The organism is Bacillus sp. FSL M8-0071, assembly GCF_037975455.1.
Classification (GTDB): Bacteria; Bacillota; Bacilli; order Bacillales; family Bacillaceae; genus Bacillus; species Bacillus subtilis.
Genome location: NZ_CP150256.1, coordinates 1,804,455 through 1,862,125, shown reverse-complemented (window position 1 = coordinate 1,862,125; position 57,671 = coordinate 1,804,455). Strand labels below are relative to the sequence as shown.

The 57,671-nt window shown below is 45.0% G+C and carries 24 protein-coding genes (2 of these 24 cut by a window edge); 8 read left to right on the top strand and 16 right to left on the bottom strand.

What is annotated here, in order from left to right; all coding sequences use genetic code 11:
• Positions 1-63 carry the final stretch of a sporulation-specific N-acetylmuramoyl-L-alanine amidase gene (cwlC, locus tag MKX71_RS09325; protein ID WP_327842057.1) on the top strand. It extends 705 nt beyond the left edge of the window, so 63 of the gene's 768 nt are visible here — the last part of the coding sequence; its start codon lies beyond the left edge, outside the window; its stop codon occupies positions 61-63.
• Positions 64-126: 63 nt separating this feature from the next.
• Here cwlC and MKX71_RS09320 read toward each other — a convergent pair whose 3' ends face one another.
• The 9 genes from MKX71_RS09320 to MKX71_RS09280 form a co-directional block, all read right to left on the bottom strand.
• On the bottom strand, positions 127-747 hold the full coding sequence (locus MKX71_RS09320) for a hypothetical protein (RefSeq protein ID WP_003245105.1): 621 nt from the start codon (positions 745-747) through the stop codon (positions 127-129).
• Between the two features lie 49 nt (positions 748-796).
• Positions 797-1,786, bottom strand: a complete 990-nt coding sequence (gene nrdF / locus MKX71_RS09315; protein ID WP_339231981.1) for a class 1b ribonucleoside-diphosphate reductase subunit beta — start codon at positions 1,784-1,786, stop codon at positions 797-799.
• Positions 1,787-1,803: 17 nt separating this feature from the next.
• A complete protein-coding gene (gene nrdE, locus MKX71_RS09310; protein ID WP_014479842.1) occupies positions 1,804-3,906 on the bottom strand; it encodes a class 1b ribonucleoside-diphosphate reductase subunit alpha in 2,103 nt (700 codons plus the stop codon).
• The gene (gene nrdI, locus MKX71_RS09305) at positions 3,866-4,258 is read right to left on the bottom strand and encodes a class Ib ribonucleoside-diphosphate reductase assembly flavoprotein NrdI (RefSeq protein ID WP_003231758.1); all 393 of its coding nucleotides are present in this window, start codon (positions 4,256-4,258) and stop codon (positions 3,866-3,868) included. The genes nrdE and nrdI overlap by 41 nt, the downstream gene beginning before the upstream one ends.
• 242 nt (positions 4,259-4,500) lie before the next feature.
• Positions 4,501-4,731 carry a hypothetical protein gene (locus MKX71_RS09300; protein WP_003245262.1) on the bottom strand — a complete coding sequence of 77 codons (231 nt, stop codon included), beginning with the start codon at positions 4,729-4,731 and terminating at the stop codon, positions 4,501-4,503.
• An 81-nt stretch (positions 4,732-4,812) separates the two neighbouring features.
• A complete protein-coding gene (locus tag MKX71_RS09295; RefSeq protein WP_014479841.1) occupies positions 4,813-5,085 on the bottom strand; it encodes a YmzC family protein in 273 nt (90 codons plus the stop codon).
• 195 nt (positions 5,086-5,280) lie between these two features.
• Positions 5,281-5,502, bottom strand: a complete 222-nt coding sequence (gene hfq, locus MKX71_RS09290) for an RNA chaperone Hfq (protein WP_003221097.1) — start codon at positions 5,500-5,502, stop codon at positions 5,281-5,283.
• Positions 5,503-5,541: 39 nt separating this feature from the next.
• Positions 5,542-6,486: a tRNA (adenosine(37)-N6)-dimethylallyltransferase MiaA gene (gene miaA / locus MKX71_RS09285; RefSeq protein ID WP_003245569.1), complete on the bottom strand. Its 945-nt coding sequence runs from the start codon at positions 6,484-6,486 to the stop codon at positions 5,542-5,544.
• A gap of 99 nt (positions 6,487-6,585) precedes the next feature.
• Positions 6,586-6,999, bottom strand: a complete 414-nt coding sequence (locus MKX71_RS09280; protein ID WP_003231769.1) for a YmaF family protein — start codon at positions 6,997-6,999, stop codon at positions 6,586-6,588.
• 88 nt (positions 7,000-7,087) lie between these two features.
• Here MKX71_RS09280 and MKX71_RS09275 point away from each other — a divergent pair, with 88 nt between their 5' ends.
• The 3 genes from MKX71_RS09275 to ebrB all read left to right on the top strand — a co-directional run bounded on the left by MKX71_RS09275 (position 7,088) and on the right by ebrB (position 8,184).
• The gene (locus tag MKX71_RS09275; RefSeq protein WP_029317825.1) at positions 7,088-7,363 is read left to right on the top strand and encodes a hypothetical protein; all 276 of its coding nucleotides are present in this window, start codon (positions 7,088-7,090) and stop codon (positions 7,361-7,363) included.
• A gap of 136 nt (positions 7,364-7,499) precedes the next feature.
• Entirely contained in the window at positions 7,500-7,817 is a 318-nt protein-coding gene (gene ebrA, locus MKX71_RS09270; RefSeq protein ID WP_009967307.1) for a multidrug efflux SMR transporter subunit EbrA, read from the top strand.
• A 13-nt stretch (positions 7,818-7,830) separates the two neighbouring features.
• Entirely contained in the window at positions 7,831-8,184 is a 354-nt protein-coding gene (gene ebrB / locus MKX71_RS09265) for a multidrug efflux SMR transporter subunit EbrB (protein WP_003245163.1), read from the top strand.
• 13 nt (positions 8,185-8,197) lie between these two features.
• Here the strand turns inward: ebrB and MKX71_RS09260 are convergent, their stop codons facing one another.
• The 3 genes from MKX71_RS09260 to MKX71_RS09250 all read right to left on the bottom strand — a co-directional run bounded on the left by MKX71_RS09260 (position 8,198) and on the right by MKX71_RS09250 (position 9,940).
• Complete coding sequence (locus MKX71_RS09260; protein WP_015252044.1) at positions 8,198-8,650, bottom strand: OsmC family protein; 453 nt, start codon at positions 8,648-8,650, stop codon at positions 8,198-8,200.
• 69 nt (positions 8,651-8,719) lie between these two features.
• Entirely contained in the window at positions 8,720-9,427 is a 708-nt protein-coding gene (locus tag MKX71_RS09255) for a poly-gamma-glutamate hydrolase family protein (RefSeq protein ID WP_003245758.1), read from the bottom strand.
• A gap of 279 nt (positions 9,428-9,706) precedes the next feature.
• Positions 9,707-9,940: a hypothetical protein gene (locus MKX71_RS09250; RefSeq protein ID WP_014476869.1), complete on the bottom strand. Its 234-nt coding sequence runs from the start codon at positions 9,938-9,940 to the stop codon at positions 9,707-9,709.
• A 224-nt stretch (positions 9,941-10,164) separates the two neighbouring features.
• Between MKX71_RS09250 and aprX the strand changes: the two genes are divergently transcribed.
• The 4 genes from aprX (at position 10,165) to MKX71_RS09230 (ending at position 14,311) form a co-directional block, all read left to right on the top strand.
• Positions 10,165-11,493: a serine protease AprX gene (aprX, locus tag MKX71_RS09245; RefSeq protein WP_033883775.1), complete on the top strand. Its 1,329-nt coding sequence runs from the start codon at positions 10,165-10,167 to the stop codon at positions 11,491-11,493.
• 110 nt (positions 11,494-11,603) lie between these two features.
• Entirely contained in the window at positions 11,604-12,428 is an 825-nt protein-coding gene (locus MKX71_RS09240; protein WP_080481022.1) for an MBL fold metallo-hydrolase, read from the top strand.
• A 78-nt stretch (positions 12,429-12,506) separates the two neighbouring features.
• Complete coding sequence (locus tag MKX71_RS09235; protein ID WP_076457692.1) at positions 12,507-12,863, top strand: hypothetical protein; 357 nt, start codon at positions 12,507-12,509, stop codon at positions 12,861-12,863.
• Between the two features lie 230 nt (positions 12,864-13,093).
• On the top strand, positions 13,094-14,311 hold the full coding sequence (locus MKX71_RS09230) for a cytochrome P450 (protein ID WP_144482431.1): 1,218 nt from the start codon (positions 13,094-13,096) through the stop codon (positions 14,309-14,311).
• 44 nt (positions 14,312-14,355) lie between these two features.
• Here MKX71_RS09230 and MKX71_RS09225 read toward each other — a convergent pair whose 3' ends face one another.
• From MKX71_RS09225 to pksL, 4 genes are all read right to left on the bottom strand, one after another.
• Positions 14,356-21,993 carry a beta-ketoacyl synthase N-terminal-like domain-containing protein gene (locus MKX71_RS09225; protein WP_339231979.1) on the bottom strand — a complete coding sequence of 2,546 codons (7,638 nt, stop codon included), beginning with the start codon at positions 21,991-21,993 and terminating at the stop codon, positions 14,356-14,358.
• Positions 21,994-22,007: 14 nt separating this feature from the next.
• On the bottom strand, positions 22,008-38,474 hold the full coding sequence (locus tag MKX71_RS09220) for an amino acid adenylation domain-containing protein (RefSeq protein ID WP_339232037.1): 16,467 nt from the start codon (positions 38,472-38,474) through the stop codon (positions 22,008-22,010).
• Between the two features lie 67 nt (positions 38,475-38,541).
• Positions 38,542-51,330: a polyketide synthase PksM gene (gene pksM / locus MKX71_RS09215; RefSeq protein WP_339231978.1), complete on the bottom strand. Its 12,789-nt coding sequence runs from the start codon at positions 51,328-51,330 to the stop codon at positions 38,542-38,544.
• A gap of 15 nt (positions 51,331-51,345) precedes the next feature.
• Positions 51,346-57,671 carry the final stretch of a polyketide synthase PksL gene (gene pksL / locus MKX71_RS09210; RefSeq protein WP_339231976.1) on the bottom strand. Its footprint extends 7,303 nt past the window's final position, so 6,326 of the gene's 13,629 nt are visible here — the last part of the coding sequence; its start codon lies beyond the right edge, outside the window; the stop codon is at positions 51,346-51,348.

Below are 57,671 nucleotides of genomic sequence, written 5' to 3'. Positions count from 1 at the left end.
GACACCCTGGCTGTCAGAGCGAAAAATGCCGGCTTTGACGCTATTGTGATCCTAGAATCATAGCCGAGACTGGGACGAGCGTCTCATAAAAAAACCCGGCTCCTCATCGCGAGAAACCGGGTTTTTTTATTCAAGAATATCAACAACAAACTGTGACCATGTTTCCAGACGGTTGTAGATGTCATCCTGTTTTAATTCAGAAACTTTCATCCATTTACCCGCAATTTGTTCTTTCTCCTTCACTTCCACTTGTGCGCCAGGCTTTAATTGAAGCGCAGAAAGAATACCGATATGCACTTTGCCAACACTATTTTCATCATCATTGATCAATCCCAGTGTGACAATCGCCTGTTTATCTTCTTCATTTATTTGCAGTTCTTCCTCAAGCTCACGGTCTGTGTTCAGCTTTAAGACTTCAGCAAATGAAGCTGCCCCTTCGATGGCGTTCATATGACCGCCAAAGCCGAGAGAAAGCTTGTTGTGCAGTCGTGATTCACCGCCGCCAGCCAGCCGCTCGTAAAGAAAAACTTCATCTTCACGCTTAATGACGACATAAGGTATCGGCTGCTTGAAACGCGGATCTTCTTCTGCGTCCCCTCTTCTCATTTCACGATAGGCCGCTTCAATCTGAGCCATGATTTCGGCTACTCTGCTATCTTCACTGTACACGCCCTGGAAGGTTAAGCTTTCTTTCTTAAACACATCATCGCGCGGGGCAACTAAAATCATTTCGTCCATTTTTCCCATGGGTACTGCGTCCTCCTCATTTGAACCTTCAAGCCGAAAAGAGCAGATATTATATCTGCTCTTTTTCATCTTCAAAATAAAAGTCATCATCTTTGAGCGGCTCAACTGTCGCTTTTTTATAACCATTCCCCTTCATAGAGAAGAAGTCATGCGATTTTGTTTTTGTGTTTAATCCGTTTAATACGATCGGATTAATATCTTCCTCTTCGAAGTATGGATCAAATCCAAGATTCATCAGCGCTTTATTCGCATTATAGCGGATGAATTTCTTTACATCGTGTGAGAGTCCGACTTGATCGTACAAGTCCTCTGTATACTCAAGCTCATTTTCATATAACTGATTCAGAAAGTCAATCGCAAATTCACGAAGCTCTGCTTTTTTCTCTTCTGTCTGTTTATTATAAATTTCCTGAGCAAGGAGACCGACATACACGCCGTGAATCGCTTCGTCACGAAGGATCAGGTTAATGATCTCACCGCTTTGCATCAGTTTTCCTTGTCCGTAGAAATATAACGGATAATAGAAACCGCTGTAGAAAAGGAAGCTTTCCAGATAGACGGAAGCAACCATGGCTTTGAACAGTGAAATTTCATCATCTTTTTGAATGGCGTTGTAAAGCCCGACAATCATTTGCGCTTTTTTCTGCAAATATTTATTTTGTTTAACCCATTCAAATACTTCATTGATCGTTTCAGTCGGTGCAAGGGTCATGAAAATATTAGAGTACGACTTCGCATGGACAGCGTTCTCCATCATCGCCATAAAGTTCAGCACCGCTTTCCGCTGGTGGCCGTCTACGTGTTCAGCCACGATCGGCATCCCCGTATTCCCCTGCTCTGTATCAAGAAGCGTAAGTCCGGCCAGTACCTTCATATAAGTATCCTGCTCATTTTTTCCGAGGTACTTCCATGTGAGGAGATCGCCGTTTAAAGCAATCTCTTCCGGAAGCCAGAACTGTTTCACGTTTTGGTTATAGAACATTTGGGTAAAATCGTCTTCATGCTTTGACCAGTTTGCTGCGTCATAAATTTTTGTCACTATAAACTCTCCTTTAATCAAACAACACAAGAAAGGCAGCTGTCTTGCCCAGTATCTTTCGTTCTTGCATAGTAAATGGTTTTAATTCCTCTATGATGTGCATACAGATCGATTCGGTTTAAATCACGGGTCGTCATTGTGTCTTTTAAGAACAATGTAAAGCTGATTCCCTGATCAATGTGCTGCTGGATAGTGGCGATCATATCCACAACCTTGAACATGTCCATATCGTAGGCTTCTTTATAGAAGAACCAGTTATTAGATGCAAGCCCAGGCATTGGGTAGTACGTTTTTGAGTTGCCGTATGTTCGTTCTTCAATGCGTTCCATAATCGGCATAACAGACGCCGTACTTGATTGGACGTATGAGATAGAGCCTGTCGGCGCAATGCATAATCTGTAGCTGTGATACATACCGTGTTCAGCCACAAATGCTTTTAGCTTTTTCCAGTCCTCTGTCGTCGGGATATGCATACCCTCAAACAGATTAGCGATTTTTTCATATTTCGGTGAGAAATCAGTAGAAACGTATTTGTCAAAGTATTCACCTGTCGCATAGGTTGAGCCTTCATATTGATCAAACGTTTCACCCTTCTCTTTTGCGATTTCCGCAGAACGCTGGATGGAGTAGAAGTTCACCATCATAAAGAACGTGTTTGCAAAATCACGCGCTTCCGGACTTTCATACGCAATGCCGTTTTGCGCAAGGTAGCCGTGAAGGTTCATAGCACCGAGGCCGATTGATTTCATCGCTTTGTTTGCCCGTCTCACAGCAGGCGCATTACGGATGTCAGTTGTTTCAGACACGTGTGTTAAAGAGTCTGTCGCAAGCTTGACTGTCTTTTCGATTGATTTATGCTCCATGACATTGAGAATGTTAAGCGAGCCCAGATTGCAGGAAATATCCAGACCGATTTCATCTTCTTCATCATAGTCTGTGTATGAAGAAACTTGAGATGCCTGCAGCACTTCAGAGCAAAGATTAGAAAATTTGACCTTGGAAATATGGTTATTCGCATGCACTTTATTGACGTTATCTTGGAACATGATGTATGGATAGCCTGATTCAGAACGAAGCATCGCTAATTTTTCAAGCAGTTTCCGCGGGTTGATTTTTTCCTTTTTCACCCGAGGGTTGTCGACAAACTTGTCGTACATTTCGTTCATGTCCATCTCATCCATGTGCTGGCCGTACTCTTTATAAATCGTGTGCGGGTAGAATACATAAGCCGCTTTGTCCTCGCGTGCAAGCTCAACGAACTTATCCGGGATGACAACACCGATCGAAAGCGTTTTGACACGTACATCTTCATCCGCAGAAATCTTTTTCGTATCAAGAAAATCATTGATATCGCGGTGGAAAATGTTTAAATACGCCGCGCCGGACCCTTGTCTTTGTCCCATTTGGTCAGCGTAACGGAACGCGTTATCAAGAAGCTTCATGACGCCTACAACGCCTTTTGTCGCATTCTCAACATCTTTAATGGCTTCACCTTTCGCGCGAAGCTTGGACAGGTTAAGAGAAACCCCGCCGCCAAGCTTAGAAAGCTGCATGGAGATATCGATCGCTCTTGAAATGTCATTTAAGGAATCATTGACTTCCAGCAAGAAGCAGCTCACAAGTTCACCGCGGCGTTTTCTGCCGGCGTTCAGAAATGTCGGTGTGCTCGGCTGATATTCTTGATTGATCATCAGGTTTACATATTCTTTTGCTTTCTCAGTGTCGCCGTTAGCGAAGAACAGCGCAACAATTGAGATCCGGTCCTCATAACGCTCGAGGATTTTTTTCTTGTCATTCGTTTTCAAAGCATAGTCATTATAGAATTTAAACGCACTCATGAAGGAAGGAAAACGAAACTTCTTAGCGTAAGCTGTCTTAAACACTTCTTTAATGTCTTCAAAAGAATAAAGGCTTAAGAATTCCTCTTCGTAGTATTGGTTTTCAACCAAATAATCCAGCTTCTCTTTTAAATCGTGAAAGAAGACTGTGTTTTGATTGATATAATCTACAAAATAGCTATGTACAGCCTCTTTATCCTTATCAAACTGGAATTTTCCATCTTTTTGGATCATGATTTCGTTATTTAACTGGATCCATTTTGGCACTTGATTTTGTGACAACTCTTTCTACCTCCTGAGTAAACAATTCAACGTCTTTAGATGTGCCGCTGAGTTCAAATTTGTGCAAGATCGGCACCTGATATTGTCTTGAAATGGTATCGGCGCTTTTTGCAAAGTTATCGCCCCATACTTTGTTGCCGCTCGCAGCGACTCCTAATAAGAGATGGGCGTATTTTTCGAGAAATGATTGTGTTGATGCCGGTACCTGGCCGAAGTTTGTCGTGTAGGTGACCAAAACAAACGGAGTGTCCACGTGGTCCATTTCGTCCACCTTGCGTATCTGCTGAAAGCCTGTTTTATTCACAAACCGCTGAACATTCCCTGTTTTCGAATCAAATATGATTTGTACCACGTTTTATCACGACCTATCAAAAAATATGAATCTCTCATCACTAACACTATATATAGTATACTACCCTCTAGCAAAAACACAATATATAGATTCGTTTTTATGAAAAATTCATATTTTGATCAAATCAGGCAAATGGACAGACTCATTAGGGCCCAAAAAAGAGAGCAGAACGAGAATCATCTCTCGTCCTACTCGGGGTGTCGTTTTTAGCCGATGTATATCATAACATGAAAAAAAACTGCTTAGTAGTCTAGATTTTTTTTTCTTAAGCTATCACAGCATTTTTCGCTCTCTACTGTTTCTTCTATTTCAACATCCGCGCCGATCTCTTCTAAAACCGCCTTCAAAGCAGTGATAATTGACGCTTCTCTGATTAATTCTTTTCCGTTCACAATGATACTTGTTCCGTATTCATAGCAAGAATCATCTTCGCAAATTTCTTCCCAATGATTCACGATCACTTTATGCTTCATGTTTTCACCCTCTGTTTGATCTGTGTCTGTATTTAGTTTAGCGGCTGGCATCCGCTTTGTAAATTCGAATGCTTGTGAATTTTATTCAAGCTCATCATCCGCGTATTCTTTCTTCAGCTTTACCTCATTGCGGGACTCATTATACTCATAAATTTTGATATAGCCGTCCTCCATCACGCCAAAATGGTTATGTTCAAGTGGAAACGAGGTGGGCTGAGGCGTTTCATAGTCTGAATTGCCGCTGTCTGTTTCAATAATGGTATCTTGATTCCCGCACGCCCCGAACAGTAAAAAGACAGCTATCCATACAAGTGCAATCCTGATTCGTCTCAGTTCTGCTTCACTTTCAAACAAGGTCGATCACCCCCAAATTCATTTTATACATAATATACCATTTTTACTTCCGTATGTTGTTCTCATAAAAAAAGACCGTGCCTTGGCATGGTCAGCTTACACAAAAAGCTTGGAACAAAAGTGGATTCATGTTAAAAATGGCCGCCGGGAACCCCCGGCAGCCTTTCCTCATGTCTTGACATGGCATTTTTTGATCTATTCGAGTTCAAGCTGGACGTTTTTTTGCGGCGCAAACGTTGAGATCGCATGTTTATATATAAGCTGCTGCTTACCTTCCGATTCCAACAATACGGTAAAGTTATCAAAGCCTTTCACCTGGCCCCGCAACTGAAAGCCGTTCAGCAAAAAAACAGTGACATACGTATTTTCTTTCCGGATTTGATTCAAAAACTGATCCTGAATATTAATCGGTTTCATGTTTCGTCCTCCTTGATTCTCTATATCATACATTTTCGATTAAAGTTCGAGTTTTCCTGCTATATGTGTGAAAATTTCCTTTTTTTTCAGCTCCATATCAACAGGCGGTGTCATATCGAACCATGTGACCTGCATTTTGTTGCGAAACCACGTCAGCTGGCGTTTCGCATACCGCCTCGAGTTCTGCTTTAGCTGTTCGACAGCATCGGAAAGTGTCACAAAACCGTCAAAATATGCATACAGCTCTTTATAGCCTATCGCCTGTATTGATTGACAGTCTCTCACGTTCTTGTCGTATAAGCGTTTCACTTCCGGAAGAAGGCCTGACTGCATCATCAAATCGACCCGCTGATTAATTCTTTCGTAAAGCGTGTCTCTATCCATTGTCAAGCCAATTAACACTGCATTGTACAGAAGTTCTCGTTTTTGTTCCTTCAAATGCTGGGACATCGTTTTTCCGGACGTATGTAAAATTTCCAGTGCGCGAATGACTCTTCTTGTATTATTCGGATGAATCGCAGCTGCTGCCTCGGGATCTGCTGCAGCAAGTTTGGCATGAAGAAAGTCAGCGCCTTCCCGCTCAGCGGCCATTTGCATGCTCTCTCGAAACACGGGATCATTTGCCTCTTCCGTAAATGTATAATCGTAAAGCACAGATTGTATATAAAGCCCTGTACCGCCGACAATCATCGGAAGCTTTCCTCTATTTGCAATCTCACTGATTTTATTTCTTACTAAGCTTTGATAATCGGCAGTAGAGAAAGAGTCTTGGGGATCTAAAATGTCAATCAGATGATGGGGCACTCCCTCCATCTCCTGTTCGGTAATTTTAGCTGTTCCAATATCCATCCCTTTATAAATCTGCATCGAATCTCCGCTGATAATTTCCGCGTTTAAGGATTTGGCTAGCTGAATACTTAAATTGGTTTTCCCCACTGCCGTCGGTCCGACTAAAATGACAACGGGCTGCTTCGTATTATTCAATATGTATCACTCTCTTTTATAAATCTCCCCCCATTATAGCATTCAACATGGACAACCACCTATCCATTTTGCCCTTTTTTTGCATCGGTAAACATCCTTCTACCAGCCGAGCGGCTCATTGCCGACAATTTCCCTTGTCTTTCCTTTCAGGGTATGACGATGCGTTTTTCTTCTGTCATCTCCGGGATCGTACACAACCCCTCCGTACTGGATCTCAATCGGCTCGTTATAGGCCAGATATGTCGTTTCTTCGATTTCATGATAATGTGTGCCATCTGCTAAGGGAATCGCCGGCCCTGAGATTCCGTAATACCGATGAAAATGGCCGTTTTCAAATGAAGTGATCCCTGTATAGTAATGTGTATGCTGATCGGTATTTGATCCGTTTGCCGGCTGAGTAAACCCTTCAATGAGATGATAATGGCCCTGTTCTCTCGTTGTTTTGACATGATAGGCATGTGCGTGGGGCGGTGCTTTTGACCAGTCAGACTGATACAGGCCCAATGTGTTCACATCCTCCTTTTTCTCGATTCGCCCAATCAAATCCGGGCAGGGTGAATACACTGCATCATCTACACTTTATTACAGGAGGAAAGAAAACATGAACGAGTTAGAGCATTTCAGCCCTGAAGATACAAGAATATTTGGAAGACCGTTCGGATTCGGGAGACCATTTGGGTTTGGAAGACCGTTCGGGTTCGGTTACGGGTTTGGAAGACCCGGATTTGGTTATGGGTTTGGCCGGCCATTCGGATTTTTTGGAGGACCGTTTATCGGCGGCCTTGCAGGCGGGCTTATAGGAAGCGCTTTATTTAATCCTTATTTTTATGGCGGATACCCCTATTATCCGTATGCCCCGTTCCCTTATTATTATTAAACGCAAAAGGCCCCTTAAAAAGGGGTCTTTTTAAGTGTGTGAAAATGAATCTCTTGACTCATACATAGGCATACACTAATATTTTTCTAGCTGAAGTTTTTTTTCTAATCTAAAAATATAGTGAGGAGAATTCATGATGTTGATAGGATATATATTCCTCACGATTGCCATATGTTCGGAATCGATAGGAGCAGCCATGCTGAAAGTATCTGATGGCTTCAAAAAGTGGAAGCCAAGTGCTTTGGTCGTTATTGGCTATTCCCTCGCCTTTTATATGCTGTCCCTGACTTTAAACCATATTCCCCTGAGCCTCTCCTATGCGACTTGGAGCGGGGCAGGCACGGTGCTGACGACAGTGATCGGAGTAAAATGGTTCAAGGAAGATCTGAATGCCAAAGGGCTTATCGGGATTCTTTTATTACTATCAGGGGTCGTGTTACTTAATTGGCCGTAAAGGAGTGATGAAGATGAGAGGATTGCTTTATTTGGCTCTCGCCATTGTATCTGAAGTGTTTGGGAGCACGATGTTGAAGCTTTCAGAAGGATTTACACAAGCCTGGCCCATTGCCGGAGTCATAGTCGGATTTCTTTCTGCTTTTACGTTTCTAAGCTTTTCTTTAAAAACAATTGACTTATCAAGCGCGTATGCAACATGGTCGGGCGTTGGTACCGCGCTTACAGCAATTGTCGGGTTTTTGCTTTTTGGCGAAACCATCAGTTTAAAAGGTGTATTCGGTCTCACGCTTGTCATTGCAGGCGTGGTCGTGCTAAATCAATCGAAAGCCCACGCTGAAGATAAAAAACAGACGGCCTGTGAGTGACCGTCTGTTTTCTTTATTCTCCACCCAGTTTCACAGAGGCTTCAAGCTGCAGCTCGACATTTCCTTGAATTGCACGCGAAATCATGCATGACGACTCCGCTTTTTTACAAAGCTTGTGCGCCAATGCGACGTCGTCTTGTGAAGCATCATGTTTAAGCACGACAGAGGGACGGTGAATGATCTTTTTGTATGTAAAGACTCCTTTTGTGACGTCGACAATGCCTTCTGACTCCATCTGTAAGCCTTCTTTTTCCAGCCCGCTTCTCTCCATCATCGCTGCAAGTGTAATAATGTAACAGGTCGCTGCCGCCCCGAGAAGCATTTCATCTGGGTTGGTCCCTTCTCCCGGGCCATCCATTTCTTTAGGAATGGAAATCGATGTGATCAGGTTTCCGCTTTCGATCGTACCGACATCATTACGGTTACCCGGCCAGTTCGCTTTTAAATAAAAATGATGATCTGCCATTGTTTTGCCTCCTTTTTTATCCTATTTCAGTCTACTGATCTTCTCTTATTTTGTCTTCTGATCTGCTTGTTACGAATACTCTTTTTCCAGGACACCTTTGATCGCACTGACATAAGCATAAAATTCACTGTTCTTTGTGTATTTTCTATTTTTATAATAAAAATCATCAAAAAATGCTTCTCTCTGCTCACGGCTGATTTCCAGCTGGATACTTAGCCCCGTTTCCCCTTGGTTATTAATGTTTTCGGCATTCAATCCAGCAAGACCGCTTTTAGACGACGCTAACTCAGCGGAAAACCCTCTCCGCTCAAGGGCTCTCACAATCATTTTCGCCCGCTTTCGGTCTGTTCCCCCTACAAGGGTATTCTTGTTCTCTCCTTTATATCCGTGAAAAGCCACCACATATTGATGCTCCTTGATTTTCTTTTTTGCCAATGGCTCATCAAAGTTGGTGCTTGTAATGTGCAGTGTTTGGTTATCATGGGACTTCAACCCTTCAAATAGGTATGTAGAGTATTCATTATTGAAATAACGCACAAGCTCACTTACTCCGCCTTCAATTCTTCCGCCATGCGGAGACATAATTAAGACTTTGCTTCCTTTTTTCTCATTATATGAAATATCGTAATCGGCTGGGCTCTCATTCTCTGCCAAGCTGCTGAAATTTGAATATGTATCTGGCTGATTTGATGGTTCTGGTTCCAATGAGTAATGAACATATCTCAAGAACAAGACAATGGCTAAGACTAATATGACATTTAGTAAAAATCTTCTCATGTTTAACTCCTTTCATAAGAATGGCGCGGTTCATTATATGAGGTTTAGCCAATAGGTTTTATCTTACCATTGTATACACAATATCATCAGTGAAAAAGTTCCCGGTTTCAAAAAATCAATTGATTGTCACGGTTATTAGCGGTTCATTTCAAATAAGAGTGAAAAAAGGTTGAGAGGAAAGACAAAAAAGGTAGGAACAACCTCACTTGGCAAATAAATGTATATAGGTTTAAGGAGGGTTTTAGTAACAGGCTGCCCGGTTGCTGAGACGGACAGCTGTTACCGGCCTGCAGAATAGAGATTTTGCTTATTTGTTCTCACAAAATCACAGGAGAGGATAGAGTCCAATAAAAATGTTCTGATCTGTTGTTTCGAAAAACAAAATGCTTTGATTTTCGTTTTGCTTTTCTGTCTCACAATAATCGTTCTTTTACTAATCGTTCCGTCTTTCTTCATATATATAATGCTGATTGGCATTTGGCTTTCCAAAGATCGGTGCAAGTAGAAATTCATACGGTTGCTCTCCCCTTCCCAGTTTGATATGATCACATTATAATACGAACAAACGTTCTTTTTCAATCCCCAATGATTTCCTCAGCTTCTGAATCTATCGTATCTAATGCGAAAGATTCAGAAAAACAAACTCTTGTCTGTCTCTTACAGAGGACAAACAAACTTACCAAACCTATCATCTGTTCATAGAGTATACAGAGAACCTTATAATAGGAGGAAAATACATGTTTGGGTACTCTATGGTACAAATGGTGAGAGCAAATGCTCACAAGCTAGATTGGCCGTTACGGGAAACCGTATTGCAGCTTTACAAGCCCTTCAAATGGACTCCTTGCTTCTTGCATAAATTTTTCGAAACCAAATTGCAAAACAGAAAAAAAATGTCAGTCATTATCGAATTTGAGGAAGGCTGTCACGAGACCGGCTTTCAAATGGCTGGAGAGGTGCTGCAAAAAGAAAAACGCAGCAAGTTAAAAAGCCGCTTCAACAAAATCAACTGCTGCAGCGCCGAGGTTACTCCTTCAGCATTACATTCCCTACTCTCTGAATGCAGCAATATCCGTAAAGTGTATTTAAACCGCGAAGTCAAAGCGCTTTTAGACACGGCAACCGAAGCAAGCCATGCGAAGGAAGTCGTCAGAAACGGGCAACCCCTGACAGGAAAAGGTGTTACTGTCGCTGTTGTCGATACAGGAATCTACCCGCATCCTGATCTAGAAGGAAGAATTATCGGATTCGCGGACATGGTCAATCAAAAAACAGAGCCGTACGATGATAATGGTCATGGCACACACTGTGCAGGTGATGTCGCAAGCAGCGGTGCATCCTCTTCCGGTCAATACCGCGGACCTGCACCGGAAGCCAATCTCATCGGCGTAAAGGTATTAAACAAGCAGGGTTCAGGAACGTTAGCAGATATTATAGAGGGTGTTGAGTGGTGTATTCAATACAATGAGGACAACCCCGATGAACCGATTGATATTATGAGCATGTCGCTCGGGGGCGATGCCCTTAGATATGATCATGAACAGGAAGATCCGTTAGTCAGAGCGGTTGAGGAAGCGTGGAGCGCAGGGATTGTCGTCTGTGTCGCTGCCGGAAACTCAGGCCCTGATTCGCAGACCATTGCAAGCCCGGGCGTGAGCGAAAAGGTGATTACAGTAGGTGCGCTTGACGATAACAATACTGCAAGCAGCGATGATGATACTGTCGCTTCCTTCTCAAGCCGCGGCCCGACAGTATATGGGAAAGAAAAGCCCGATATTTTAGCGCCGGGTGTTAATATTATTTCCCTTCGCTCTCCGAATTCTTATATTGATAAGCTCCAAAAGTCAAGCCGTGTAGGGTCTCAGTACTTTACAATGTCAGGAACCTCGATGGCAACACCGATTTGCGCAGGAATCGCAGCTTTAATTCTTCAGCAAAACCCGGATCTTACCCCTGATGAAGTAAAAGAGCTTTTGAAAAACGGCACGGACAAATGGAAAGATGAAGATCCGAATATCTACGGAGCGGGCGCTGTCAACGCAGAAAATTCCGTTCCCGGCCAATAAACATCATCAAAAGCCGGCAATTCTCTCTCAGCAGAACTGCCGGTTTTTTCGTTTGAATATTCATAATCATAAGGTAAAATAATGGAAAATAGATGAAGGAAGTGAAGAAAGTGCCATATTATATCTGCAATACATGCGGTGTGCAACATGCACAGACTGTAGATCCGCCCAACTCGTGTCTGATTTGCGAGGATGAAAGACAGTATATTCATCCCGATGGACAAACTTGGACAACCCTTGAAGACATGCGTGAGAAAGGAAACCTTCAAAACATCCTTAAAAAGGAAGAAGAGCATCTTTACAGCATCAAAACTGAACCAGAGTTTGCGATCGGACAAACAGCCCATCTTATCCAGCATAAGGGCTTCAATGTGCTGTGGGATTGCATGACATATCTTGACCAAAAGACAATTGACCAAATCAACGAATTAGGCGGTATTCAAGCCATCGCCTTGTCTCATCCGCATTATTACTCTACTCAGGTTGAGTGGGCTGAAGCGTTTCAGGCGCCGATCTATATCCATGAGGATGATAAAGAATGGGTGACAAGGCCAAGCAATCACATTCACTTCTGGTCAGGGGAAACGCTCAACGTGAAGCCGGGACTGGACCTTTACCGACTGGGCGGACATTTTAAAGGCGGTGCTGTTTTGCATTGGAGCAAGGGAAATGAAGGGAAAGGCTGTCTATTGACCGGAGATATCATTACGGTTGCGGCGGACCGAAACTGGGTCAGCTTTATGTACAGCTACCCAAACCTCATTCCCCTTCCCGCCTCCAAAGTTGAAGAAATAGCAGCCAAAGTAAAACCGCTTCAATTCAACCGGCTTTACAATGCTTTTTCTAAAGTTGTCAAAGAAAATGCCGGCGAAGCGGTCCAGCGTTCTGCCGTACGCTATATCAAGGCTCTCAACAGGGAATTGTTTCATACATAAAGAGTGAGGCGGCTCTTTTCCGTGTAAAAGATGCAGCAATTGGGAATAGTATCGTGTAGATCAAAAGGAGGAATATTGATGGCACACACGAATACACAGCTTTCTCAATGGCTGGAATCAAAAGTCGGCCAGACGCTTGATATTAGAAAAGGTGAATTGACCCATAATGAAGAGATATCAGACTTGGATCAGATAGTTCTCCACCTTCAAAAAGTGGCTATACGCAGTACGAATCATCCTGATGATTATGTTGCGAAAGAAGAGCTGGTTTTAGAAGGCGAAGGAACAACATTCACTGAGGACGGAAACGTACCGCTTCCGCAAAATGCCTATGAGATTCCTTTATTAGGTGACATTCATATTCACCAAGAAAACGAAGGATTGAAGGTCGTAACAGATCGTGCAGTATATACAATTGATATCCAGCACAGCTGAAAGCCACTTTCATCAAAATAATACAGCGTAGCGCCTTTGAGCTTTCGTTCAAAGGCGCTGCTTTATATCGAGCCGTTTTTTCACTTTTTTCGTTCTTCACCCTATTGAATGACTCCTAAAATAGATATATAGTTTTAGAGACAGGATTACATTTCAAATCATTCTGTTTTTTGTAAACTAGTTCAGCAATTTGATTCATCTATTTACCCTATTAGGCGAGGAGAATGCAAATGGAAAAATTGATGTTTCATCCGCATGGTAAAGAGTTTCATCACAATCCTTTTTCAGTTTTAGGACGATTTAGAGAGGAAGAGCCCATTCACCGATTTGAATTAAAACGGTTCGGAGCCACATATCCGGCCTGGTTAATTACCCGATACGATGATTGTATGGCCTTTTTAAAAGACAATCGAATTACAAGAGACGTAAAAAATGTGATGAACCAAGAACAAATCAAAATGCTCAACGTTAGTGAAGATATCGATTTTGTATCCGATCATATGCTGGCAAAAGACACACCTGACCATACCCGCCTGAGATCACTTGTTCATCAAGCATTTACTCCCCGAACCATTGAAAATCTGCGCGGCAGCATTGAACAAATTGCTGAACAGCTTTTAGATGAAATGGAAAAAGAAAATAAAGCGGATATCATGAAATCCTTCGCTTCCCCTTTGCCTTTTATTGTTATATCTGAATTGATGGGAATCCCAAAAGAAGATCGGTCACAGTTTCAAATCTGGACCAATGCGATGGTTGATACCTCTGAAGGTAATAGAGAGCTGACAAATCAGGCTCTTCGTGAATTTAAAGATTATATCGCCAAGCTGATCCATGACAGAAGAATAAAGCCAAAAGACGATTTAATCAGCAAACTTGTGCATGCTGAGGAAAACGGCAGCAAGTTAAGCGAAAAAGAGCTCTATTCGATGCTGTTCTTGCTCGTTGTAGCCGGCCTTGAAACAACTGTTAACTTACTCGGCTCAGGCACCCTCGCATTGCTGCAGCACAAGAAGGAATGTGAGAAGCTCAAGCAGCAGCCTGAAATGATCGCTACAGCGGTTGAAGAATTGCTGCGATACACCTCACCTGTCATTATGATGGCAAATCGGTGGGCCATTGAAGACTTTACATATAAGGGGCATTCGATCAAAAGAGGAGACATGATTTTTATAGGGATCGGATCTGCCAATCGCGACCCGAATTTTTTTGAGAACCCCGAAATATTAAATATAAATCGGTCGCCTAACAGACATATTTCTTTCGGTTTTGGCATTCATTTCTGCTTAGGAGCGCCTCTTGCCAGGCTGGAAGGCCACATTGCATTTAACGCACTTCTGAAGAGATTTCCTGATATTGAACTTGCGGTTGCAACTGAAGACATTCAATGGAGAAAAAATGTCTTTTTAAGAGGATTAGAAAGTCTCCCTGTTTCACTTTCAAAATAACATTCAAAACGCCCCCTTTTAAAAGAGGGGGCGTTTGTGTTTTCTCAGCGCTTCACCAATTCATCTGTTTCTTTTTCTTCCCTCGCTTCATGTTTCTTCCGGAAAGCCTTAAGGAAATTCGCATTCACTACTCCCCTGTTTGAATAGAGCTTTTCGCAAAATTCTAACAGGGCTGTTGACGCTTTCGGTTCGGTTAGTATCATGAAGTGGTTGCTTGAATCGACATCCACCAGGTGGAAATGGGGAATTTGCCGCTCCCATTCCTCCCAATAGGCAGCTTGATCAAACGGTTCTTTTTCATTTGATAAAGTGAAATAAGTGTCTAAATCACCAAAGAAAGACCTGCTTTTGTTGCGGAAATAATAACATTTTACCGTCTCAGGATCAGGGAGAGACTTAACAGTGTACGAATCCAAATCATAGGCGCGCTGTGTTTTCATCATTTGCTGAGCCTGCGCACGTATTTGTTTATCTGGTTTGTTTAGCCCTCGTTCTTTTGCCAAGTCAATCAACTCAGACAGGAATTCTTCATCCTCTAAGCTGATGTCCACCTCTTCACGGCTGATGAGAACATCCGTAAACTTTTCCCGTTTCGCAATCGATGCCAGCATCGTATTAATTGTTTGCAGCATTGACGTTTTCATAGATGCCTCATTCTCTTTTGTCTCAGAACGATATGGGGAGTCAATCATCACCATGCTTTTGACAGCAAGGCCTTGGCTTTGCAGCTGGCGAGTGACTTCATATGCAATCATCCCGCCTAAGGAATATCCGCCTACATCATAAGGACCTTCAGGCTGTATGGATCGAATGATCTCTATATAATAGGAAGCCATTTGTTCAATTCCGTGCAAAGGAGCAGAATCAGTCATGAATCCTCTGGCTTGAATGCCGTAAAAAGGGCGCTGGCTCTTTTGTGCAAATTGCTGATAGATTTCAACTCCTCCTACTCCGCCATGGAACCAAAAGACAGGGCGCCCCCGCTTGCCGTCATTTAACGGTATCAATTCCGGAAACGTGCGAGCTTGATCATTTTGTAAGGATGTATCCTCCTGTTTCTTTGCGATCAAGTCCATCATGTCCTGAACAGTATGGCATGCTTGAAGCTCCGTCAAGGCAATGAGAGGGTCCACCTTTGATTGCAATTGCTGTAATAACTGTATGCAAGAAATTGAATCAAATCCATACTGCTGCAATGGCTTATAAGGCTGCAGTTCATCCGGAGCCATCCCTAGTACATTTGCTAATATGTGATGATCGCTGCTGTTGTTGATACGCTCATCCTGTGAAACAGAAGGCGTATTCTCTACTGCTTGAAAGCCGTTCCAGCAGCTTCTCTTTTCAAATGGATAGGTTGGCAACGGTATTCTGCGGGCACCTTTTCCTTGATAAAACTTCTCCCATGGGATTTGCACCCCTTTTGTCCAGCAAAACGCGATCTTTTCAAGGTTGTTTTCAGACAACAAAGTCTCGATCACCATTTCTCTTAATGGACCATCCAGCAAGGCTTCGAGATCTGACGAGCCATTTTCTGCATTTCCGCTAAAGACAGGTACAGAACTCTTCGGCTTATTGCCTTTTTCTGCTAAGCAGTCTTGCAAGCCGATTACCAGTTCTTCTTTACTGCGGACGACGAGCGCCAGGCGGTCTTCCATTTCCTCTCGGCCGGTTTGGAGTGTATAAGCATAATCTTGTAATGACAGTTCTTGTTGTTTATTCAGATAGTCAAGCTGCTGTTGAACAATTGCTTTTAGCCTGTCTTGATTCTTTGCAGAAAGAACTACAATGTGGGCACCAATCTCACTCATACTAACCGGTGGTTTTGGTAAAGGAATATATTCTTCTAAAATGACGTGCGCATTTACGCCTCCAAAGCTATAGCTGTTGATACTCGCTCTGCGCGGAATTTTTTTGCCTGCATCGTCACTTAAATCCCTCCATTGCTGATTCTCGGCAGTCACTCGGAAACGGGTGCCCTTTAATGACACCTGGTCATTCAAAGACGAAAATCCGGATATGCCTGGTATTGTTTGATGCTTCATCGCCATGCTGACCTTCATAAGAGCAGCCATGCCTGAGACGAGTTCACCGTGTCCGATGCTCGGCTTTAAGCTGCTGATATAACATGGCGCTTCCTCCCGTACTTCCTGTGGAAGTTCCAATTCGAGCTGACTGCAGCCTGACTTTAACGCCTCTATTTCTATCGCGTCTGCCAATGGAGAGGCGATCCCATGCGCTTCTATATAGGTCACCGTTTTGGGATCAATTTGCGCTCCTTGATAAGCCTTCAGCATTGCATCCTTCATGCCGGCCGGATTTGGCGCGTGAAGTGACATTCCCCTGCCGCCATGCGATACACCTGAACCTTTAATAACCGAATAAATATGATCAGAATCTTGAATGGCTTTTTGCAATGGTTTAATGATGAGAACTCCTGCTCCTTCACTTCTGACAAAGCCATTTGCATCTGCTTGAAAGGATTTGGCCTGTCCTTTCTCACTCAAATAGCCCATTGAGTCGAAGCCAATAAAGCCTTTTGGTGAAAGCAGCAAATTCACAGCCCCGACAATGGCTTGCTCACATTCGCCGTTTCGAATGGATTGTATAGCTCTGTGCAAAGCCACTAGAGCTGAGGAACAGGCAGCTTCATAATATTCACTTGGCCCTTTTACATCAAGTGCATAGGATATACGGTTTGGAATTAGGGAAGGAACCACAGCTGTATCCGTATTGCCGGCTGCGACAAATACTCCTGTCGGGCGGCTGGATACAACCTGCCCTGTTAAGCCTGCATCTTCCATCGCCTTCCATGCATGTATCAAGAGCAGAAACTCCTGTGGGTCCATATTCGCCGCTTCTTTAGGCGATATGCCAAAAAACAGGGGATCAAACTCACCTATTCCTTCTATAAAACCGCCCCATTGAAGGCTTGATTGCCCTTCCTTATCGGCTGCGGCATATTTGCGCCAGTCCCAGCGTTCTTTCGGCACTTCAGAGACACAGTTCTTTCCTTGGACAAGGTTATCCCAAAATTCCGTTACACTGTTTGCTTTCGGAAACTGTCCCGACATGCCGATAATGGCTATGCCGTCTGCCGCGTGTTCGATTGTTTTATCCGTGTTCGTCTCGTATGCCGGAATCTGTTTCATTTGGTTTTCGATTTGAGCTGGGCGCTCTTCCTGCTGATGAGCTTCACCAAACAGCTGAGCAAAAGATGCTTCATGTTTGTCCGCAAAAAAGTCGATTAACTCTTGAATAGTCGGATATTCAAAAAACAGAGTCGGATTTAATTCGATCTTTGTCTCTGCTTCCATCTCCCTTGTCAGTGCAACCAATTGAGAAGAATCGATTCCAAAATCCATGATATGCGCTTTTGCAAGAGACAATTTTGACGGATCGGCCATGTATACTGCCAGTTTATCTGTTACATAGCTTCTGATACGATCTTTCAGATTGCTGGCTTTGATGGCCTTATTTTGATTTCCTCTTTGATTCGAAATACGAAGCTGTTTAAGCGAGTAGCCCGAGTAGTGCAGCACTGTTTCTGACGACTCATTGATCACATCTACATCAAACAGCAGCATGTCACCTGTATTCTTAACCAATGTAATCAAAAGCCAGCAATCCCCTTTTATCGTTTGCTTTGTAAACTGGATATCATTGATTCCAAATGGCAGGAAGCCGCCTGTCATGTCAAACTGCTCTAAGAAACTGAGGATAGCCAAGTACGCGCTGTTTGTCATCAATGGGCTTACAGTGTAATGGTGCCCGTTTGCCAGCCCGCTTTGGGGCAGGCGAATTTTTGCCAGTATAGACTTGTGATCTCTGTAGAGATGAGTAATTGTCTTAAATAACTCTCCCCATTCAGGACCGTTTCCGGTTTTATACATCTGATCGATGTGATGAAGCTTAGTTAATGAATGCTTAACGTTCTCGATATTGACTTTTTTTGGATCAAAAGAACCGATTCCGCATTGTCCGATTGCGGCAGGCTTCCACAAACCAGAGGACGGCTCGCGATACATGATTTGCAGTTCTATGACTTGATCTTTTTGCAGCGGCTTTGCCTGAATTTCAATGGTCTCGCCTTGTTTGATGACAATTGGACTGATATAACTTAATTTGCTGATACTGCCGCTGTTTTCCTCAGGGAACAGGTTAAAAAATGCTTCAATGGCCAGACTGCCATATGTGGCACCGACAAGCACCCGTTCATTGTTGAAGACGTGTCCTTGAACGTAAGGCTCATCATAAGTGAATTGATCTTGAATGACCGGTTGATTGATATTGTCTTCAACATCTGACGATTTCTCATTGATAGACGATACATCGAAATGAAATGATGTATTATGATCAAATGCATAGTGAGGTAGATGAATCCAGCCTGATCGGTTCCCTATATCAGCTTCTTTAAAAGCAATCGATGCCCCTTGTGCCCATTGCTCTGCTGCGTTTATTTCTCTATCCTTAGATGCTGATTCCGGACATGGCTGTAAATCGAATGATGTATAGATACCTTGCTGGAGTGAGCTTTCTCTTGATGTTCGGAATATCTTTAGTTTTTCGATCAGCTCTTGAGTTGATGTCACTGTAAATGCAGCCCTATGCTCTAAATTATGGTTTCTCCTGTGTAAAGCCTGTACAACGGGTTCAATATCCAGAGAAGCTTCCTTCTCTAAAAACAATTGCATATTTTCTAGATAGCTAAGCAGGCTCCATTTTGTTTTGGCTGAAAAAACGGCAGTGAATTCCTGCTGGCGGGGAGCGATATGTTCTTTCTCAGGGGCCGTCTCCATATATTCTTCTATAATAAGATTGGCATAGGCTCCCCCCGCTCCGAAGGAATTGATCATGCTTCTGCGAGGCAATTGTTTTCCAGTTTCAGGATCATTCAAGCGATGCCATGGCTCTGTTTGTTCCTGAAGATAGAAAGCCGTGTGCTCCAGCTTAATATTTGGATTGACAGGCAGCGCGTTAATTGTCGGCACCAGCGTCCCTTTCTTCATCTGCAGCAGCACTTTTGTCAGCTGAGAAATACCGGAAGCCGCCTCTAAATGCCCCAGATTGGATTTGACAGAGCCTATCGCACAAAACTGTTTCTTGTTTGTATATTGTTGAAACGCGTTTGTTAAGGCAATTACTTCAATAGGATCGCCCAGCGCCGAACCATTTGCCGCCGATTCAATATAGCCGATAGTCTCTGGATCAATGCCCGACTGCTGAATCGACTTGACAATTAACTTTGCTTGCTGCTTCGGATCTGGAGCTGTATACATCTGTCTTCCGCCGCTATGGTTGGCAAAACTGCTTTTGATCACAGCGTAAATATGATCCTGATCTTCCATCGCCTTCGAAAGTGGTTTTAACAGGACAGCTCCGACGCCTTCCCCGGGAATAAGCCCGTTTCCTGTGCCAAAACTTTTGCTTTGATTGCCGCTTCCCAGCAGATTGGCATGCTCCAAAGAATCATATTTAGAGAGATCGAGTGTTAAATTGACGCCTCCAGCAATCGCCATTGAGCAGTTTTTCAATTTCAGGCTTTCACACGCAAGATGTATGGCGTTTAATGAACTAGAGCATGCTGAGCTGACAGCGATACTCGGTCCGGTCAGGTTAAAAAAGTGGGAAACGCGATTTGCAATGTGCCAGTCTCCCCCATTTGAGCTGAGGACTGCCTGCTCTAAAGATGGGATATTCCAAAAATACTGGTTATACATATTCCCTATAAAAACACCTACTCCGTTATCATCCCGCAATTTATCCAGCCGGGTTCGCGTATAGCCGCCGTCCTCAAACGTTTCCCAGACGGTTTCTAAACATAAACGGAGTTCCGGTGTCATTTCCATCACCCGGTTTTGCTCCACCTCAAAAAGCTGATGGTCAAATGCCTCTATATCTTGTAAAAATCCGCCATAGCGTTTCTTATTTGCAGGCTTTTTTGGATCTTTTGATAATGTTTTCAATAAAGATGTGCGCCATCTGGATTCCAGTGCCTCTGTAATACAATTGTCTCCGGCGATTAAATGCCCCCAAAGCTCTTCTAAACTGTTAGACATCGGATAGCGCCCGCTTACCCCGATTATTGCGATATCTTCTGTACTAGAATCATTAAAATGTGTTCTTTGCAAATTACTTGTCTTTTCTTTTTTTAGTGGTTCGGTATTTGCTAGCTGAGTTTCAGTGACTTCCTGCTTTGTAACAAAGCGGCGTGTATGAAAAGTAAATGGCTTATTAGGATCTGTACGCTCTGTTTGAAGTGGAGCTTCATTTTTTGCAGGCTTCGTTTTTTCCTTTAACAATGCTGTCCGGAGCTTATTTTCATGCCCCTTTACTAAATATTCGACGAGTTCTTTTGTGTTGTTATGTTCAAATAAAATGGTTTTTGGAAGCTCTCCCGTCACTTTTTCTAATTCACGAATGAAATTCACCTGCAAAATCGAATCAATTCCATACTTCTCAAATGTCGTATCTTCGTGAATACGTTCTGGTGATAGTTTGATTGATTTTGCCAGCGTATGCTTCACAAATTGTGCCGTTTGTTCGATGAGAGAATCGCTTTCCTGAGAATGATCGATTTCAGCATTCATTTGTATATGGCTTGGATCTTCTTCTGCCTCCGTTCCCGTTCTCTTCTTTTGACGGACGACTCCGTTACTTTCAGCGGCAATGATCTGCTGGCCGAGCTGATGCGATTGTTCAGCCATAAAGGAAACATAGCGAAATCCCTCACTCTCAAGCACCGTTTTCCAAGTATCCGGATACAGGCCCGGGCAGCCCGGTATGCGGAGATCAGAGTCCTCATACAGCCACCAGCCCTCTAAAAGGCCGAACGTCAAATGCGAATATATATTATGATCACTTATTTCATTTAAAAGGAGCAGCCCGTTTTTTTTCAAAACTGCTTTTGCATTTCGCAATGTCTGCCGGATATTTTTTGTGGCATGAAGCACATTTGCCGCGATGACCGCGTCGTAGCCTCCCGCATCAATATGCTGTTCAGACGCCGGCTCCTCGACATTAAATCGTTTATATGTCAAATATGGATTGTCAGGACCATACTTATTTTCTGCATGCATTAAAAAAGCTTTAGACAGATCTGTATAACAATATTCTTTTATATGTGTCTGCCATGCTTTCAATTTTTGAAAAACAGCCGCGCTTGTCCCGCCGGTCCCTGCTCCGATTTCTAATATTCGAATCTTCGCCTCAGGCTCTTGCTTCAGACGTTCTTGCAGATAGGCTGTTAACGTATCTGCAAGAACATCATTAAAATAGTCTGCGACTTGATTGTTTTTATAGACCCCTTCTACTAAATCCATAGATGAATTCGGAAACAGGATATCGGTGGCTGACGCCTTGCCGGTCAGAATCTCCGGCAAGGCTTTAAGTGCTGTCTCCACCAATGTCACCATGGCTTTCATATTATGATCTTGAAGCAGGTCAGATTTTTGTTCATTCCATTCTTTCCACAGCTCGCTCATGGTGCCTATTGAGCGTGTTGGAACATATCCGTTCTCCGTTAGCTTGAGAATTTGATGCCGTTCTAAAATCGATTGGCTTTCTTCAAACCATCTGCCATAGAATTCCTCCAATACCGGCTGGGATTTACTTTCTGTGAAAAACCCTATGGACTGTAATTGTGCGAAAAGCATTTTACAGAGAATGTCTTCTGTGTTCAGCATTGGCGCTTCCCCTCCTATAACAGTTGTTGAATCTTTGTGCTGTCACCCGGGTGATAGCTTCGCAGCTTTTGAATGGCGGAGCCGTGAGTTTCCGGGTACACTTCAATCGTTTCGTCTGTCTGTTCCGCTTCATCATTCGTTTCGTTTGCCATTTTCATCATCACTAGCTGCTTCAGCGGTCCCCCAAGCAGCAATTCCAAAGCTTCCATTGCTTCAGGGGCTTCAATAGAGCCTATGCCTGCCTGAGCCATTCTCTTCTGGTAATCCGGTGATGAAACAACACCAATGCTTCCCCAATAACTCCAATTCATCACGGCCACTGTACAAGGCCATACGTGAGACAACCGCTGTGCAAAAGCATCCTTAAAACTGCAGCCCGCAGCGTAGTTGCTTTGTCCGGAAGCTCTTGCAAACGATTGTACGGAAGAGAAAAACAAAACAAAATCCAGTGGTTCATGCCGGAAAACTTGGGCCATTCGCACGCTTACATCAACCTTTGCAGCAAGAACGTTTCTGAAACATTCCTCACTCATATTCATCAGGCTTTGATCTTGTAAGACAATCGCAGAATGGATGATGCCGTTGATTTCACGATGCGTTTGTTTCATTGTTTCATACGCGCGTTCAAATTCCTCTCGGTTAGCCGCATCTGCTTGAATGTAATACGGGGCTGGCCCTAGACGTGCAAGTCTGTCCAGCTTGCTTTGAATGGCTGCATCCTTTTTCCTTCTGCCAATCCAAACGATCTGCGCCTGATATGTTCTGATCATATATTCACTCCACGCCTCACCAATACCGCCAGCTCCGCCTATGACAACATAAACACCTCCGTGCTTATACTTCGTGTGCACCGGTTGATTGTTGTGTACTGGAATTAGACGAAGCTTATGCCAAATCTTGTTTCGATAGGCCCACGTATTCCCTTCTTGATCGGCAGGCAAGGAAAGGAGTTGAGATAACGGCAGGTCTTCGTATTTTTTAACATCGATCAGCTTTGTCTGCCAATTTGGATATTCTTTTGTCATTGAACCAATCAGGCCGTGCACCCCGGCATCGACCGGGTCGACAATATCATGCTGATCAACATATTGTGTGTTCACCGTCACGACCGTCCAGCTTATCTCCTTCTGTCCATAGCCTAAAGAAAGCATTGCCTTAATGAGCCTATACATTTGAATGACGCCTTGATCTTGGGCTTCAATCATTTCATCGCCGACTTCGCACTCTGTCACACGAGAAGGAGACATCCACACGATGTGGTCAAACGATCCGAGTGCTTCAAGCTGGCCTGTAATTCTATGAATTGATGCGTTCGGCTCAATGTACAGCTCCTTGGCAAACGGAAACTCCCTTTGAACAGCTTTTCTGCTGATGTCATCCCCTCCGAGGATGACAACACGCTCATCAGCAGGCGAAATGATCCTCTTCTCCAGCTGCACTCGATCCCATATCGGCGCCATAAGAAGCGCTCCGTTAAGAGTTGCTTTGGAGTTTCCTAGTGATGTCGGCCCGTCTGGCGGTTGTATGCCTTCTTCCAGCAGCCTTGAGGTAATCCCCTTGATTCTTACACACACTCGGCCTTGTTCATCACACAAATCAATATCCAGTCTCTGTATTTTGTCCTCATTAGGACGAGATGTCACAGACACCCACATTTTATTTGTACACGGGCTGAATATTTCTAGCTCTTGCAGTGCAAAAGGCAGAGAAAGCTGCTCGTCACCGGAATTCAGCTTTAGCCCGATCGACGCTTGTAAAGCAGAATCGGCCATACTTGGATGAAGAACGAATTCATTCAGTGTGTGAGTTACACCAGCAGGCAGAGAAAGCTCTGCCAAGGCTTGATTGCGGCCGATGTAAAGCCGATCTATCCCTTGAAAACCAGGTCCGTAGTCAATGCCGATCGCCTTAAACAATTCATAACATTGGTCGTGTGAGAGTGTGCTTAAACTGCATTGGTCTTGAAGCACGCTGATATCCTGGACTGGAATGTCTCCTGCCCCGCGGATTGAAGCACTGCCTTGACAATGTATCTTTCGATCATTGTGTGCAGCCTCTGTATAGACGTTAAAAGCAATCTCGCCGTCCTGCTGGGGATTTAGACTGATATCCACTTGAACAGGCTGGCCGTCCGCCACAATCGGCTGCACCCACACAACATTTTTGATGTGAATAACAGATTGTTGATCTTCGGTTCTTCTCACTGCTCTTATAACGGCAGCATGAACCATCTCAAGATATGCCACGCCCGGCATAACCGGTTTTCCCTTCACCTTATGATCGGCGAAAAAGAACTCAGCACCTGTAAAGGCCGAGCTGAAACGCTGCTCTGACAAATCAGATGTGTTGACATGTATCAATGGATGCAAAGCTGCTGATTCGACTGTTTTTAAAGCTGTTTGATGGGCGGCTGCCTCCTCTTTCGTATCCGTTATCCAGTAGCGTTCTTTCGCAAATGGATAGGTAGGGAGGCTGATGCGTTTCGGCTGTTTGCCGTCATACAGTTTGCTCCAGCCTATTTCCATGCCTTTTACCCATAAATCAAGAAGTCTTTCATATATGTGAGGCTCCCAGCTATTGTTGAGCGTTTTCTGTACTTCGTCATCTGATCTCAATGTTTGTGCGATACCTTTTTCTGCTCTGCCTCTGTACATGTACTTCGCATTGGTGCCCCCTTCTATAAAGAGGTTCAGTTTTTCCAGCAAGTCCCCAGTCGAGACAGCGATAATCCCTAATCTCTCCTCCATTGCATCACGCCCCTCTTGGAGTGTATAAGCAATATCAGTGAGGTCACGAGCAGTGATAGATCGCTTGCTGATAAAGTCTGCTAATTGCCGGGCTTGGTCTTTCAGACGATCTTCATCCTTTGCCGACAAAATAAAGATGCCCGGGTGCTGTGCTGTCACAGCTGGTGCTGTTGCAGGATGGGTTGTTTCTTTCGGAATATATTCCTCAATGACCACGTGGGCATTGACGCCGCCTATCCCGAACGAACTGATGCCTGCGCGGCGCGGCAGCTCTCGGCCGGCTTCATCCCGAAGCGCCTGCCACTCTCTCGATTCCTGCACAATATAAAACGGGCTGTCATCCAGTTTGATATATGGATTAACAGTTTCACTGTACAGACTTTTGACAAGCGTTTTATGCTTGAGCTGCAATAACACTTTAATGACACCCGCCACACCGGCCGCCAGTGATAAGTGACCGATGTTTGTTTTCGCTGATCCAAGTCCGCAATGGCTGCCATGAACAGCCGGGTCCCCCGTTTTTTCATACAGCTCTTTAAATGCCGCTTTTAAGCCGTTGATTTCTACTGGATCGCCCAGCTTGGTTCCAGTCCCATGCGCTTCAATATAAGTTACGGTTCTTGGATCAATTCCCGCTTTTTCATATGCTGTTTTTACGACATCCGCCTGAGCTTTCGGATTAGGAGTCGTTAGAGAATTTGCGCGGCCACCGTGGTTTACCGCACTTCCTTTAATGACACCGTAAATATGATCACCGTCTCGTTCAGCCGCTGTCAGCTTTTTCAGAAAGAGAATGCCGGCACCTTCACTGACTGCGAATCCATCGGCTTTGTCAGAAAATGTTTTGCATCTTCCTTCTTTGCTCAGTGCCCCGGCCTTATCATAGGCGATATGGCCTTGCGGAGTTACGACCGTGTTGACCCCTCCCGCAATCGCCATTTCACAGTTTCCATTTTCAATGGCGCAAACCGCATGATGAATGGCGACCAAAGAGCTTGAGCACGCAGTGTCGATCGGTTCACTCGGCCCATGAATGTTCAGGAAATAACTGACTCTATTCGGTCCTGCAGAAGGACTCATATTCGCAGCAACTGAGCCTTCGATGTCTACATTTGACAGAAGTGAACTATACCCTGTGTTTCCTGTCCCGATGAAGATGCCCGTTTTGGTTCCTGCCAGGCTTCTCGCTGAGTGTCCCGCTTCTTCTACCGCCTTCCACGCATAGGTCATTAACAGGCGCTGCTGAGGCTCCATCTGCTCAGCCTCCAGCGGAGATATGCCGAAGAACAATGGATCAAAGTCAGCTACTTCATCAATAAAACCGCCCCATTTGACGTTTGTTTTATTCGCTTCTTTCAGAGGGTCTCCGTAATACTCCTGCCAATCCCAGCGGTCTTTTGGAACCTCTGTAATACAATCTGCGCCCGATGACAGGTTCTTCCAATATTCCTCAACGTCTTTTGCCTTTGGGAAAACGCCGCTCATCCCAACAATCGCAATAGGCTCAGGCTTGTGATCAGCTTCCTTTTGCATTGGTGTTACCGAAGGTTTTACAAAGCGGTTTTCAGTCGAAAATCTCATATTTTTTATATTCTGTTCGACAGGCTGCATCGGCACCTCAGCTTTGGCAGGCGTTTGAGCTGTAAAAGCATTTGGATATTCTTCTGACAGATACCCTGCAAATGCATAAACAGTTGCGTGCTCAAAGAAGATCGTAGGCGTAAGATCCAGCTTGTACTTCTCATTCAGTGTATTTGCGAATTCAGTTAACGTAATCGAATCAAATCCATATTGATTAAACTCCATGTCCTGGTCAATCTCTTCAGGTTTGATTTTGAGCAATTGAGAGATTGTTTGCTTTAAAACTTCTTGAATGTGGTCGAACATATTTCCTTGATCCATTCTTGCTTCAGATGTCACCGGTACTTGCACTGTTTTCATTGGTACATCATCAGAAGACGGCTTTTGAGTCAGCTTTTCCCTCATCATGTCTTTGATTCCTTCCATGACGATGACTTGATCTTTGCCAAATGCCAAACCTTTATACAGCGCTTGAATGCCGGTCTCGGTCCGCATTGGAGTCACACCTGTGTTTTTCAACGTCATGTTTTCAATTTCTTTATTCGCGCGCATGCCGCCTTCTTTCCAGAGCGGCCAATTGATTGACAACGTTTGTCCGTGCCTATACATGGCGGTTACAAGCGCATTTCGATAAGCAGCATAACTGTCCATAAATGCATTAGCCATTGCATAATCGGCCTGTCCCGCGCTGCCGGCAACACTTGATATTGAAGAAAAGAGGATAAAGAAATCTAACGCAAGATGCTCGGTTGCCTCATCCACATTCACAAGCCCTTTCACCTTAGGAGCGAGAACTTGTGTCAGCTCTTCATTGGTTTTGCTCATAAGATAGTTATCTTTAATCAGCCCAGCGCTGTGAATGACACCATTCAAGTCTTCGTAATCAGACGTAATGCTTGTGATAAGCTCGGAGGCTGCTTCCGTTTGTGTCACGTCAACCTGCCTGTATTCTGCGCGAGCCCCTAATTGCTGAAGTTCGTTAAGCTCCGCCTGCTGATCCGCATTCAACGCGGATCTGCCTGTCAGAATGAGCACAGGCTGTTCGGCTTGGCGAGCAATCTCTTTTGCAAAAATAAACCCAAGTCCTCCTGCGCCGCCCGTGATGAGGTAAACACCTTTATCTCTCCACGGCATGCTTATTTCCCGATCATCTATTTGCATTTCATCCAGATCATTGATGTACCGTTTGCCTTTTTCATATTTGATGTGCTGATCTTCTGTGTGCCTTTTATTCTCTTTCAGTTTTTCTATTACACTTTCAATATTTTCATGTGAATCGATTTCAATCGTCTGGCCGATTAGTTTTTTATTCTCCAGGCCGGCGGTTTTAAGGAGCGCCGATAGCCCTGAGAATGAGTACTGCTTTCTTTGTGCAGAGGTAAGCAGCTGGATCAGAACATTGCCCTGAGGTCTGCTTTTGAGAAGACCCTGGACCGTCTCAAGCGCTTGTTCGGCATAATCTTGGAACCTCTCTGCAAGTCCTTCGCGGAATGACTCCAAAACGATGCATTCCGCTCCTGTCAATCTTGATTCAATGCGATCTTTTGAGAGGCCATTCATGTCGCAAAGCATGACAATGTGCCGTTCGTAATGAGGCTCAGGACTTTCTTTTTTAAAATCCTTAGGCACCCATTTTTCTTCAAACATCAGGGTTTCCAGCGTTTGATCAGATTCCGCCGATCCAGAGCCGCCTTCCGCTGCTCTGAAAGATAATCCTTTCATCCGTACGCAAACATTGCCGCTCTCATCTAAAATATCAATATCGCGCTTTTGCACCTTATCAGTTGCCTTGCTGCCTTGGCTGTATCTTGCGTATACCCACATTTCTGACGAACATGCTCCGAAGACTTCAAGCTCCTGGACCGCAAAAGGCAGTGTCAGCTGGTTATCCCCGGCGCCTGTCAAAATGCTTGACGCCTGCAAAGCAGAATCCATCAGCCCAGGGTGCATTTTGTATTGGCTGAGCGTATCTGCAGCTGACGGATGCAATGACAATTTTGCCAAAACAAATTGTTCAGCTGTATAGATTTTTTTCACTCCGCGATAAGCAGGACCATATTCAAATCCAATCATTCGATAGGTGTCGTATACTTCGTTTACGCTGAAATGGCTTTCCTGACACTGCTCCCGCAGAAATTGCAAATCAACCGCCGGCAGATTTTCAGCAGGATTCAATACCGCGCTGCCTTGACTGTAGACGATTGACTGTTCGCCAGTAACGTCTGAATGACCATAGATTTCATAAGAGATCTCACCATTTTCCCCCGGTAAAAGCCTAATGTGTACTTGTTGCGGCTGATCCTCTACAACAATAGGCCGCACCCACACCGCGTTCTTTAGCTTCATGGTGCGCGGTACACCTTGTACCTCTGCGGCCTGCTCAACAGCTGCCCGCGCCAATTCAAGATGAGCCACTCCCGGCAAAATCCGTTGGCCTTTCACAACATGATCAGCGAGGAAAAACTCTTCTCCCGTATAAATAGAGCTAAACCTTTGTTCCGAGAGATTCGATGTGTTTTGATGCATTAATGGATGCAGCACGGCTCCGCCAAGGCGGGAGGCTGCTTGATTTGCATCAATGCTGCTGCTTTTTTCAATATGATCAGAAATCCAATAACGGTCTTTTGCGAAAGGATACGTCGGCAAGCTGATGCGCTTTGGCAGATTCTCGCCATACAATTTCCTCCAGTCTACATCAAGCCCCTTTACCCATAATTCAAGCAATTTTGCATACTTTCCCCGTTCCATCCATTTCTCGACGGCTTCTTGAATCTCTTCGTCCTCTGTCAGCATTTGGAGTGTGCCTTTATCAATCCTGCCTTTAAATACATCCTCCACACCGCTTTTGCCTGCTGCAAAGTGTTTTAACTTTTGCTGTACATCCTCAATGGAACCCGAAATAATCCCGAGACGTTCTTCCATCGCATCCCGTCCGGCTTGCAGTGTATAAGCGATTCGGGCGAGATTTACGTCACTATATGTTTGCTTATCAAGCGCATCTGCCAGCTGCTGTGCATGTTCTTTTAGCCGCGCTTCATTTTTAGCCGATAAAACGAAGATACCCGGATGTTCCGGCGTGATGGATGGTATATTCTCATCGGATGCTTCCGGAATATATTCCTCGATAATCACGTGGGCGTTTACCCCGCCGATTCCAAATGAACTGACACCTGCCCGTCGAGGAAGCTCTTCTCCCCGTTCATTTTTCAGCGCTTTCCATTCTTCCGTTTCCCGTACGATATAGAACGGACTGTTTTTCAGCTGAATGTATGGATTCACGTTTTCGCAATGCAGACTTTTCACTAAGGTTTTATGCTTAAGCTGCAATAATATTTTAATAACTCCTGCTGCACCGGCTGCCAGCGATAAGTGGCCGATGTTTGTCTTTACAGACCCTAATCCGCAGTAAGGATTGGCTGATGTGTCTCCTTCATTTACACCCAATGCTTTAAAAGCTGATTTCAAACCGTTAATTTCAACCGGGTCTCCAAGCTCCGTCCCGGTTCCGTGGGCTTCAATGTAGGTCACGGTTTTCGGATCGATTCCCGCTTTTTGATATGCCGACTGAATAACATCTGCCTGCGCCTTCGGATTGGGAGTCGTTAAAGAGGCTGCACGGCCGCCGTGATTGATTGCACTGCCTTTTATGACTCCGTAAATATGGTCTCCCGCTTCTTCAGCCGCTTTTAATTTTTTCAGGAACAGTATGCCGGCACCTTCCCCATGCGCAAAACCATCGGCTTGATTTGAAAACGTCTTGCATTTTCCTTCTTTGCTCAGTGCTCCCGCCTTATCAAAGCTGATATACACCTCAGGAAGGATAATCGTATTTACACCGCCGGCTAATGCCATGTCACAAGTGCCTTCCTCAATTGAAGAGATGGCATGGTGGATCGCCACTAGTGAACTTGAGCACGCTGTATCAATCGGTTCGCTCGGCCCATGCAGATTAAGGAAATAACTGACCCGGTTCGGACCGACCGATGGGCTCGTATTGGCTGCCGCTGATCCTTCTATTGCCGAATTCGCTTTAAATAGAAGAGAGCTGTATCCTGTATTTCCCGTTCCGATGAAGACGCCGGTCTTTGTGCCTGACAACCTTTTCGCCGAATATCCTGCATCTTCGATCGCTTTCCAGGCGTAAGTCAGCAGTAAGCGCTGCTGAGGTTCCATTTGTTCAGCTTCACGCGGGGAAATGCCAAAGAATAATGGATCAAAATCTGCAATACCGTCAATAAAACCGCCCCATTTCACGTTCGTTTTATTGACTTCCTTCGCCGGATCACCTTCATATTCACGCCAATCCCAGCGATCTTTTGGGATTTCCGTCATGCAGTCTTTGCCCTCTTTTAAGATGTTCCAGTACGCCTCAACATCTTTCGCCATAGGGAAAATCCCGCTTATGCCCACAATGGCAATTGGCTCAGGCCCTGCATCACTCTGTATGGCGTTTGGCAGCATGACTTGCTGCTTTCTGCGTCTTTTAGCTTTGGCACGCACGGCTTGTTCCTGTTTCGCAGCAGGCTGAAGCTGAGCCGATGCAGCGCGCACAGCAAATGTCTTCGCAAATACCGATTGATATTCTTCTGACAAATGCTTGCCAAACGCATGAATCGTCGGGTGGTCAAAAAATACGGTTGGCGTCAGCTCTAACTGATAGACGCGATTGATATGGTTGGTGAATTCAGTCATGGAGATAGAATCAAAACCATACACCGTCATCTCGGCATGATCATCAATTGTTTCAAGCTTGACCTTTAACAGCTTGGCGATCTCTCGCTTTAACATCGCCTTTACTTTATCCAGCAAACTGTCTGTATCAATGCTATTTATTTGTTCAGTCATGTGTTCTGCTTCCTTCTTTTCCATAGGTGCTGAGGCGTTTTTGGCCAGCATGTTTTGTTTTATTTTCTGCACATCGCCTTCGATCACCATTACTTGGTTTGCCTCTGAATGAAGTGCTTGATATAATGCCTGAATTCCTTTTTCTGCCCTCATAGGAACAATACCGGCAAGTTGTACAAGCCTTTTCTCAGTTTCTTGATCGACCTGCATGCCTCCATCTCTCCATAAAGGCCAGTTTACAGAAAGCGTCTTCCCATGCCGCTGGCTGAGGTCGGCAAGCCTATTTCGATAGCCTGCATACATATCCATAAATACATTGGCTGTCGCATAGTCAGACTGGCCAATGCTCCCTAAACTTCCTGAAAGAGATGAAAAGAGAATAAAGAAGTCTAAAGGCAAATCCTTGCTCGCTTCGTCTAGATAAACAAGCCCTTTTACTTTAGGCGCCAGTACATCGTGCAGATCTTTTGCCTGTTTATTAACCAGGTAGCTGTCCTTGATGATTCCGGCACTATGAAGAATACCGTTCAGACGGCCATATCTTTTTTGAATGTCGTCAATGAGCTGATAGACTTCAATTTTATTGGTAACATCTGTTTGCCTGTAGGTGATGTCAGCCCCCTTGCTATGAAGCTCTTTCAGCTTTTTGCTTTTGCTTTCGCTAAGAGGTGAGCGGCCTGCCAGAATGACTGTCGCATTTTTCGTTTGTTCCGCAATTTCCTTTGCAAAAATATGACCTAGTCCGCCGGCACCTCCTGTAATGAGATAAACGCCATTGTCTTTCCACGGTTTGCTGCCGTCGCCTTTTGCCTGTTTGATTTCACGCCAATCAGCAATATACCGTGTCCCGTTTTGATATTTGACATATGAATCGCCGCTCATTTGATTTTCTAACAGTTTGCCAGCAATGCTTCCTCCACTTTCTTCACTGCTGACTTCAATCATTTGGCCGGTTAGTTTGGCATTTTCCTGACAAGCTGTTTTCAGCAGTCCTGTCAACCCTGAAAACAATTGCTGGTCTCCCTCTGCAGAGGTTACGATCTGAACGAGAATGCCGTCTTTCGGTTTCGTACGAATGATCTCTTGTACCTTTTTAAACACTTGTTCTGTATAAGAATGGAAACGCCCATCTACTGAAGAAGGCCTTGCTTCCAGGCTGTATACATGGACATCTTCGATGGCTGCTTCAATTTGTTCTCTCGTCTCATGATCATATTCACATAGGAATACGAGATGCTCTGCATATTTTTTTGCTGCCGCGCCTTCAGCTGCCTTTTGTTCTTGCCAAACGGGCTGAAGCAATAAAGTTTCAGCGTTGATTTTTGATGGTTCGGTTTGTATATCTGCCTCCATCACTCTCGTCGAAAATCCTTTCAGCCGCACGCAGATCATGCCATGCTCATCACATAGGTGAATATCGACTTTCTGTATCAAATCTCCTGGTTTGTTTTTCGAGTTGAATTGAACATAAACCCACATGTCAGAAACGCACTGACGAAAGACCTCAAGTTCCTCCAGGGCAAATGGCAGTGCTGCCTTAAAGTCTTCAGTGTCTGAAAGTTCCGCTCTGACGACATTTTGCAAATATTCAGCCGCCTGTAACGCCCCGTCCATTACACTTGGATGAAGAACATAATCGCCCAACGTATGTGCAACAGATTCCGGCAGTGATAATTTTGCAAGCAGCTGGCCGTCGCCTTTATATACGGCCTCTACACTCTTGTAACCTGGACCGTAATCGGCGCCGATCATCCCTTCATAAAACGAGGCAGCATCCATTTTGCTTTGATCACATTGTTTCTTGATCTTAGAAAGATCCAGTGCTTTTTCTCGCTTTAACTGAATCAATTCCGCTATACCTTGGTTATATACAACTGGTTCTGCATCAGCGGATTCCGGATCACCATACATCCGATAAGCAATGTGTCCGCCATCTTCATCGTAAAGTCCGATATTTACCTGAACCGGCTCACTTCCTGCTACAACCGGGCGAACCCACACGACATTTTTCAGCCTGATTCCAGTTTCATGATCCTCCAATCCGCCAATTCCTTGTTCTATAGCGGCTCTTGCCATTTCAAGCGTGACCGCCGCCGGCAAAATCGCCATGCCTTTAATGATATGCTCGGCAATAAAATACTCTTGTCCTGTGAAAATGGAGCTGAAACGCTGCTCTGACAGAACCGATGTATTATGGTGCACCAAAGGATGCAAACGAGATGGTTCAATTGTTGTGATGGCGCCGGTGCTGCTTTCAGGCCAGTATCGTTCTTCGGCAAAAGGGTATGTCGGCAAGCTGATGCGGCGTGGCTTTGTATTTGGATAGAGCCTGCGCCATTCAACGTGAAAGCCATTTGCCCACATCTCGGCAAGCTTTCTCAATTCTTCTTTTGATATCCGCGATGAAGCCATATCATCTGCTTCAGCATTTCCAAGCAGCTGTTCAGCGGATGTCATTCTCGTTTTTTCTCCTTGAATACAGCCTTCTGCGAGCGGCTTTCCAGTCACAAAAGCTTCCAGCTGATGTGTCCATTCTTCCAGATCGTTCACTATAAAAACAATCCTGTTATCCATTGCTTCACGGCCGACTTGGAAGGTATATGCAATATCTCTTAAAGAGAAATGCCTTTGCTCGTCTTGACTGATATAGGACAGCATTTCCTTCGCGTATACTTGGAGCCGTTCACTATTTTTTGCTGATATAGGAATGATGTAAGGCTGATTGCCTTCGTTTTCGGTACCTGCATCAGAAATGTTTTCATATTGCTCAAATATTGCATGGGCGTTAGTTCCGCCAAGGCCGAATGAGCTCAGAGCCGCCCGATGGACACCTGCGTGTTTCTCTAACGATTTTCGTTCACGGACAACATAAAAAGGAGAGCTTTCAAACTTTATATCCGGATTCGGCTCCGTACAGTTGATGGTCGGTGCAAGTTCATTATGGTATAAACTCATCGCAACTTTAATGCATCCGGCTAACCCCGCAGCTGTATCCAAATGGCCAATATTCGTTTTCACTGAACCGATTCCGCAAAATTGTGTTTTGTCTGTGTATTGCTTGTACACTTTATTTAGCGCAGACATTTCAATAGGATCGCCTAATTTCGTTCCCGTCCCGTGCGCTTCAATATAACTGACCGTTTCAGGATGGATCTTGGTTGTATCCAATACATGCTGTATCACTTCTGTTTGGCCTTTTACACTAGGCGCATAGAAGCCTGCCTTCTCTGCCCCATCATTATTGATGCCTATTCCGCGCATAATCGCATAAATATGGTCTCCGTCTTTTACGGCATCCACAGCTTTTTTCAGCAGGATGACTGCTACGCCTTCGCCCCCGGCCATTCCGTCCGCCGAAGCATCGAACGCCTTTACATGCCCGTCGCTTGAAAAATTCAACCCGTTTTGGTGCACGTAGCCGATCGCTGATTGTGCGTGCAATGTTGCTCCTCCGACAAGCGCATATTGTGATTCGCCCGATGTCAGGCTTTTGTATGCCTGATATAAACCGACTAGTGATGAAGAACAGTTAGAATGAACAAAATAGCTTGGCCCTTTTAATCCGAGCTTATGTGAGATCATTGTGGGAATGGTTCCGCTTTGGGCTAAAACCCATGAGACATAGCCATCCGGTGATTCATGTCCTTCTGTTGTCTCCTTCGGCAATAACGTTCTATATGAATTGCTGCTTGCAGACATATATACGCTTGTTGCCGGAATCTCCTTAGCCACATATCCTGCATCTTCAATCGCTTTCCAGGAGTGCAGCAATAAGAGGCGGAGCTGAGGGTCCATATACTCAGCATCTTTTGGCGAGATTTGAAAGAAACCGGGATCGAATAAGTCTTTTCCTTCGATCACAGATTGCACCGGCACATAGTCAGGATGCTGTATCAATTCTTCGGGAACTCCATTTGCGCGAAGCTCTTCTTCAGAAAAGAATTGTATGCTTTCTTTGCCTTCTTTGATGTGGTTCCAGAAGTCATGATGATTTTTCGCACCCGGGAACTGGCAAGATATCCCCACAATCGCAACACTGTCGTCAAAATAAGGGGGAATCTTCTGTTTCGTGTATTTTCCATCTTTTTTGTCATCATGATCATCTTCATTTTGTGTCCCGGCTAGATCTGAGTTTTTCATCTCCAAAATGTATTCACTGATTGCACGGATCGTGGAATACTCAAACAGCTCAGTAACATGAAACTCACAATCGAATTCTTTTTTGATTCGTTCAGCCACAGCTACAGCAAGAAGCGAATCGCCGCCCGCATCGAAAAATCCGTCTTCTGGCCCAAATCCGCTGACCTTGAGCGTTTCCTCCCAAATGCGCAGCACCTGATCCTCTATTTCCGTTAATTGCAAGTGATTTGGTTTCCTTCTGTTGAACACGATCTCGCGTTTTTCTAATTCTTTACGGTTCACTTTTCCGCTGGGCGATAATGGAAGCTCATCTAAGCGGATAAAGTGTGAAGGTATCATATATTCCGGCAGACTCGATTTTAGATGAAGGCGCAAATCTTTTGGATTGGCAGAGACATGTCCGCTTTCCTCTGTATAATAAGCAGCGAGCTGTTGATGGCCCTCCAGCTGCTTCACCACTACCGCTTGATCTAAAATGCCCGGAAATTCACTCAGCTTTGTTTCTATTGCGCCCAGCTCGACGCGAAAACCGCGTATTTTGACTTGGCTGTCAATCCGTCCCAAGTATTCTATGTTGCCGTCAGGAAGCCATCTTGCTGAATCACCCGATTTATATAGCTTCGTCCCTGGTTCAAAGGGATTATCAATAAATTTTTCAGCCGTAAGCCCCGGCTTTTTAAAGTAGCCTCTTGCCAAACCGGCTCCAGCGATGCAAAGCTCACCAGGCTTTCCGATCGGGACAGGCTTCAAATGCTGGTCCACAATGTAAATTTTCGTGTTGGAGACAGGCTTTCCAATCGGTGTATGGTGACTTGCAATATCTCCTTTTCCGCATCCGAAATACGCAGCGTAAATGGAGGCTTCCGTCGGTCCGTATATATTTTCAACACGGCAGTTTGTAAAGAGTGATACCGCCTTTTTCACTAATTCTTTAGGGAAGGCTTCACCTGCAACCATCATATACTTTAGCGGACCGTCCTCTGTGAATCGCTTGTTGTCTTTCGCCATTTCTAAAAAAACATGCAGCATGGCCGGCACAAAATTAATGTGAGTCACTTTATATGTTTCAATATAATCCATGCAAAGCTGCGGTGATTTCTCCCCATTAGGCGGAAGAATCACAAGACGGCCGTCTCCAATAAACCATCCGAATAATTCTGAGATCGATACATCAAACACATAGTTCGTCTTCAATAAATATGCATCCTCAGCCGTTACAGGATAGTGAGATTCTAGAAAATTCAGGGTATTCATAATGCTCCGATGCTCTACCATAACCCCTTTAGGCTCTCCAGTGCTTCCCGATGTATAAATAATATAAGCGAGGTGTTCCGGTTTTACTTCCCGCTTTAAACCGCTGCTTTGCTGGTCTGTATAATCGTTTCGGCAAGCTAACTCGATATTGATCGCTTTTACATGGCTGCCAGTTAATCCGCTGATCCTATCATGAACGTTAGGTTGGGTGAGGACAATGGATGCCTGACTGTCTTTGAGCATGTACTCTAATCGTTCTTGCGGAAAACTTGGATCTAACGGCACATACGCTCCGCCAGCTTTCAGTATTCCTAAAATTCCGATGATCATATCAAACGAACGCTCTGCACAAATGCCAACGGGCTGTTCAGGTCCAACACCCTGATGTTGAAGGTAGACTGCAACAGATGTGCTTTTTTCATCTACTTCTTTATATGTAAGTGATCTGTCTTCAAACATCACAGCAACCGCATCGGGGGTTTGTTTCGCTTTTTCCTCAAACACCTCATGTATACACTTGTCATTTGCGATGTTTGTCCCTGTCGCATTCCATTGTTCCAGCAAACTAGTTTGTTCTTGATTTAATTGCAAAGAGTAGGCTTCAAGCGGCAAAGACGGGTCCTCCATCATGTGCTGCGCGAGCTTCATATAGTTCTCCATCATGCTTTCAATGGAGGACAGTTCGTACAAATCAGGGTTGTACAGAAGATGAAGCACTGTTTCATTTTCTTGCTCATATATTTCGAGCGCCAGCTCAAATTCACCCTCTTGCCGAATGTCTTCAATATATTCGATGCCAAGCGTTTGATACGGTTCAAGCACTTTTTGCAAGCCTGTTGCCTGAAAAAAGTTTTGGTACAGAAAAGCTGTTTGAAAAACCGGAGAATCCGCGGCCGAGCGGTCTACATTCAGCTCTCTTACCAATGCAGGGAACGGAAACGCCGCATGATCCAGGCCGTCAGCCACTGTCAGCTGCAGTTCCCGAATAAATGCTGTTAATGGCTGAGATCCGATATTCTTGCTCCGAACAGCCATCATATTGATAAAATAACCGATTAGGGTTTCAAATCTGTCTTCTTGCCGACCCATTGTCGGAACGCCAACAATGATATCCTTTTGTTTTGTATAATGATGCAGCAGTACTTTGTAAATGGAGAGAAACACAACCGATTCATTCACATGATTGGTGCGGGCAAACGATTTAATTTGATTTCTCAGGTGATGAGGGAGCAAGCTTTTATAAGCTTGCCCCTTAAATTTTCGTGCTGAAGACCGCGGACGGTCAGCAGGCAAATCAAGAACTGGCAGACTCCCAGACAACTGTTCTTTCCAGTAAGCGAGATGCTCTTCCCCTTCTCTGCCAGTCAGCATTCGATTTTCCCAATCGACAAAATCGTAATAATCAGCTGTTAATGGCTGCTGCAAGGGTTCAATCCCATTCAGCAATTGTTGATACGCTTCGAATAGCGCCGATATCAATGTCAGCATCGACACACCATCAAATATGATATGGTGAATTGTTATAAGAACAATGCATTCTTCTAACCGATGAAAAAGGTGTGTGCGCCATAACGGACCAGCTTCCAACTGGAAAGGTTCTTTTGCTTTTTCTTTTAGAAAAGGCAAAATATCTGCTGATTTCATTGCTGATATATCCTCTTCCACAAAATAAAGATCCTTTGATAACTGAACCGATTGAAATGGAATGCCATTTTCTTCTTGAATCACACTGGCTAAGACCGGATATTGTCTCTGTACAAACAGAAGGGCTTTCCTGAACGTCTCTGCATGTATTGGTTTGCTGAAGCGAAAGCATAAAGGAATGTTATATGCACTCATCCCAGGAGACATTTTTTGAAGCATCCACAGCCCTTTTTGCCCTTCTGAAAGCGGGCTTTTCAACTGCCGCTTCATGCCTTTAAGATGTTCTTCCACCTCAGAAATGGTTAATTCTCCTGATCTGAAGGCATCGAGAATTTCTTTATGATTCATACGATTTACTCCCTTCTATGATGTTTTGCACACTCTTAAAATCCAATTTCCCTAGCGCCACCTCTTGCATCAATCCGATGATTTGCTCGTCTGTATACGTGCCCTTTATGTGATGTGCTGCTGCGCTATGATTTTGTTTTTCCGCTTTTAAGGCCAAATGGTCAGATAGAGCTTGGACTGTCTGACATTCAAGGATTTCCCGGCCGGCCATCTTCAGCTGCGTGGTTTTTTCGATATGCCGCATCAATTTTCGGCCAAGAATTGAATCCATCCCATAATCCAGGAAGTTTCTTTTGAAATTGATTCGATCCTCAGATATGCCCAATTCTCGTGCTAAAAATTGAACAATGATCTTTTGAATATGGGTTTTGCCATTCGGCTCGTCAATCTCTGTTTTCATATCTTGTGAATGCTGTTTAACGGCCTCTGATTGCTGAGTGCCTGACGAAATCCAATACCGTTCCCTTGCAAATGGATAACCAGGTAAAGAAACCATCCGAACGTGATCGCCATCATGAAGGAGTTCCCAAGGAATCTGATATCCTTTCACCCAGCATTCCGCGATGTTTTCCAAATTTCTTTCTTTTGCGAGAGCTTGCAGAACTGCTTCATCTTGTTCTTCTAAAATCCCTTCTGTATATCCTGTATAAAGGGATCTCTGTTGGCCTGATACCCCACCATTCTTCATTGCTTCCACATATTCCTTCAATTTTCGCACCAATTGCTTCTGATTGTTTGCAACGATCGCGAGCCTTGCTTCCATGGCTTTTCTCCCAACCTGAAGCGTATATGCCACATCAGGTAAAGAAAGGTTATGATTCTGCTCCAGATACGCAATCATGCGGCAGGCAGCATCCTGAAGCCGATCGTCATTTTGGGCTGAAAGCACAATGATCTGCGGTGACCCTTGATGCCGCTGTGTGGACGGCTGATTATCCGGAATGTATTCTTCAATGACTGCATGTGCATTGGTGCCGCTGATTCCAGTCGTGCTGATCGTTCCCATCCTCGGCTTCTGATTTTTCCTGATCCACGAATGGTTTTCTTTGCAAAGCACAAATGGGCTTTCTTTAAACGGAATATACGGGTTTTCCGATTCACAGTGATGAGTGGCCGGAATGATCTGGTTTTTCATAGCCATCAGCATACTGATTAAAGCAACCGTTCCTGACGCTGCAAATGTATGTCCGATTAAAGGTTTAATTGAGCTGATCATACAGAATTGCTTCTGCTTCGTATATTTGCTGAACAAGCTCGTTAACGCTTGGACCTCAAGCGGATCACCAAGATTCGAGCCGGTACTGTGCGCCATCACATATTGAATATCGAGCGGATTGATTTCATTTTTTTCATAAATGTTTTCGATCAATTCTGCCTGGCTAAAAGGATTTGGCGCAGTAATGCCGTTGGTTTTGCCATCGTAATTCACGCCGCTAGCCTTGATGCAGCCATAAATATGATCTTTATCTTCAATTGCCTTTGATAATGGTTTCAAGAGAACAGCAGCCACCGCTTCACCTGGCACAAGACCATTGGCATCCTGGTCAAACACTTTGCATTGTCCGTTCGGAGACAGCATTTCGGCCCTTGTCAGCGCCTCAAAAGACATGTGAGAAATATTCAAGCTGACGCCGCCGGCTAAAGCCATTTCACAATCCCCCTGACGCAGAGCTGAACATGCCTGGTGAATCGCTACCAGTCCAGATGAACATGCTGCTGTCAAAGCCATATTAGGCCCTTTTAAATCCAATGCGTATGCGATTCTCGCAGACAATGTGGCGTTTTGTGTTCCGTTAATGTAATCCGTATCTCCGGTTAGATGCGCATATTCCCCTTCTTCCACACCTACATAAACACCGCAGGATTTTCCTTTTATCCGATCTCCCATATAGCCGGCGTCTTCAAACGTGTGCCATGCTTCCTCTAGAAAAATGCGCTGGCGCGGGTCCATGCTTTCGGCTTCTTTAGGCGATATTTGAAAAAACAGCGGATCAAACCGGTCTATGTCCTTCAAAAATGCCCCCCACCTTGGCACTGCTTTTTCTGGATCTCTGTTAGCTCTCCCCCAGTCCCGGCGTTCGCCCGGGATGTCAGAGATACACGATTTACCTTTTTTCAGATTATCCCACAGCTCATGGACCGAATCAGCTTGAGGGAACCTGCCGCTCATGCCGATAATGGCAATAGGCTCATCGTGAACCTGCCGAATGCTTTTTTTACTGGCTTCTGGTTCTAAAGCTACAGGAATTGCTGCATAAGCTTCAGGGGGCTTTTGCGCCTCTGATGCATCATCCCGGTAAAATGCTTCAATCAGCTCTTTATGATCGGTTAAGAAAAAGCCGATCAATTCTTGTAAAGTCGAATAGCCGAAAAATAAAGCCGGTGTCACTTCGATGTTGAAATGCTTTGATAACACATTCGAAAATTTAGCCAAATAGATTGAATCAAATCCGAAGTCGGCCCAATTTTTGTTCAAATTCAGCTTGTCCTTTGAAATCTTAAGCAATGTGTGAATATGCTCTTTCAAGTCGTGTTCTAAACGCTTTTCAATGCTTAACGTTTTTACCTCATCCTTGTTTTCTTGTGCTAGAGGGGCTTGAGTGGCCGGTTCTGGAATAGCTGGTTCAGTCATTCCTAAAAATCTGCTGACACGGCTGGGCTGACCGGCTATCACGAGATGCTGAGCATCCTGCTGAGCTAGGATGTGCTCAAACATACGGATGCCTTCCTCGGCTTCTAGGAAGCGTTGGCCGCTTGATTTCAGGTACATATCCGTTGTTTCCTCATCACCGATCTTCATTCCGCCATCCTTCCATACAGGCCAGTTGATGACAAACGTTTTACCGTTATGCAGCTCATTTCTGTATTGTGCGTAAGCCATCTGAAACCTATTGCCAATCGCATAATCACAACATCCAAAATCCCCTAAAACCGCAGAAGAAGAAGAAAAATAACACATAAAATCAAGGTCTTCATTTTTAAGCCATTCATCAAGCGCTATCGTGCCGTTGATTTTCGGTTCAATGATGCGCTGGAAGCTTTCGATCTTTTTGTCAAAAATAGCAGAGTCGCTTTCGATTCCGGCTGCATGAATGACACCGTTGATGGCACCGAATCGGTCTTTCCCTCTTTTTACGCAGTCTCCCATTGCGATAGGATCAGACACATCTGCTTCTGCATACATCGCTTCGCCGCCTAGATCCTTTAATTCTTTTATTTGCTTTTGCTTTTCATCATTAAAAGGCGACCGCCCTGTCAAAATCAGGTTTGCGGCATAGTTTTTGGCCAAATGCTTGGCAAATAAATAACCAAGCCCTCCTACACCGCCTGTAATCAGGTAAGTACCGCCAGACTTCAATTTGCTGTCGTCCGGTTGTATCGTTGTCTGTTCAATGTGATTTACATATCGTTTCGCATTCTGATACAAAACCGTTTGTTCAGCTGAAGCCTGTAATTCTGCCCATATTTTACGTGTCCAATCATCCATCGATCCTTGTTCCGCCGGCTGAAAGATTCCAGTCACTTTTGTGTGCGGAAGGACAAGCCCGAGTGAACGTTCGAAGCCAATCCATGATTCCAGATAGCTTCTGTCAAGACCATCTTCAAAACATCCTGCCAGCAGCAGCCGTGAAGGATGAAGCTTTGCTGCGGACATACCTTGTAATAGGTAAACAATACAGGAATGGTCCTTTATACAGCACTTGTCTTCCATAGGCCACATATAGAGGATTGCATCTGGCTCTCCAAGTTCTTCTTTAATGCTCTGGAAGGCCTTTTCAAAAGTAACGGGTTCTTGCCGCACAATCTGGTAGCTATATTCAGACTGTTTGCTGTACACTTCGCCCTGTGATATAAAAATGACCTTGGTGTCTTGATCAACGTTTTTCAGGGCTGAAGCAAATGCGTTTTGCTTTTCTCTTTCAGTCAGAAAACAGATGAGCGTTTTGATACGTTTCGATGTGAGAGTCGCCGGCTCTTCTTTCCACACTTCTTGAAAAGTCATAACCTTGAAAGGTTCTTCTGTTTGCTGATCATGATCCTGTTCTATAGACGCCGGAGCCTTTGCCGCGCCTGGTGCCCAGTAACGTTCTTTTGCAAATGGATATGCCGGAAGACTGATCCGGACAGGCGTTTGGGTGCCGTACAGCATGCCCCAGTCGAAAGACAAGCCTTTCACCCAAAGATCCAGCAGTTTCGTGTATTTCCCTTTGCTCATCCATGCTTCTATGATTTTTTCCGTATCCTCATCCGCTGATAAGACTGCTAACGCTTTTTTGTTATCATCGATACGATCCAGATACAGGCTGTCTGCTTTGTTTTCGATAAAATCGTTCAGCTTTCTCTCAAGATCCTCTAGTGATTCCGCTATAAAGGCCAGCCGTTCCTCCATTGCTTCACGGCCTGTTTGCAAGGTATAGGCAATCCTGATCAGGTCTGTTTCGCGGTACCTTTTTTGTTTGATGGCTGTAAGCAGCTGTTCCGCTTTTTCTTGCAAGCGTTCCATGTTTTTGGCCGACAGCACAATCAGCGCTGGAGGATGGTCTTTCGGCGTTTGCGCCCCCGTTCTTGGAATATATTCTTCCAGGATGATATGGGCATTGGACCCTCCGGCGCCAAAACTGCTCAAGCCAGCGCGCCTAGGCACCTCTTGCCCGCCAATCACCGGGCGTTTCCATTCACCAAGTTGCTGCTGAACGACAAATGGCGTATGGCTGAACTCGATGTTCGGATTCAACCGCTGAGCATGCAATGATGGTGCAATTTGGCCATATTTAAACTGAAAAAGTATTTTTGTCAGCCCTGCAATTCCGGCTGCACTTTCACAATGACCGATATTTGATTTGCTGGAGCCGATCGCACAAAACTGTTTCTCCTGCGTATCTTTCTCGAATGCTTTTGTTAACCCCGCTATCTCAATCGGATCTCCTAATGCAGTGCCTGTTCCATGCGCCTCTAAATAACTGATGGTTCGGGCAGGAATGTCGGCGCGCTCCATTGCTTCTTTAATTACCTGTGCCTGTGCATGAGGATTTGGAACCGTGTATCCATTTGTTTTTCCTCCGCTATTAATGGCACTTGCCTTTATCACACCGTAAATATGGTCACCGTCCGCTATTGCTTGCTGCAGCGGCTTTAACACAATGGCGCCTACGCCTTCACCGTCGACAAATCCATCTGCATCATCGCCGAATGATTTACATGTATCACTAGCAGAGAGCATATTCATGACAGATAAATTCTGATAGTGAACCGGGTCGACAACTAAATTGACACCGCCGGCAATGGCACAATCACTCGATCCGCTATAGATGCTTTCCAGCGCTAAATGAATCGCTGTCAGGGAGGATGAGCAGGCTGTATCGACTGCAAGACTCGGGCCTTGGAAATTCAGTAAATAGGATATTCTGTTGGCGATAGACCAATAGCCGTAGCCGGTCGGATAATTTTTGTTCATGACTCCGGCAAAGACGCCGATTTTTCTGCTTGAACAGAGCGAGTCAGGCGTGTATCCCGCATCTTCAATACTTGCATAAGCGGTTTGCAGAAATAATCGCTCCTGAGGGTCCATTCTTTCTGCCTCAAGCGGAGAAATCTGAAAGAATAATGGGTCAAACTTGTCCATATCCTTGATAAATCCGCCCCATTTCGTATAAATTGATCCTTCTTTTCCTTTTTCTTTATCGTAATAAGCTTTCCAATCCCAGCGATCTTTCGGAATTTCCTCAATACAATTTCTTCCTTCTTTTAGGTTGTTCCAAAAGTCTTCTGCTGTTTCCGCCTGAGGATAGCGTCCAGAAATGCCGATAATGGCAACGTCACGACTTGCAAGAGTGTTTGTCGGTGTTTCTTTCTCCCCGCTGAAGCCAAGCTTGCGATAGCGCCGTGTTCTTTTAGCGGCCTGATCAGGTTTCTGTGAGGATTGGGTTCTGCTTTCGGCCGGTGTCTGTTGTTGAACTTGACGGTCAAGACCTGTTAATTTCATCAGCGCTTCTGTTTTTGTTTTGATGAAATGATCAACTAATGCGTCAATGGTCTGGTACTCGAAAAATAAAGTGCTGCTTACATGGTCAAATTCTTTACGTAATGTATTTGTCAGCTGGACAACGACGATAGAATCAATCCCGTACTTTTCAAGCGGTTCAGCTGACTCAATTTTGCTTGCAGGAATTTTCAACGTTTCCCCGATTAGTTTTTTCATATATTCTGTGCTTTTTTCTCTTAGGAGAGCATGTTTTGATTGTCCAGCTTCCTCTGAATCTATGGTATGAATGTAGGATGGCTCCTGATTAGACGCTTGTGAAACAACCTTCTCCGGCAAGATCACATTTTTCATCATACGGCGAACCAGCCCGTTGCTTGAGGCTGCGACGATTTGGTGACTCAGATCATGTGCCGCCTCAGCCGGGAAAAAGACAGATTCAAAGCCTTCGCTTTCAAGTGCCGCTTTCCAGCTGTCAGGATGTAAGCCTGGACAGCCGGGAATCCGCACTGCAGGATCTTCATACAGCCACCAGCCTTCCAAAAGACCAAAGGTGATGTGAGGGAACAGGCTGTTTCCCGCCATTTCATTCAGCAGCAGCATCCCGTTGTTTTTCATTACCGCTTTTGTATGCCGCAGTGTTTGACGGATATTTTTTGTTGCGTGAAGGACATTAGCGGCAATGACGACATCATAGCCTCCCGCTTCAAATTCCTGCTGATCAATCGGTTTTTCCACATCAAAAAGCTGATATGTCAGGTACGGATTTTCCGCCCCATATTCCTTTTCTGCATGCAGCAAAAATGCTTTAGACAGATCTGTATAGCAATATTCATTGATGTGCTTTTGATATGGTTTCAGTTTTTCAAAGATTCCGGCACTCGTGCCGCCTGTGCCTGCGCCTATTTCCATAATGCGAATCGATGCCTCAGGGTCGTGCTTCAGACGTTCATCCAGATAAGCTAATAATGTATCGGCAAGCACTTTATTAAAATAATCTGCCACTTGGTTATGCTTATAAATGCCTTCCACCAGTTCCATCGAGGAATGCGGGAACATGATATCTGTTGCAGGGACTTTCCCTGTCAAAATATCCGGTAATGCTTTCAGCATGGCCTCTGCTAAGACAACCATCGCTTTTGTCTCGCTGTCTTTAAGCCACTTTTCTTTTTTCGCATTCCATTCTTGCCAAAGCAGCTCGATATCCTCTGCTTGGTCCTTCCTCACCAATGAATCTCCAACTTTCTTAAGATAGCCATGCTGCAAGAGAAATTCGCTGCTTTGCCGAATCCATTTTCCATAAAATTCACGAGTCTTATATTGTTGAAGACGTTCAACCGATAATGTATAACCATCAAACAGCCCGGCTGTTTGAAGCTGTCCTAACAACAGCCTGTAAAGAAGATCATCAAGCTCTTCATGTGTCACTCTTTGAAATCGTGCCGTAGTCGGCAGACGCTCCATCAGGCTCTCTGCATCTGCTGAAGGTTGCTCTGGATAAAGAGCGATGAATTCATTCTGATTCACGCCTTCGACTGCTACAGGCTTTGTCGTATGAATGAAAGCTGTTTGGCTGACTGGCCCAGAAAGCAGGGCTTCCAGCGCCTTCATAGCTTCCGCAGGCTCAATTAAACCTAAGCCGATTTGATTCATGAGCTGTACATAATGTTCATCCTCAGCCGCTTCACTATTCCCCCAATATCCCCAGTTCATGACTTTTACAGGGCATGCCCAGCTCTGAGAAAGCCGGTGAGCAAAAGCATCTGCAAATGTACAGCCAGAGGCATAATGGCTTTGCTTCACATTTTTTATATGGGCTACAAGCGAAGAGAAGAATAAAACAAAATCTACATTCTCCTGGCGGAACACTTGGGCCAACCGAATACTGACATCGATCTTCGCCGCCAGTCCAGCGGTGAATTCTTCCGGCTTCATTTTTTCCAGGCTTTGCTCAAATAAAACCATCGCAGAGTGAACAATCCCGTGAATATGAGGATGGCGCATTTTCACTTGATCATAAGCCTGCTGCAATGAATGCTTATCGGCTGCATCGGCTGCAATGTAGAAAGGCTCAGGGCCAAGCGCCGAAAGTCGGTCTATTTTTGACTGGATGGCAGCATTAAGTTGACTTCGCCCAATCCAAACGATTTGCGCCTGGTAGCGGCGGATCATGTACTCACTCCATGCCTCTCCGATATACCCGGCTCCTCCGATGACCACATAGACTCCGCCTTTCCGATATAGCGTGTCGCCAGACAGTGAGTGCCGATATGGGATCAATTGCTGCTGATGCCATTGCTGATTACGATAGGCCCAAGCATGGCCAAGGCGGTCAGCTGGGAGCGCAAACATGTGATTTACCGGCCATGTGCAGCCTTTTTCAAGATCGAGAAGACGGATTTTCCAGTGTGGATATTCCTTTGCCATTGTGCCGGCAAGCCCATGAATGCTTGCATGAGCGGGTTGTACTGCCTCATGTTGCGTAACCGGCTGCGCTTGGACGGTCACAAGAGACCATTCAAGTTGTTTCTCGCCATAGCCTAATTGCAGGCATGCTTTCACAAGCTTAAATAAGTGAAGAACAGCTTCTTCTTGTCCATCACTACCTATACTTCCCCGGTGTGACGGGGCAATCCACAAAACATGGTCAATGCTTCCGTACGCTTGCAGTTTGTCCGCTATTGCCTCAATGTCATCTGCAGGGCGGATATCGACAAAGGAAATTTGCGGATAATGATGCTTTATGAAAGTCCGATCAGCTTCAGCAGCTCCGCATAAAACAGCTCTTTTACCAGCAAACGAAGCATTATCCTCCGCTTCTAGAGAGACTGGTTCCCAGACGGGGATCATCATCGTATGCCCGGTCAGCTGAGAATCAGTTACTAGTTGAGACCTTGAATGCCGCTCTCCATCAAGTGCCCGCATCGAGGCACCCTTCATTCGCACACAAACGTGTCCGTTCTCATCACATAAATCAATATCATACTTTCTGACTTTGTCCTCCGCTTTACTGTCTGAACTGTATCGAATATAAGACCATATCTTCTCTGGACATGGGCTGAAAATATCAACCTCCTGCAACGCAAATGGAAGAGACAGCGTCTGAGCTTGTCCAGCGGCATTGACTGAGCTAACGATAAAACCGACTGTGGCATGGAACGCGGAATCCATCAAACTCGGGTGGAGCGCAAAATGCTGCTTGTCGTTTTTTAGAAAAGCGGGTAACGAGATTTTTGCAAGCAATTGATCTTTGCCGACATAGACTTTTTCAATCCCTTGATAGCCCTCTCCATAGTCAAGCCCAATCTTTCGAAACGCTGCATAGCATTGTTCTGACGTCACTGTGTCCAAACTGCATTCTGTCTGTATTGATGAAAGGTTTAAAATGGAAGTGTCCGCTTCATCTGAAATGACAGCGCGGCCTTGGCAGTGTATCGTCAGGGCTTCTTCTTTATGTTCAGAGCTGCTATAAATGTCAAAGGAGATTTCCCCGTTATCCTCAGGAAAAAGGCCAATATGTATTTCTTTTGGTTCACTTTCAATCGTGATAGGACGCACCCACACAATGTCTTTAAGCGACACCACTCTTTGTTCGCCGTCCAGATCGCCTGCAGCTTTTTCCGCTGCTTCCCTTGCCATTTCTAAATAGGCAACGCCCGGCAAAATCTTCTGTCCCTGTACAACATGATCAGAAAGGAAAAATTCCGTGCCTGTAAATACAGAGCTAAAGCGCTGCTCAGTAAAGTCTGATGTATTGCGGTGCACCAGCGGATGTAAGATATGATTCACAGTGCTGGTTTTCATTTCAGGAACCGGGATCCAGTAGCGCTCCCTTGCAAACGGATAGGTCGGAACACTGATCTTAAGCGGCTTGCGATCGCCGTATAGGTCGTCCCAGGTGACCCGCTTTCCTTGAACCCATGCTTTCGCCATTTCCATCATTTCACTGTCTGTTATCAAATTGTTATTCAGCGCATTTACCGATGCTAGCCCAGCCGCCTCCTGATTCTCCTTGGCTCGTCCGGTCCAGCAGCCCTCGATCTCTTCTTCGCCATTGGCAAACGCCCGAAGTTTAGCCGTTAAATCTTTTATGTCTTTTACAATGAAGGCCGCACGCTCCTCCATTTCAACCCGTCCTGCCTGCATGGTATAAGCTAACGCCAAAAGATTGACGTCCTCGCTAAGAAAATCAAGAAGTTTAAGAGCGTAAGCCTGCAGACGATCTTTGTTTCTCGCAGACAAAGGTATAACTATTTCTTCATTTTTCGTTAAAATCGTCTCTGAATGGCTCTCTGCCGGAATATATTCTTCCAAAATAAGATGCGCATTTGAACCTGAAGCGCCAAACGAACTTAAACCGGCACGGCGGGGATATGTGACGTCCACCCCGTTTTCTGTAAAAGATGGCTGCTCCCATTCCTTTGTTTCATGCTGGACAAAAAATGGGGTTTGATCAAGCTTCAAATAAGGATTCAGCTCTTCTGAATGTAATGAGGGCACCAAGGTTTTATGATGCAACTGCAGGACAGTCTTCGTTAAGCCGCTAATGCCGGCTGCAGCTTCAGCATGGCCAATATTCGATTTAACAGAACCGATTGAACAGAATTGCTTGTCCTGCGTATTGCGGCTGAAAGCTTTTACTAACCCCTGTATTTCAATCGGATCTCCCAATGAGGTGCCAGTGCCATGGGCTTCAACATAGCTGATGGTGCGCGGATCAATTCCTGTTTTTTCTAGACACGCTTCGATAACATCAGCTTGAGCTACCGGGCTCGGTACTGTAATTCCGCTTACTTTCCCTACATGATTGATCGTACTGCCTTTGATGACAGCATAGATTCGGTCACCGTCCTGTTCAGCTTTTCGCAGCGGTTTTAGCAATACTGTGCCGACACCTTCTCCAGATACGTAGCCATCCCCGCCTTTGCCGAAAGTATGGCAATAGCCGTCACTTGAGTGCATCCCTACACTGCCATAGCTGATATATTTAGCCGGATGCAGTGACAAATTGACGCCTCCGGCAAGCGCGGCCTCGCATTCTCCATTCCGGATGCTCTCTATTGCCAGATGAACCGCAGTTAATGAGGAAGAGCAGACCGTGTCCACCGCCATGCTTGGGCCGTGGAAATTACAATAGTAAGAGACCCTGTTGGCGATTTGCGCATAATTCAGCGATAAAGGAAATGGATTGTGTTCTGATAGAGCTTCAGCCCCTATAAGGGAATAGTCCTTATGCATAACGCCGGCAAACACACCGACATGCTGTCTTTTATTTTCTCCCTGCGGTGAAGCAATCGTCTCTGGTGTATAACCCGCATCTTCAATAGCTTCCCAGCACGTCTCTAAAAATAACCGTTCCTGAGGGTCCATCATTTCCGCTTCACGCGGAGAGATTCTGAAAAATTGAGGATCAAAACAATCAGCATCCTCGATAAACCCGCCCCATTTTGACAATGGCTTGCCCGAAGGTGAATCCAGTCCATTGTTTTCTTTCCATTCCCAGCGTGAGTTTGGAATCTCTGTGATGCAGTCGGTACCCACTTTAAGCTGTTCCCAAAATTCCTGTATGTTTTTCGCCTTAGGATAGCGTCCCGCCATTCCGATAATGGCTATGTCCTCCCCGATCTCAGGTGAAGAGGTAACACCATCAATTGGTGAAGGAGATTGGCGGACAGCATCGTCCGCCTCTCCAATTGAATAGTTATCAGCAAGATGAGCAGCTAGTTCTGCAATTGTTGTAAATTCAAACAGCAGTGTCGGAGCAAGATCCGCTCCAACCTTATCTCCAATTTCCTGAACCACGGTAAGCAATGACGGAGAATCCAGACCAAGCTCATAGTACCCAGCGTGGATATCCATTTGGTCTGCCGGCCTTTCAAGCTGCTTAGCAAGCAGCTGACGCAAATACATTTCAAATGCGGGATAGTCCCGACTGATGTTCTGAGAGACAGCATCTCTTTCTTCTTGAATTTCTCTTGAAGAATGAAAGGCTGATCCATTCCGTACAGACTTGCCTGCAAATTGTTTCAGCTCGGCCACTTTTTGTCCTGCTGAATTAAAATATTCAATCGTCATATAAGTGAGTTCTTTCTTTTGGTGCACAGATGAGGAGAGGATCCGTGCTGTACATCCTTTTTGCAATCGTTCTGAAGCAGAAAACGATTCATAATACAATGGCAGGTACATCGTTTGATCTGAGATCAGGCAGCTTGAACCTATGCCGCTGCCGTCAATAAGCGTCGGATGAAACAGAAAAGCTTCAGAATGGCGCAGGGCTTCCTGTCCAACTGCTAAATCAATTAAAGCACCCTCTTTGGTTTCATAAATCCGCCCTTTTGCCTTCATCATGCCGGTATGGACTAACTCCTGAGAACGGCATTGTTCATAGATTTCATCTAAATTCAGAATCCTGTCAGCTGTACTTTTCCACTGATTAAGGTCTATTGATTCGGCAAAAGCGGTTTGCTCATTACGATGCATGTCAGCAGTCACATATTGTCTCTTGTCAGATAGTGATTCTCCATGCTGTTTTTGTCCGTCGATGATGATGGACCATGTCCCTTCCTTTCTTTCAGACACGTGAATGGTCAGGGCAATGTCATATGACTCATCTGCGATCAAAGGGTAAAAAATGGTCAGGTTTTTTAATTCAAGCTCTTGGTATGCATAACCATGTTCCTGGAATACTTGGTAGATTAAATCTATATAAGCAAGGCCGGGTAATAACGCTCGTCCATATACCTTGTGGTTGGACATGATTGGATTATTTAATGAAATGTGCAGTTGTTCAGTTATCATTTTCCCACTCCTCTCTTATTTGAAAGTTTTCCAAAACATATCTTTAGAAGCCCCTGTGTCTGAATGCACTTTTTCCTGCACGTTTTGAGCTGATGGTTTGAATAAAACGGGCTGCCTATTTAATTCCGGCAAAGGCAGAGGTTTTCTTCTAATTGGACGAGCAACCGATTCATTCCAGGCTTCTATAATGAGATGGGCGTTCGTTCCGCCATCTGCAAAACAATTAATTGCCGCAACCGGCGTTGTCTCCTTCCACTCGGCTTGCGATCTGCTGAAATACAAATCTGTTTTTTCTATATCAAAATACGGCATATTTTCATTACCTGACAGGAACGGAACCAATTGTCTATGCTTCAGCATTAAAGCTACTTTAATCAGGCTCGCAATCCCCTCTGCACATAATGGATGGCCGATGTTAGGTTTCACCGATCCCAGCCCTAACGGAGCCTTTGATTCAGAACGGTAAATGGACTGGATTGCCTTTAATTCAAGTAAATCTGTTACTGCCGACCCCGATCCGTTCGCTTCGAGATAGCTGATCTCTTCAGTCTTTTTGCCGCTTTTTTCAAGCGCTGACAGCATGACGTCCTTTTGTGCCTCGAGATTCGGAGATGATGGGCCAGCCGTTCTTCCGTCATTATTAATCGCAGCGGCTTTAATAACTGCATATATGGAATCTCCGTCTTCAAGCGCTTGGCTGACGGTTTTGACGAGAACCATGCCCACGCCTTCTCCTAAAATGACACCGTCTGCCCGCTTATCAAAAATATGGAATGACGGTTTGTCACATAAAAGTCCGCGCTCATAAAACATTCGATGCGCATCAGCATCAAGCAAACTGACGCCGCCTACAACCGCTGCCTCAATATCTCCGCTTCGCAGAGCCTGAATGGCCATATTCAGCCCCACCAGCGCAGAGGAACAAGCGGTATCCAGAACAATACTCGGTCCCTTCAAGTCAAAAAATTGTGAAATGTTAGCCGCTAAATAGTTTTGTCCGCCAGCGACTATCGGATTTCTTGCTTTTGAAAGACTGGCCGGATCAGGCTTGTGCTGGCTGCGGCCTCCTATATAAACACCAGCCCTCATGCCTTTCACTTCTTTCTCTGTATAACCGGCGTGATACCACAGCTTCAAGCTTTCCTCCAATACAGCCAAAGCTTGAGGGTCCATCGCTCTGACATCGTTTTCGGACATCATGAAGAAATCATGATCAAATCGGTTCATTTCATCAATGAGGCCCGCGTAATTTGAGCTAGAGTTACCGAATCGTTCAGGCGGAACAGGCGCAATCGCAGACCGTCCATCACGTATTAAATCCCAGTATTCCTCTAGGATTTCCGCTCCTGGGAACCTGCAACTAAGACCGATGATAGCGATGTCCTCAGCAAGAAGTGCCGTTTTTTCATGGCTTATCTGTTGCGGCCGCTGTTCTGGCACCGGCTTCTGTTTCATTGCTGATTGCGGCTTGAAAGGTGTCTGTTTCTCAGGAACAGATGGCTGTAAAACAGCTGATATGTCATATTTCGAAATGAGCCAGTGTGCAAAGGATTCTATTGTCGGGTATTCAAACAAAATTGACGGATCAATATCTCCATTTAATTGTTGGTTCATCTGCTGTACCAGCTGGGCCAATATAATCGAGTCGATTCCGTATTCTTGGAAAGGTTCATCCGTTTCAAAGTCTTCTGCAGCTATTTTCAGTTCATCTGAAAAAAGAGTTACGAGCCAGTCGACTGTTTCAGGGAACAGGTTGCGAGTACCGGTTTGCTCTTTCGTCTCAGGATGCGAGAGAGCTTCGACAGGCAGTGACGGCTGCATCAGCTTATCCGGCTTCCAAACGTTTGTATCTGGTACTGCCGGCAGCACGACAGCATACTGTCTGTTTGATAGAATCTGGTCAAGCAGCTGTAATCCCTCGTCGTTTGTCAAACTGATCAATCCAGTTTGTTCTAAAGCTTTGCTTCGAACCTCGCCTAAACCGGTCTCCTTCCAGTTAGGCCACTGAATGCTTACAATGGGACATTTATCTTGATGAGCCTCCGCAAAATAATCCATAAAAGCATTTGCCATCGCGTAATCAGCTTGTCCTGCTGCTAGTGCAGGGATGGCCGCTGATACTGATGAAAACAAGGTGAAAAACGCCAATGGTTCATCTTGAAGCAGGTCAAACAACGTTTGCAAACCTTCGACTTTCGGTTCAAGCACCTGTCCGATCTCTTCTAGTGATTTTCTGATAAAAGCCGGGTTTTGTTTGTTCACCATCCCGGCACAATGGATGACTCCGCCAATCGCCCCCATTGTTTCGTGTATTGTCTTCAGGCTCTGTTCGACAGCAACCCTGTCTGTGAGATCCAGAGACAGCACCTGAACTTGCGCACCCATGTCTTCTAGCTCTTGAACGGCTTTTATTTTCTCGGCAAACGAGGCCATTTTTACCGAATTCCACTGGTCACGCGGCGGAAGCTCTTCACGGCCGATAAGGACCAGCCGCTTAACGCCGTATGTTTTCACAAAATGCCGCGCACACAGCAAGCCGAGACCTCTTGTCCCGCCTGTAATGAGCAGGACTTTGTCTGTTGAAAACGATACTTGCTTATGACTTAGAGCGGCTTCTGCTGGCTGCTCTGTCAAATATGCGCGATATCGCTGTCCGTTTCGATAACAGACTTCTGATTCTGTGCTCTTGGCATAATATTCAACTGCAATCAGTCTGGCCAGCTCCTCATGAGAGGCTTCGCATTCCATATCTGCATGTCTTGAAGTAAGATGGCTGTACTCACTTTGAAGCATGCGGTATAAACCGGCCCGTGAAGCACCAGACAAAAGAACACCCTCATTTGCGTAGGCCTCCAGCCCCTTTGTTACACCCAAGATCGTCAAATGATGCTTGCTTGCACGTCCTTGCTCGATCAGCTTTTGGAGCCAGTTTATCCAGCCCATAGAATGCTCATGGCTCGTTCCGCACCCGATCAGATCGATTGCTCCAGCAACGTGTTCATAGTCAGCAGCAGATACCCGATCCAGCTCTTGGCTGTCAAATATACGGTATGTCGAGAAATACGTCGAAAGCTCTTCCGCTAATGCCATTGTCTCCTCATTTGCCAAAATGGCGACGGTTTGATTCGTCATTTCTGCCGGTTCAATCGGACAAGGCTGCCACTGTTTACGCAGAAAGCAGCGCTTTGGCATCAGTTCGGATTGAGGCAGAGCTGTAGCAATGGTTTCGGGTTCACCTTCTTGAGTTGGCAGCCAGTAATACTCTTCCGCGAACGGATAAGCAGGCAGGCTGATTCGGCGAGGCGTGTATTCCCCATAAAGCTTGTTCCAATCTATCTGCAGCCCTTTCACCCATAGTTCCGCTACTTTCTCCAGCCTTTTTTTCTCTATCCATGTTTGCAGCAATGCTTTGGCATCATGATCCGTTTCAAACAGCTTGATTTCGCTCTTCTTCGTTTTCACGTGAGCAGCAAATATGCTGCCGTTCGGCATTTCAGCCAAATAATCATCTAAAGCTTTGATCAGCATTTCTCTCGAATCCGCCAAAAACGCCATGCGATAATCCATTGCTTCCCGGCCCGTCTGAAGTGTGTATGCCATATCCTCCAGATCGATATCTTCATTGGAAGTTACGAAATCTTTCATTGCTTCCGCATAGGCCTTCAATTGCTTCTCTTTTTTCGCTGAGAGTACAAATAATGCTGAGCGGTGCTGCTTTGTTAATGGATCGTTCCTCTTGTCAGGCTGATATTCCTCTATCACAATATGGGCATTCGTTCCGCTATATCCGAAAGAGCTCACACATGCTCTCCGCGGTTTTTCATCAGCCATTTCCCAAGGCTTAAGCTCCGTATTTACGTATAAAGGAGAATGCTCAAATTCAAAATGCTCATTCGGTGTCGTGAAGTTCAATGTCGGCACAAGTGTTTTATGATTCATGCACAATAACACTTTTTGAACCCCGGCTACTCCTGCCGCCGCGGATGTATGACCAATATTGCTTTTGACGGAACCGATTGCGCAAAACTGCTTTTTGTCTGTTTTTTCTTGAAATACGGTGGACAGAGCTTCTAATTCAATTGGATCGCCTTGTTTTGTTCCTGTGCCGTGCATCTCGACATAACTGATACTCTCAGGATGTATGCCGTATGTTTCATATATGTCTCTTTCCAGATCCATTTGGCTTTTTGCACTCGGTGCCGTGATTCCGTTTGTTTTCCCGTCCTGATTAATACCCGAGCCAATGATAATGCCATAAATATGGTCACGGTCCGCTTCTGCATCTTTCAGCCTTTTCAGAACCAGCGCACCCGCACCCTCGCCGGGCACAAAACCATTCGCGCTATTGTCAAATGCTTTACATTGTCCATCAGGTGAAAGCATGCCGGCCTCACACATACTCATGTAAGATTCCGGCGTCAGGTATAAGCTGACCCCGCCGACCAGCGCCATATCAATTTCTTTGTTTATAAGTGCCTGGCGCGCTAAATGTGTGCCGACCAATGAAGATGAACAAGCGGTGTCAATAGGAATCGCAGGCCCTTTTAAATTAAGAAAATATGGAATACGCGCCGCAGCGATCGCAAAGCTGTTCCCGGTGGCATTTGCTCTTGCCTTCCGATTCAGCATAACTCCATATTCATTGCTCATAATCCCAAGATAAACGCCGCATTTTTTCTCATTTAATGTTCGGGCATTATATCCGGCATCCTCAAAGGCTTTATAGCCTTCCTGCAAAAAGATTCGATGCTGCGGGTCCATCAGTTCCGCTTCTGATGGCGGAATATTAAAAAACAATGGATCAAAATGTTCAATATCATCCAGCATCCCCATTGATTTGCAGTAGACTTTCCCTTTTTTGTTGAGGACAGGATCATAGTATTTGTCAACATCCCACCGTGATGTTGGAATGTCCCGAATGGCATTTCTCGCATGAACCAGGTTATCCCAGTACTCTCTTACATTACGAGCGCCCGGGTATCTTCCCGACATCCCGACAATCGCTATCGCATCCTCCGGGCGGTCTTGATGAACAGGAACCGTTTTCTTCACATGTTCTTTCTTTTTTGGATGTTGAACAGGCTGTAGCGGCCGTTCTGCCGGCTTTGGATTAGATGGTGCTGCTGGCTTTTGCTGGGCTGCTTCGAAAGAGTCAGTATGCTCTATCTTTCTATCAAGATGAGTTCCAAGCTCGGACTTTAGCATTTCGGCAAAATCACGTATCGTTGGATAATCATATACTCTGGTTACCGTAAAAGACGTTCCGTATTGCTTGTTCACCGCTTTTATCCATTCGAGTCCGGTAATCGAGTCCATTCCGATATCTATGAACGCTTCGTCAATATCCACCTCGTATGGCTCCATGTATAACACGTCTGCTATGCTTTCCCTCAAGTTTTCATGCAGCGTTTCAATTGCTACAGTATATTGTCTTGATGCAGATATTTCTGCCGCTGCATATTGAATCGTTTCTTCAGCCTCCTCTTGCACTGGCTGATGATGTTCTAACGGCTGCAGAGATATATTAGCTGGTTTAGCAGCAGGTACCGCTGTTTTTTGTCTGATCGGCGTGTACGTCTCCGTTTGTTTTTTCTCCCCAGCCTGTGTGCTTAACTCGTGTGCTAAGTAAACAGCGAAATCACGTGTTGTCGGATAATCATATACCTTTGTGACATTTAGTGATGTGCCATACTGTTTATTTATTGCTTTTATCCATTCGAGCCCGGTAATCGAGTCCATACCGATATCTATGAATGCTTCGTCTGGATCAATCTCGTTTTGGTCCATGTACAGCACTTCCGCTAAGCCCGCTGTCAGTTCATCGCACAAGGCTTCCGCCGTGATCGTCTCTGTTTCTGTATCTGATGGAACCAGAGATGCTGTCCGCTCCAAACGATCCTGATTGGTCATTAAAGGCTGTAACGTAATATTGGCAGGCTTGCCACTGGCTTCTCTGTCTACAGACGGCTTTGGAATGACAGGCTGTACCGGGACGAATGGCTCCTCCGGTCTTTTTTCCTCAGCCTTTGCATGTACGTCTATCCAATAGCGATCTCTTGCGAAAGGATAGGCAGGTAAACTGATGCGCCGCGGTTTTTGATCCTGATATAGCGTGCTCCAGTCGATTCGCAAACCTCTTACCCACAGGTCTAAAACCTTCGCATATTTTCCTTTTTGCAGCCATGCCTCAATTGTTTTTGACATATCCTCATCAGCAGCAAAAGCAGCAATGGCTTCTTTGTTGCTCTTTACTTGTCCGCGATAGACATATTCACGATTTTCTGTTCCGGAGATACATTCATACAGCTTTTCTTCAAGCTCCTGCATCGTTTCCGCAACGA

What these genes read in the sequence shown, in the direction of transcription:
- pksM (WP_339231978.1), bottom strand. Translation starts at nt 51,330, where the DNA reads ATGATAACTGAACAACTGCACATTTCATTAAATAATCCAATCATGTCC.
- ebrB (WP_003245163.1), top strand. Translation starts at nt 7,831, where the DNA reads ATGAGAGGATTGCTTTATTTGGCTCTCGCCATTGTATCTGAAGTGTTT.
- MKX71_RS09275 (WP_029317825.1), top strand. Translation starts at nt 7,088, where the DNA reads ATGAACGAGTTAGAGCATTTCAGCCCTGAAGATACAAGAATATTTGGA.
- MKX71_RS09260 (WP_015252044.1), bottom strand. Translation starts at nt 8,650, where the DNA reads ATGGCAGATCATCATTTTTATTTAAAAGCGAACTGGCCGGGTAACCGT.
- MKX71_RS09320 (WP_003245105.1), bottom strand. Translation starts at nt 747, where the DNA reads ATGGGAAAAATGGACGAAATGATTTTAGTTGCCCCGCGCGATGATGTG.
- MKX71_RS09220 (WP_339232037.1), bottom strand. Translation starts at nt 38,474, where the DNA reads ATGAAGCGGCAGTTGAAAAGCCCGCTTTCAGAAGGGCAAAAAGGGCTG.
- MKX71_RS09255 (WP_003245758.1), bottom strand. Translation starts at nt 9,427, where the DNA reads ATGAGAAGATTTTTACTAAATGTCATATTAGTCTTAGCCATTGTCTTG.
- hfq (WP_003221097.1), bottom strand. Translation starts at nt 5,502, where the DNA reads ATGAAACCGATTAATATTCAGGATCAGTTTTTGAATCAAATCCGGAAA.
- aprX (WP_033883775.1), top strand. Translation starts at nt 10,165, where the DNA reads ATGTTTGGGTACTCTATGGTACAAATGGTGAGAGCAAATGCTCACAAG.
- MKX71_RS09230 (WP_144482431.1), top strand. Translation starts at nt 13,094, where the DNA reads ATGGAAAAATTGATGTTTCATCCGCATGGTAAAGAGTTTCATCACAAT.
- MKX71_RS09225 (WP_339231979.1), bottom strand. Translation starts at nt 21,993, where the DNA reads ATGCTGAACACAGAAGACATTCTCTGTAAAATGCTTTTCGCACAATTA.
- MKX71_RS09300 (WP_003245262.1), bottom strand. Translation starts at nt 4,731, where the DNA reads ATGAAGCATAAAGTGATCGTGAATCATTGGGAAGAAATTTGCGAAGAT.
- ebrA (WP_009967307.1), top strand. Translation starts at nt 7,500, where the DNA reads ATGTTGATAGGATATATATTCCTCACGATTGCCATATGTTCGGAATCG.
- MKX71_RS09250 (WP_014476869.1), bottom strand. Translation starts at nt 9,940, where the DNA reads ATGAATTTCTACTTGCACCGATCTTTGGAAAGCCAAATGCCAATCAGC.
- MKX71_RS09235 (WP_076457692.1), top strand. Translation starts at nt 12,507, where the DNA reads ATGGCACACACGAATACACAGCTTTCTCAATGGCTGGAATCAAAAGTC.